The following is a 56096-nucleotide window of genomic DNA, read 5'->3' on the forward strand; positions in this document are numbered from 1 at the left end:
ATATGCAATACATCCACAATCAGGCGCGCTTGGCGCGACGTTCAGCAATAAATGCCACCAGGAAGACAGCGCCAAGCAGGTCAAAGAAGCCCATGGCAATAAAAAGCGGGTTAAAGCCGATTTTGTCGGCGGTCACACCGATTAACAGTGAGAACAGGAAGCTGGCGATCCACGCCGCCGAGCCGCGCATGCCGTTGACGGTCGCCATCTGGCCTTTGTCGAACGACTCCACGACCAGGGCGCTCAGCATGCAGGAGATGATCTGGTGCCCGAAGCCGCCGATAGAGATCAGCACGATGGTGATATACGGGTCGCGGGTCACGGCCACGACGGCCAGAGAAATCATCAGAAACGCGCCGGTGACGGAGCTGGCTACCACCGAGTTGACGCGGGTGCAGCCAAACCAGCGGGTGTAGAGCCGGGTCAGGTAGCCGCTCGCGACGCTGCCGAGGTCGGCGGCCAGGAACGGCAGCCAGGCGAACATCGCGATCTGTTTCAAATCCATGCCGTGCTCTTTGGCGAGGTACAGCGGCACCCAGAAGCTCAGCACGGCCCAGGCCGGTTCCGCCATAAAGGCCGGGATGGCGATACCGTAGAACCGTTTGTTCTTCGAGACGGTTTTCAGCGCGGTCAGGAAGGGCAGTTTGACCGGCGCAGGTTCGTTATCCTGCTTGATAAACGCCAGCTCATCGCGGCTCAGGTTTGGGTGCTGTTCCGGGTTGTGATAAAACGCCCACCACAGGATCACCCACAGCAGCGCCAGCACGCCGGTAAACATAAACGCACCCTGCCAGCCGAACGACGCGTGGGCAAAGTAGATGATAGGCGGGGCCAGCATGGCCCCAATGGAGAAGCCTACCCCCGCCCAGCCTGCGGCAACAGGGCGCTCTGATTTCGGGAACCATTCACCGATGGTTTTGGCGTTCGCTGGCGTGGCGGCGGCTTCGGACGCACCCATAAAGAAGCGCAGAATCGCCAGGTGCAGCCAGCTTCCGGCACCCGCGTGGAAGATACACATCAGCGCCCAGATCCCGGCGCAGACCATAAAGCCGATTTTCAGGCCGATAACGTCAATCAGCCAGCCGCACAGGGGCTGGAAAATGGTGTAGGCGATCTGGAACGCGCCGACGATCCAGGAGTACTGCTCGGTGGTGATCCCGAGGCTCTCTTTCAGTTCAGGGGCGAGAATACCTAACGAATTACGGGTGATGTAGTTAACGGTCACGCCGAGAAGAAACAGCACCAGTACGTACCAGCGCAGGTTCCTGATGACGCGACGTGTTTTGCTTGTCGCTACGGTGTTATTGATGTCCTGACTCATTTTCTTCTCCATAAGACGGACGGTAAGGGGACAAAGGTTCAGGTGTCACACAGCGTCAGGCGTTTGAAAGTTATCTGTTTTAGAGCGCTAAGCTGCTATACAACTAGTATGGAAGTTGTGTGACAGGTTCACCTTAAGAAAGAAATTGGGCAGGGAATAGTGGATTTTGTGCAAACTTTCTCATAACCGAGGTTTAATTTTCGGCATTATGGCCTTCTCGCAAGTTATTACCTGATAAACAAGTTGTGAAAATTTTTTCATTTCACATCCGGAGCCAGATCACAAAATGGACAAAAGGCTTAAAATCACCGAAATCGCCGCCCGGACGCAGCTCTCCATCAGCACCGTTTCTCGCGTGCTGGCGGGGAAGGCAAACACCAGCGAAAAAGCACGGGCAAAGGTGCTGGCGTGCGCGCGGGAGCTGGGGGTAATGGACGGCATGGCGGCGGGGCGTCTGCTGCTTAACAGCCTGGTGGTGTTTGCCCCGCAGCGGGCGTTTGACGAGCGGTCCGACATCTTTTACTACCGCGTCATCCAGAGCGTGAGCAAAGGGCTGGCCTCGCACGAGGTGCGTCTGCGTTACTGTGCGCTGGAGGAGAACGACAGCGATGCCCAGCTGTTTCTGGCCCGCATGAACGAAACGGACACCCAGGCGGCGATCCTCCTCGGTATCGACGATCCGCATATCCACGATCTGGCGGTAGACGTGGGCAAACCCTGTATGCTGATTAACTGCCGGGACCGCCACATGCGCCTGCCCGCCGTCGCGCCGGATCATCGCGCGATTGGCGAGCGGGCGGCAGAGTACCTGTTCGAGATGGGGCACCGGGAGGTGATGAACGTGCTGTGCCTGCGTCGCTACACCATGGAACTGCGCCTGTCCGGGATCCGCGACGCGTGGCACGGTCATAACCTCAGGTTCAGCGACAGGCGCGACCTGCTGATGGTGTCCAGCTTCAGCGCCAGAGAGACGGAGCAGCTGGTGAGCGAGTGGCTTCACCAGCAGAAAGGGAAGGACCTGCCGACGGCGTTCCTGGTTGGTGGCGATTTTATGGCGGCGGGGACCATCAGCGCGCTGCAAAAACACGGTCTGCGCGTGCCGCAGGATGTCTCGGTGATGAGCATTGACGGGTTTAATCTGGCCGCGATTCAGGATGTGCCCTTAACCGCGGTACATGTTCCGCGTGATGAGCTGGGAACGGAAGCGGTGCATATGCTCCAGCAGCGGCTGATGCGCCCGGATGCGCCGGTGGGAACATTGCTGCTAAACGGCACGCTGACCGTGCGGGAGTCGGTCCGGCGGATACGTCAGGGGAAACGACGTACCGCCGTAGAGCGGGAAGGGCTGTACGATGGTTAAGCCATGCCCAGCGCGCGCCTGCCGTGGATGTTGAGATCGGCCACGGTAAAGCGGCCCTGCCAGCTTTTCTCATAATCCTCGCGCGGGAAATCGCCCGGTGACGCGCCGGTTTCCAGCGCTTCCTTGACCTTTTTCGCATAGGCGAGATTCTTCTCGCACATCGGCGCGGCAGGAATGTACATCACGTTGCCCCAGCCCTGCTGATTTTCCACCGGCGCGACGGAGTGGATCACATCGCAGTGCCACCACACGGAATCACCGGCTTCCAGCTCCGGAATGCTGGTTAACGCTTCGATCAGCAGCGGGTGCCACTTCTCAGAAATCGGCAGCACACGCCCCGGCGCCACGCCGCACAGCTCGTCTTCCGGCACGTCGTCCAGCAGCGGACGCAGCAGAATATAGGCCATTGCCTCCGGGATCGGCACCACGTGCAGCAAGCCCTGTCCGGGGATCATGTCCGACAGCGCCGTCCAGCCCTGGAAGGTGCGGAACACCGAGCATTTGGTGGTGTTATCGACGGTGTACTCTTCCACTTCGGTACGATGCGCGGCATTCCACGGATCGTATTTCTCAACGTTGCCGTCAAACACGCGGGCAAAGACCTGCTGATAAGCGGGCAGCAGCCAGCGCTCCAGCGCGCCAGAATCGGTGTGTGCGCCAAGTCCTTTCGAGGTGGTTCCGGGCGGGCGGCGGCGGATGCGGTCAGGGTAAATCACGCTCACGTCCGGGTCGAACCACTGTTTACCGTTGCTCTCAAATGTCCATAAACGGTTCAGGAATGACTGTACCTGCGCCATCTCTTCACTCTGGCGCGCCTGCATTTGCGCCTGAGACCAGTAGATCGGATAAATCTCCGGACGAGAGGCCGTTAAGGTGCCGAAGAAGTTATCGCCGGGTCCTTTGTACACCTCGTCAAATTTGTTCAGATCGAGGTAGTCAAGCATCGACTGATCCCACGCCAGCGCCTGCTCGCGCGGGAAGTGGCCTTTGATCACCGCGCAGCCGCGACGTTTAACGGCTTCGCGCTGTTCGGCGGTGATCGTGCCGTTTTTCACGTCGGCAAAAGGGATCACTGGCCAGACGGTTTCGCCTTTGTTTTTGAGAGCGTTGATTTCCGCCACGCGGGTGGCGATTTTATCGCTGAGCCGGTCGAACACCGCCTGCACGTCGCCGATCTGCGCGCGTAATTCACGTTTCATCTGACGGATTGCCGCTTTATGGTCCGCTGGCAACGTTTCGCTGGTAAAGGTCATAACTGCCTCGCATCTTTCATTCGAAAGTAAAAGTGTCTACAAGTGATACTTTAAGTTAAAAAAAAGTTAATGCAAGTTTAAAACCTTGACGGGTGCCACAGGATGGGAAAAGAGTGAGAGGCCGGAGCGAGGCTCCGGCAGGTAGGGGGATCAGGCGTCGAACAGGGAGTGCGCGTCGAGCACGGCCTGAATCACATTCAGCGCGCCCTGATGGTTGTTATCGTCGGTAGTGTAACGGCTGACCTCTTTAATGCTGTCCGCCGCGTTGCCCATCGCAAAGGAGTATTTCACCAGCTTCAGCATTTCCGCATCGTTGCCGCTGTCGCCAATGCCGACGCACGCCTGAGGTGAGACTTTCCAGCGTTTAAGCAGGCGGCTGATGCCGTTGGCCTTGTGCAGGCCGGGGATAATCAAATCGACAAAACCGAAGCCGCTGGTGACCGGCTTCATGATGCCGTCCAGGGAGACATGCAGTTTATCAACCAGATTCGGGATATCGCTGTCCGGCAGGTTCAGGGAGAATTTAAACAGCACGTCGTCAATTTCGCGGTAATCGCTGATGGGTTTTAAGCGATGGTAGTGTTTCGACATCAGCTTCACGAACGCTTCTGGTGCTTTATCGCTGACGTACGCGCTCTCCAGCCCGCAGGCCACAAAGTTCAGCCCTTTGTCTTTTAGCAACTCGCCAATGACGATTTGCGACTCATGACGCGTCAGTTCGCCGTGGAAAATCTGTTCGCCGTGATCGAAGACCAGCGCGCCGTTTTCCGCGACGAAGGAGATCTGATCTTTCAGCTCCGGGAAGAAGGAGATGAGCTGGTAATACTGGTTGCCGCTGGCGACAACAAATTCAATGTCGCGGGCTTTAAGCTGCTCAAACTGTGCCTGGAAGCGGTCACGATCGTACTGCTTGGCATCATCAAGGAAAGTTCCGTCCATATCGGTGACGATAACTTTTACGGTCATACTGTGCTCCTGGGTCACTGCGTTTGAAACATTCTAATAACAAGGTGATGGGGAGCACAAATTTAATTTCATTCGAAAGTCAAAGCAAAACGGCAACCGAAGTTGCCGTTTTTAGTGTTTTCTCCCTCTCCCCGTGGGAGAGGGCCGGGGTGAGGGCATCAGCGTGCGCATTTCCCCCTCACCCTAACCCTCTCCCTAAAGGGAGAGGGGATAAACCGTTACAGCGTATGCTCAGTACGGGCAATAATATCGTCCTGCGCATCCGGCGACAGGGCGGTGAAGAACGCCGAGTAACCCGCGACGCGCACCACCAGGTCACGATACTGATCCGGGTGTTTCTTCGCTTCCAGCAGCGTTTCGCGGGAGACGATGTTGTACTGAATGTGCCAGCCTTTATGCACCTCGAAGAAGGTGCGCAGCAGCACCATCAGCTTCTGGCGATCGCTGTCGTTTTCCAGCGTCGACGGGTTCAGCTTCTGGTTTAGCAGCACGCCGCCGAGAATCGCTTCCGTCGGCAGTTTACCCACGGAGCCAATCACCGCCGTCGGGCCGAGGTGGTCGGTACCGGAGGCCGGGCTTGCCCCTTCCGCCAGCGGGGTGTGGGCTTTACGGCCGTCCGGCGTTGCCATGGTTGCTGCGCCAAACGGCACGTTTGCGGAGATAGACGACGTGCCCGCATAGTAGTTACCCCCAATCGGGCCACGGCCGTAGCGTGGGTTATGGTACTGCTTCAGCTCTTCAATGTAGGTTTCGTAGGCACGGGTCAGCAGCAGGTCCACGCTGTCGTCGTCGTTGCCGTACTTCGGCGCGCCGTTGATCAGGCGCTGGCGCAGCTGCTCGTGGGTCAGCCCCTCGAAGTCATCCGCCAGCGCCGCCGCCAGCTGTTGCTGACCGATAACGCCCTGGTCAAACACCAGCTTCTTCACCGCTGCCAGGCTGTTGCCGAGGTTGGCGATCCCCACCTGTAGGCCGGAAACCCAGTCATACTTCGCGCCGCCCTGCTTAATGCTTTTCGCGCGTTCGATACAGTCGTCCACCAGCGCCGAGCAGAGAATATCGTGGACGTTCTCTTCCAGCATGGTGTCCACCACGTACTCGATCTCAATGGATTTGCGGGTGTAGTAGCGGATCTGGTTATCCCACGCCGCCATGACCTCATCAAAATTCCCGAAGTTACCGGCAGAAAGCGCTTTTTCCTGCGGCAGGAACACCTGGCCGCTGGTGGCGTCGCGACCGCCTTCCAGCGCCGCCAGCATCACGCGGGCGAAGTTGATAAAGCTCATGCCGGTGCAGCGATAGCCCCACTTGCCGCCAACGGCGGTTTCGATGCAGCCAATTGCCGCATAGTCATACGCGTCCTCTCGTTCCACGCCGAGCTTGATAAATTCCGGGATGACGATTTCATCGTTGTTAAACGCCGGCATCCCGAAGCCGCAGCGGATCACCTGCACGCAGGCGTCGAGGAAGTCGTTGCTCATCCCCGCGTGGTAACGCACGCTCAGGTTCGGCTGGGTGGAGCGCAGACGGCCGCAGGATTCGAGAATGGCGTAAGAGAGCGGGTTGACCGCGTCCATCGGTTCACCGTTGACCAGCTTCTGGCCGCCGATGGTGACGTTCTGATACAGCGGGCTGCCCGCAGAGGCTTTGGAGTGCGAGCCGGAGCGGATTTTGTTCACTTCCAGCAGCTTCAGCCAGCAGCTGTGCAGCAGCTCAATGGCGTGCTCGCGATCCAGACTCTGGTCCAGCTCCACGTCGCGGCGGTAGTACGGGTAAAGGTACTGGTCCATACGGGCAAAGGAGACGGAGTGACCGTTGGACTCAATTTGCAGGATCAGCTGAATGAAGTAGCACAGCTGTAGCGCCTGCCAGAAGGTTTTTGGCGGTTGGTGGGCGATGATGTCGCAGTTTTCCGCCATGGCCAGCAGCTCGTCGCGGCGGCTGTCGCGGGTTTCTGTTGCGGCCATTTCACGCGCCAGGTCGGCAAAGCGTTTGATGTGCAGGCTTACGGCTTCCAGCACGATATCAATGGCTTTCAGGAACTGGTCGCCGTGCAGATCGTCCAGCACCGTCAGGTTGATGCGCGACCGGCGCTCGGCCACTTTCGCGCGCAGGCCGTCAAGCCCTTTCTCCAGCACCAGCGGGAAATTCACCGCCAGGTGTGCGTCACCGGAGGTCATGTTGCCTTCCGCTTTGATGATGCCGGTTTCCAGCAGGCCTTTCTGCTCGTCGGTGAACATGCCGTAGCAGCGGTCCTGCACCGTCTGGCCGCGCCACCACGGGCAGATCGCATGCAGAACGCGTTTATTCTCTTCGCTGACCGCAAAGCCCGCGCCCGGGCGGTCCGCCAGATCGTCGATCTCTTTCTCAATCCAGGAGACGGTGTATTCCGGGAAAATCGGCGCGGCGCGCACTTCGCTTGCCTGGTTACCGATAATCAGCTCGTCGTGTTTGATCCAGATGGTACGTTTTGCCAGGTGGTGGGCGAGGGCCAGCGCGCGACGTACCGGGATCGGCTTGTCCAGATGCTGCTGATACATTTCGGTATAATGCTGTGCGCGCTCGGTACAGACCGGCGGCTTAACGATATGCACCAGCGCCGTTTTGTGCGCCTTAATGCGCTCGCTGAGGGTGTTGAGATTCAGGGTTGTCATAGGTTTATCCTCGTAAGGTCGCGGTTAACCCTTTCTGGCAGGCGTACTGCTGCGCAAAGTCCAGCAGGGCAGGGTTATCCAGCGGTTTGTCAGGGGCAGAGTAGGGTTGGCCGAGCAGGGTGTATTTGTTCATGCCCAGCGTGTGATACGGCAGAAAATGAATATCGTGAACGCCGAGTTCGTCGGCGGCGAAATTGGTAATGGCGGTAACCGACGTTTCATCGGCGTTAAAGCCCTGGATCAGCGGCACGCGAATGGTGATTTTTTTCCCGGCGGCAGCCAGGCGCTTCAGGTTGTCCAGGATCCGTCTGGCTGAGCCATCGGTCCACTGTTTGAATACGTCACTGTCCACATGCTTCAGGTCCGCCAGGAACAGATCGACATACGGCAGTGACGGCTCGATATAATGCCAGGGCACGTGAAGGCAGGTTTCAACGGCGGTATGAATGCCTTGTTCATGGCTGGCTTTAAACAGGGCGTGTGCCAGCGCCGGGTTCATGAACGGCTCGCCGCCGGAGAGGGTGATCCCGCCGCCGCTGCGGTCGTAGAAGGGCTTATCGCGCAGCACGGTGGTCATAATCTCCTCCACCTGCTTCTCTTCACCGCAGACGGTAAGCGCCTGCGTCGGGCAACAGTCGGTAAGGGCAGTGAGCGTCTCGTCGTTAAGCGTCTCACGATGAATGACCAGCCCGCTCAGCGCGCGTTCAACACACCCCGGCGCGGCCTGCTGACACAGGTCACAGCCGTCCAGGCACAGACGGGCATCAAACAGGACGTCCCGCGTGCGGGAGCGGCTTTCCGGGTTCTGACACCAGCGACAGCCCAGCGAGCAGCCTTTCAGGAATACCACGGTTCGAATACCGGGGCCGTCGTGGGTGGAGTAACGCTGTATATTGAAGATCATTTTCTTGCCCTCGAATTACATATGAAGATTAAATTACTTTCGAATGAAAGTTATCTTGATGTGGGTCAATTCCTGAGCAGGTTTTGCTGTGATAGGGTAAGTGCAGGCTAATTTTGAGGGTGACATCATGGAACTTTATCTCGACACATCTGACGTTGCGGCAGTCAAAAAGCTGGCGCGTATCTTCCCGCTGGCGGGCGTGACCACTAACCCAAGCATTGTGGCGGCGGGTAAAACGCCTCTGGAAGAGCTGCTGCCCGCGCTGCACGACGCGCTGGGCGGCAAGGGCCGGCTGTTCGCTCAGGTGATGGCGAAGACCGCCGAGGGAATGGTGGAAGACGCACGTAAGCTGCGCGCGATAATCAATGACCTGGTGGTGAAAGTGCCCGTGACCGCTGAAGGGCTGGCGGCGATCAAAATGCTGAAAGCAGAAGGGATCCCGACGCTGGGTACGGCGGTGTACGGCGCAGCACAGGGGATGCTCTCCGCACTGGCGGGGGCTGAGTATGTGGCTCCTTATGTGAACCGCGTGGACGCGCAGGGCGGGGACGGGATCCAGACGGTAGTCGAACTGCAACAGCTGCTGACCCTGCATGCCCCGCAGTCAAAAGTGCTGGCGGCGAGCTTTAAAACCCCGCGCCAGGCGCTGGACTGCCTGCTGGCAGGGTGCGAATCCATCACGCTGCCGCTGGACGTGGCGCAGCAGTTTATTACCTCTCCGGCCGTGGATGCGGCAATTGTGAAGTTTGAGCAGGACTGGCAGGGGGCGTTTGGACGGACGTCTGTCTGATGCGGTTGCCGGGTGGCGCTAACGCTTACCCGGCCTACGTTTGCATCGCTGTTGCCGGGTGGCGCCGTTCGAGCCGTTGTAGGTCGGGTAAGGCGAAGCCGCCACCCGACTTTTTTACTGGCTACACACCTCACACCCGGGGTTACGCATCAGCTTCATCTCGCGGAACTGGCAGGTCATCGCGTCATACATCACGATTTTACCCGCTGCGGGCGTGCCGTAGTGCGCCAGCACTTTGATCGCCTCCATCGCCTGCAAGGAACCGATAACGCCAACCAGTGGCGCCATCACGCCCGCCTCGACGCAGGTCAGCGCATTCTCGCCAAACAGACGGCTCAGGCAGCGGTAGCAGGGCTCTCCTTCAGCGTAGGTGAAGACGGTGATTTGCCCCTCCATGCGGATGGCCGCGCCGGAAATCAGCGGCCTTTTATGGGCAAAGCAGCCCGCATTGAGCTGGTTGCGAATGGCGACGTTATCGGTGCAGTCCAGCACCAGGTCATGCCGTGCAATCTGGGCAAACAGCGCGTCGTCATCCAGCATCGCGTCAATCAGGGTGAACTGAACGTTGGGGTTAATGCGCGCCAGCGCTGTGCGTGCTGATTCCACTTTAGGCTGACCGACCGTCGCGTCGCTGTGCAGCGTCTGGCGTTGCAGGTTGGACACCGACACGGTGTCGAAATCCAGCAGCGTCATGCTGCCGACGCCCGCCGCAGCCAGGTATTGCGCCGCCGCGCAGCCCAGCCCGCCCAGGCCCACAACCAGCACGCTGGCCGCCTTGAGCGCCTCCTGGCCCTCGAAATCAAACCCGCGCAGCACGATCTGGCGGTTATAGCGCATCATCTCCGGGTCGCTCAGTTCCACCGTCATGTCAGCCTCCGAACAGGTGGTTAAAGCGTTCCACTTCAACCCATTCGCCCGCCTCAACGTGGCCGCGATCGCGCTCCAGCACGATAAAGCAGTTACCCTGACTGAAGGAGCTAAAGATGTGCGAACCCTGATGCCCGGTGGTGCTCACCTCCAGCTCGCCGTCGGCGTTGCGCGCCAGAATGCCGCGCTGGAAATCGAGACGGCCCGGTGATTTTTTGAGGCGCGTTGCCGCCCGCACGCGCACACGCTCCGGAAGCGGGCTGGCATTGTTGCCTGAAAGCTTCGCCAGCAGCGGGATCACCAGCTGGTAGAAGGTCAGCGCGGCAGAGACCGGGTTACCCGGCAGGCCACAGAACCAGCTGTGCGGAAGTTTGCCAAACGCGAACGGTTTGCCCGGTTTAATCGCCAGCTTCCAGAAGGCGATTTCGCCCAGCTCTTCAAGCAGGGTTTTGGTGTAATCCGCTTCGCCAACCGATACGCCGCCGGAGCTGATCACCACGTCGGCAGAGGCGTCAGCGTCGATAAACGCCGCGCGCAGTTTTTGCGGATCGTCAGGAATGATACCGAGGTTAATCACCTCACAGCCCAGCTGCTCAAGCATCAGGTGCACCGCCAGACGGTTGGTGTCGTAAATCTGCCCCTCGTTCAGCGGCTGACCCGGAAGCTGTAGCTCATCTCCCGTGGAGAACACCGCCACGCGCACTTTGCGGACCACGTCAATCTCCGCGATGCCAAGCGATGCCAGCACCGGCAGTTCGGCGACCGTCAGCTTTTGCCCGGCGGCAAAGACCGTTGCGCCCAGGGTAATGTCTTCCCCGATGTGGCGGATATTCTGTCCCGCTTTGACGCTGGCGGTAAAGCGCACGCCGTCGTCCGTTTGTTCGGTCTCTTCCTGCATCACCACGGCTTCACAGCCCTTTGGCACCGGTGCCCCGGTCATAATGCGCACGCAGGTGCCCGCTGGCCACTCACCGATAAACGGCTGCCCGGCAAACGCTTTACCTGCCACCGGCAGCGGCTGACCCGTTTGCAGATCCGCCAGACGTACGGCATAGCCGTCCATCGCCGCGTTATCGAACCCCGGCACGTTCAGCGGCGAGACGATATCGCGCGCGGCAATACGGCCAAAACAGCGCACAAGCGGCAGTGTCTCAACGTCGTGCAGTGGAGTAATGCGGTCAAGCATCTGCGAGAGTGCCGTCTCAAGCGGCATCAGTCCGGCGGTAAAATCCATGGTGGGCTCCTGCGGAGTAACAACGAAAGCGCTCATTATGGCAGAAAAGTGCGGCTAACTGTATGACCCGATGGGTGTACGCTTTACATCACAGTTGCGTCTTTCTATATTCAAAAATCATCTGAAGATTCGTCGACGATAATGATATTTATAGAAAAAGCAGCCAGCCAGGCTGATGGGTGATGCGAAATGAGTAAAGCGGTTATCGCAATTCATGGCGGTGCCGGGGCAATCACCCGTGCACAGCTCAGTCCCGAGCAGGAGAAGCGTTATATTGATGCGCTGAACGCCATTGTGGAAACAGGCCAGCGGATGCTGGAAGCGGGCGACAGCGCGCTGGACGTGGTGACCGAAGCAGTACGTCTGCTGGAGGAGTGCCCGCTGTTTAATGCCGGTATTGGCTCGGTCTTTACGCGCGATGAAACGCACGAGCTGGATGCCTGCGTGATGGACGGCGTCACCCTGAAGGCGGGCGCGGTAGCGGGCGTCAGCCGTCTGCGTAATCCGGTGCTGGCCGCGCGTCTGGTGATGGAACAAAGCCCGCATGTGCTGCTGGCCGGGGCGGGGGCGGAAAAATTTGCCGTCGAGCACGGGATGGACACGGTCTCGCCCGATCTTTTTTCCACCGAGGAGCGTTACCGGCAACTGCTGGAGGCCCGTACAGCGGGGATGACGCAGCTGGACCATGCCGCGCCGCTCGATGAACGCAGCAAAATGGGCACGGTAGGCGCGGTGGCGCTGGATAAAGCCGGTAATCTCGCCGCCGCGACGTCGACAGGCGGTATGACCAACAAACTTCCCGGTCGCGTCGGCGACAGCCCGCTGCCGGGGGCCGGGTGTTACGCCAATAACGCCACCGCGGCGGTGTCATGCACCGGCACCGGCGAAGTGTTTATCCGCGCGCTGGCGGCCTACGACATTACCGCGCTAATGGATTATGGCGGATTAAGCTTGAGTGAGGCCTGCGAGCGGGTAGTGATGGAGAAACTGCCGGCGCTGGGCGGGATTGGCGGCTTAATTGCGGTGGATCGGGAGGGCAACGTGGCTCTGCCGTTCAACAGTGAAGGGATGTACCGGGCGTGGGGGTATGCCGGCGATGCGCCCAGCACAGGCATTTATCGTGAATAAGGGGGCATTGCGTGCCGCACCGTGAAGAGCTGGACAACTGCGAAGTGCTGGCTGTCCACCAACTGAATATTGCGTTTCAGGAAGAGCGGCAGTTCATCCCCGCAGTACAGAATTTATCGTTTTCTCTCAGGCGCGGCGAGACGCTGGCGATTGTTGGCGAATCAGGTTCCGGTAAATCCGTTACCGCGCTGGCGCTGATGCGTCTGCTTGAGCAGACGGGCGGGCAGGTCACCAGCGAGCGGATGCTGTTGCGCCGTCGCAACCGTCAGGTTATCGATCTCAACGAGCTGAGTGCGTCCCAGATGCAGGGGGTGCGCGGGGCAGATATTGCGATGATTTTTCAGGAGCCGATGACCTCCCTGAACCCGGTTTTTCCGGTGGGCGAGCAGATTGCCGAATCTATCCGCCTGCATCAGGGACTGAGCGGTGATGAGGCGCTCAATGAAGCAAAACGGATGCTGGAGCTGGTGCGTATCCCTGAGGCGCACGCGATTTTGTCCCGCTATCCGCATCAGCTTTCCGGCGGCATGCGCCAGCGGGTGATGATTGCGATGGCGCTGTCGTGCCGTCCGGCGGTGCTCATTGCGGACGAACCCACCACGGCGCTGGATGTCACCATTCAGGCCCAGATCCTGCAACTGATTAAGGTATTGCAGCAGGAGATGGAGATGGGGGTGATTTTCATCACCCACGATATGGGGGTGGTGGCGGATATTGCCGATCGGGTGCTGGTTATGCATCAGGGCAATGCCGTGGAAACCGGCACGGTGGAGCAGGTCTTTCATGCGCCGGTGCATCCTTATACCAAAGCGCTGCTGGCGGCGGTCCCGCGTCTGGGGGCCATGAATGGCAGTGATTTTCCGCGCCGTTTTCCGCTGTTCTCACAGACCGAACAGGGCCAGCAGGAAGACGAAACCGAGCAGGATACGGTGGTTCCCGGCAGGCCAATCCTCGAAGTGCGTGACCTGGTGACCCGTTTCCCGCTGCGTAGCGGGATCCTCAATCGCGTGAAGCGCGAAGTGCATGCGGTTGAAAACGTCAGTTTTGATCTCTGGCCGGGCGAAACGCTGGCGCTGGTGGGGGAGTCCGGCTGCGGTAAATCCACCACCGGGCGGGCGCTGCTCAGGCTGGTGGCGTCGCAGGAGGGGAGCATCACCTTCAACGGTGAGCGCATCGACACGCTCCCTAACAGTAAATTGCAGGCGGTGCGCCGGGATATTCAGTTTATATTCCAGGATCCTTATGCGTCGCTCGATCCGCGCCATACGGTGGGGTACTCGATTATGGAGCCGCTGCGGGTGCATAACCTGCTCGACGGTGAAGCCGCGCAGCGCCGCGTCGCATGGCTGCTGGAGCGCGTGGGCCTGAAGCCGGAGCATGCCTGGCGTTATCCGCACGAATTTTCTGGCGGTCAGCGCCAGCGTATCTGCATTGCGAGGGCATTGGCCCTCAATCCGAAAGTGGTGATTGCGGATGAGTCCGTGTCAGCGCTGGATGTCTCTATCCGCGCGCAAATCATCAATCTCCTGCTCGATTTACAGCGGGATTTGGGCATTGCGTTTCTGTTTATCTCCCACGATATGGCGGTGGTGGAGCGGATCAGCCATCGCGTGGCGGTGATGTACATGGGGCAAATTGTTGAAATCGGCCCCCGTCGGGCGGTGTTTGAAAACCCGCAGCACCCTTACACCCGCAAGCTGATGGCTGCCGTACCGGTTGCCGATCCTGAGCATCGTCACGCCCAGCGCGTGCTGTTGCAGGACGAAATGCCGAGCAATATTCGTAAACGGGGCGAAACCCTGGAGCGCGTGGCGCTGCGTGAGGTGGGACCCGGTCATTTTGTCGCACCACCGCGTCAGGGCAATGCATTCTCGCGGTTATAACTTACAACAGGCAGGAGAACACAATGGTTCCTTTTGTTGCTCGTAAATGGCTGCTGGCCGCGAGCGTGACGGCTGCGCTGGCCGCCGCCCCCGCGTTCGCGGCGAAAGATGTGGTGGTGGCTGTGGGGTCTAACTTCACGACCCTGGATCCGTATGATGCCAACGACACTCTTTCTCAGGCTGTGGCAAAATCCTTCTACCAGGGGCTGTTCGGCCTGGACCGCGAAATGAAGCTGAAAAACGTGCTGGCGGAAGGCTATACCGTGTCGGACGACGGGCTGGTCTATACCGTTAAGCTCCGTACCGGCGTGAAGTTCCAGGATGGCACCGACTTCAACGCCGAGGCGGTTAAGGTCAACCTGGATCGTGCCAGCAATCCGGAAAACGGTCTTAAACGCTACAACCTGTATAAAAATATCGCCCAAACCGAGGTGGTTGATCCGGCGACGGTGAAGATCACCCTCAAAGAGCCGTTCTCGGCGTTCATCAATATCCTGGCGCATCCCGCGACGGCGATGATTTCCCCCGCCGCCCTGAAAAAATACGGCAAAGAGATTGGATTTCACCCGGTGGGGACCGGACCGTACGAACTGCTCACCTGGAACCAGACCGATTTTGTGAAGGTGAAAAAATTCGCCGGATACTGGCAGCAGGGGCTGCCGAAGCTGGATACCATCACCTGGCGGCCGGTAGTGGACAACAACACCCGCGCCGCAATGCTGCAAACCGGCGAAGCGCAGTTTGCCTTCCCGATCCCGTACGAACAGGCGGCGCTGCTGGCGAAAAACAGCAAGCTGGAACTGGTGGCCAGCCCGTCGATTATGCAGCGCTACATCAGCATGAACGTCACGCAGAAACCGTTTGATAACCCGAAGGTGCGTGAAGCCATCAACTACGCCATTAACCGCCAGGCGCTGGTGAAGGTGGCCTTTGCCGGCTACGCCACCCCGGCGACGGGCGTGATGCCGCCAACCATTGAGTACGCGCAAAGCTATCAGCCGTGGCCTTACGATCCGGCGAAAGCGCGGGAACTGCTGAAAGAGGCGGGCTATCCGAACGGCTTTAGCACTACGCTGTGGTCGTCGCATAACCACAGTACCGCGCAGAAGGTGCTGCAATTTACCCAGCAGCAGCTGGCGCAGGTGGGTATTAAAGCCAGGGTCACGGCGATGGATGCCGGACAGCGAGCGGCGGAAGTGGAAGGCAAAGGACAGAAAGAGAGCGGCGTGCGGATGTTCTACACCGGCTGGACGGCTTCAACCGGAGAAGCGGACTGGTCCCTGTCGCCGCTTTTTGCTTCCCAGAACTGGCCGCCAACGCTGTTCAATACCGCGTTCTACAGTAATCCGCAGGTGGATAAAGATCTGGCCGATGCCCTGAAAACCACCAAACCGGAAGAGAAAGCACGCCTGTACAAAGAGGCGCAGGACATTATCTGGAAAGAGTCGCCGTGGGTGCCGCTGGTGGTGGAAAAACTGGTCTCAGCCCACAACAAAGCGCTGACCGGTTTTTACATCATGCCGGATACGGGCTTTAGCTTTGATGACGCGGATTTGAAATAAAACTCATGCTGAATTATGTGTGTAAACGCCTGCTGGGGCTTATCCCGACGCTGCTGATTGTGGCCGTGCTGGTGTTTTTGTTTGTCCATATGCTGCCCGGCGATCCGGCGCGTTTGATTGCCGGACCGGAAGCGGATGCGACGGTTATTGAACTGGTGCGTAAACAGCTCGGTCTTGACCAGCCGCTGTACAGGCAATTTCTGCGTTACATTGGCAATGTCCTTCAGGGCGATTTCGGCATCTCAATGGTGTCGCGTCGTCCGGTGTCGGAGGAGATTGCCAGCCGCTTTATGCCTACCTTCTGGTTAACGATTGCCAGTATGAGCTGGGCGGTTGTCTTTGGCCTGGGCGCGGGGATTGTCGCCGCCGTCTGGCGCAACCGCTGGCCAGATAAGCTCGGTATGGCGCTGGCGGTCACCGGCATCTCTTTCCCGGCGTTTGCGCTGGGCATGCTGCTGATGCAGATTTTCTCCGTCGAGCTGGGCTGGTTGCCGACCGTCGGGGCCGACACCTGGAAGCACTACATTCTGCCCTCTATGACGCTAGGCGCGGCCGTTGCGGCGGTTATGGCCCGGTTTACCCGCGCCTCGTTTGTCGACGTGCTGAGCGAAGATTACATTCGCACCGCGCGGGCAAAAGGGGTGAGTGAGAAATGGGTCATTCTGAAGCATGGTTTTCGTAATGCGATGATCCCGGTGGTCACGATGATGGGGCTACAGTTCGGCTTCCTGCTGGGGGGCTCTATCGTGGTTGAGAAGGTCTTTAACTGGCCGGGGCTGGGGCGCCTGCTGGTCGACTCGGTCGATATGCGTGACTATCCGGTTATTCAGGCTGAAGTCCTGCTTTTCTCGCTGGAGTTTATTCTTATCAACTTAGTGGTGGATGTGCTTTACGCCGCCATTAACCCGGCCATCAGGTATAAGTAAGATGCGATTACTGAACTGGCGTCGCCAGGCCATTTTAAACGCTATGCCGGGGATCAGGCCGGACCATATTCGCACCCCGTGGGTTGAGTTCTGGCGTCGATTCCGTCGTCAGCCCGTCGCTATGGTCGCCGGGTTGTTTGTGTTACTGCTGATCCTGGTGGCGATTATCGCCCCCTGGATAGCCCCGTTTGATGCGGAAAACTACTTCGACTACGACCGGCTGAACGATGGTCCGTCGATGATGCACTGGTTTGGCGTGGACTCGCTCGGGCGCGATATTTTTAGCCGCGTGCTGGTAGGGGCGCAGATCTCACTGGCGGCCGGGGTCTTCGCGGTGCTGATGGGCGCAGCAATTGGCACCGTGCTGGGGCTGGTGGCCGGGTACTACGAAGGCTGGTGGGACCGCATCATCATGCGTATCTGCGACGTGCTGTTTGCCTTTCCCGGTATTCTGCTGGCGATTGCCGTGGTGGCGGTGATGGGCAGCGGCATGGCGAACGTCATTATCGCCGTGGCGGTATTCTCGATTCCCGCTTTCGCGCGTCTGGTACGTGGCAACACGCTGGTGCTGAAGCAGCAGACCTTTATCGAGTCGGCGCGCAGCATGGGAGCCAGCGATGCCACCATCCTGTTGAGCCATATTCTGCCGGGAACGGTCTCGTCTATCGTGGTCTATTTCACCATGCGCATAGGCGTGTCGATTATCTCGGCGGCCAGCCTGTCGTTTCTGGGGTTAGGGGCACAGCCGCCGACGCCGGAGTGGGGCGCGATGCTGAACGAGGCGCGGGCGGATATGGTGATTGCGCCACACGTGGCGATCTTCCCGAGCCTGGCGATTTTCCTGACCGTGCTGGCGTTTAACCTGCTGGGGGATGGGCTGCGCGACGCGCTGGATCCGCGGATAAAAGGGTAGTGCTGTGGAATGTGCCGGGTGGCGGCTACGCCTTACCCGGCCTACAAAAGGGAAGCAGGGTGTTTAAACCCGGCTACCCCACAGGTCATACTCATCCGCGTTTTCAACCTTCACGCGAATAATATCACCCGGCTTAACCTGTGTTTCGCCGTTCAGGTACACCGCGCCGTCGATTTCAGGCGCATCCGCCATGCTGCGGCCAATCGCGCCTTCTTCGTCCACTTCGTCGATAATCACCAGAATTTCGCGGCCCACTTTCTCCTGCAAGCGTTCAGCAGAGATCTGCTGTTGCAGCTGCATAAAGCGGTTCCAGCGCTCCTCTTTTACCTCTTCCGGTACCTGGTCCGCCAGCTCGTTGGCCGTTGCGCCTTCAACCGGGCTGTACTTGAAGCAGCCGACGCGATCCAGACGCGCCTCTTTCAGGAAGTCGAGCAGCATCTGGAAATCTTCTTCGGTTTCACCCGGGAAGCCGACAATAAAGGTGGAGCGCAGGGTCAGATCCGGGCAGATCTCACGCCACTGCTTGATGCGCGCCAGCTGGCGATCCACGGAGCCAGGACGTTTCATCAGCTTCAGAATACGCGGGCTGGCGTGCTGTAGCGGGATATCCAGATACGGCAGGATTTTGCCTTCCGCCATCAGCGGGATCACATCGTCAACGTGCGGATAAGGGTAGACGTAGTGCAGGCGCGTCCAGATCCCGAGCTTAGCCAGCTGCTCGCACAGGCCGACCATGCTGGTTTTCACCGGCTCGCCGTTGTGGAAACCGGAGCGGTGTTTGACGTCCACGCCGTAGGCGGAGGTGTCCTGGGAGATGACCAGCAGCTCCTTCACGCCCGCGTCGGCCAGGCGTTTGGCTTCTGCCAGCACCTCGCCAATCGGACGGCTCACCAGATCGCCACGCATCGACGGGATGATGCAGAAGGTACAGCGGTGGTTGCAGCCTTCGGAAATTTTCAGGTAGGCGTAGTGGCGCGGCGTCAGCTTCACGCCCTGTTCCGGCACCAGGCTCAGGAACGGGTTGTGCTTTGGTTTGGGGACGTAGTGATGAACATGTTCCAGCACCTGCTCGTAGCTGTGCGGGCCGGTGATCTCCAGCACTTTCGGGTGCACTTCGCGGATCTGATCCACCTTCGCGCCCAGGCAGCCGGTGACAATCACTTTGCCGTTTTCCGTCAGGGCTTCACCAATGGCTTCCAGTGACTCCTGGACCGCGCTGTCGATGAACCCGCAGGTGTTGACGATCACCATGTCGGCGTTGTCGTAGCTTGGCACCACGTCATAGCCTTCAGTGCGAAGTTCAGTCAGGATGCGTTCGGAGTCCACCAGGTTCTTCGGGCAGCCGAGGGAGACAAAGCCGATTTTCGGCGGGTGCGTAACATTGCTCATAGGTTAAAAATTCATCAATTATGGAGTTATCAGGGCGGGATTTTACAGCGTATCGCGGGGGATTTATACACTCTTGATGGCGCAGTTGAGGCGGGCAATCGTTGTAACATTGTAAAGAATGTTAATCAGTTATCGTTTATTGATCTCAGGCATTACATTGTACAAAAAATGACCTTATCCTTAATAAGGTAACATGGCTGACAGGGGAGGAAATAGCATGTCCGTTGACAGACTGAAACGCGATCTGCTTAACAAGCTGATCAACGCCCGAATCGACCTGGCCGCATATCTGCAACTCCGCAAGGCGAAAGGGTATATGTCAGTCAGCGAAAGCGAAAATCTGCGTGATAACTTCTTTGAACTTTGCAATTTCATGCGTGAAAAAGCACCCATCCTGAAAGCGCACTGCGCTGAAAGCGAATTAGTGGCGCTGCGCCGCGCCGCCGAGGTGCTCTCCATCGCCGGGGTCTGTTTGATGAACGGACGTCACGACTGCCCGAATTTTATTGCCGTTAACGCGGAGAAGCTTGAAAACTGCCTGACCACGCTCGCGCTTTGCATCATGTGTCTGAACAAGCCGGAAACGCTTGCCCGGCACTGAACCCGGGGGAGGCAACTCCCCCTTCTGATTAAGCTTTTGTAAAAGTGGTAACGCACCCGGGAACAGTGGCTAATCTTTAAGCCATATGTCGATAAAGGAGTGCGTTATGCCTCGATCCTCGCTGATTTTCCTTCCAGTCTTGTTATTCCCGCTTTCACTGCTTGCAGCGCCTGAGACGGTTAAGGTCGACGTGCTACAGACAAAACTGGATCACCCCTGGTCGCTGGCGTTTCTGCCAGATAACAAGGGGCTGCTCATCACGCTCAAAGACGGGCAGCTTAAGCACTGGCAGGCAGGAAAAGGGCTCTCCGATCCGATTGTCGGCGTGCCGAAAGTGTGGGCGAGCGGCCAGGGCGGACTGCTGGACGTCGCGCTGGCCCCGGATTTTGCACAGTCACGGCGGGTCTGGCTCAGCTTCGCCGAGGCAGGTAATGATGGCAAAGCGGGTACCGCCGTGGGCTACGGGCGGTTGAGCGATGACCTTTCGCGCATTGAGGGCTTCCAGGTGGTGTTCCGACAGATGCCGAAGCTCTCTACCGGCAACCACTTTGGCGGACGGCTGGTGTTCGACGGCAAAGGCTATCTCTTTATTGGCCTGGGTGAAAACAACCAGCGCCCGACGGCGCAGGAGCTGGACAAGCTTCAGGGCAAGGTGGTGCGCCTGACGGAGGACGGAAAAGTGCCGCCGGATAATCCGTTTGTGAACACCGCCGGTGCGCGCCCTGAAATCTGGTCCTATGGCATTCGCAACCCGCAGGGGATGGCGATGAATCCGTGGAGCGACACGCTGTGGCTCAACGAACACGGACCACGCGGTGGGGATGAGATTAACATTCCTGAGAAGGGCAAAAACTACGGCTGGCCCCTGGCGACGCACGGGATCAATTACAGCGGCCTGAAAATCCCGGAAGCGAAAGGCGAGCACGTCGAGGGCACCGAAAAGCCGTTGTTTGTCTGGAAAGTATCGCCCGCCGTCAGCGGCATGGCGTTCTACAACAGCGACGTCTTCCCGCAGTGGAAAAACAAGCTGTTTATAGGCGCGCTGAAGGAGAAAGACGTCATCGTGCTGAGCGTGAAGGGCAATAGCGTGACGGAGGACGGACGCATTCTGGGCGATAAAGATCAGCGTATTCGCGATGTGCGCGTCGGGCCGGATGGCTATCTGTACGTGCTGACTGACGAGACGGACGGGCAACTGCTGAAAGTCAGCCCGTCCAGGTCGTAATCAGGTCACCGGGATCATCACCACGTTGCGATACGCCGGGCGCTCGCTAAGCTGCTGGATCCAGCGCTCCAGGTGAGGGCGCGGGCTCCAGCTAAGACCCATGTTAGTGAGGTTCCAGACGAAGGGGGCGACGGCGATATCGCCCACGCCGAAGGTGTCGCCGGAGAACCAGGCGTGCTTCGCCAGTTCGTCGTCCATCATCGCGAACAGGGATTCGCAGGCGTCCTGGGCGGCATGAATGGCGGGATAATCACGTTCGGCTTCCGGCGTGCGGACAAGCCCCATCAGGATCACCCGGTGCGTGGGGGAAAGCGTCTGGTTTGCCCAGTCCATCCATTTTTCGCCCTGCGCGCGCCGGGCCGGATTTTCCACCCACAGGCGACCCTGGCCGTATTGCGCGGCGAGATAACGCACGATGGTGTTGGACTCCCACAGCGTGGCGTCTGTCTCGTCATCGCGCAGCAACGGCACCAGTCCGTTTGGGTTCATCGCCAGATAGTCGGCGTCTTTATTCACCCCGAACGCCATGCCAGCCATGATTTGGTTGAACGGTAAATCCAGCTCCTCCAGCGTCCAGAGCACTTTCTTCACGTTAGTCGAATTGTTCCTGCCCCACAGCGTAATCATATTTACTCCCGATGAGATGTGAATCCGAGTCAGCTTTTCGCCATGGTGAGATAAACCTAACAATTACGCAACAGATGCTAAAAAAAACGCCGCAATCAAAGCGTATCTGAATGTTATTGCATAAACTTTAAAAACTTTACCTGGAACAGGTTTCTTTGAACGCTGTAGTGCGCTATTACTCATCGCTTCTTGCGACACGGTGATTGTGACGTGATTTTTAGAATGGACACTCGGGTGGCATTTATGACGCAAAAAACTTCTTCTCTGCGCAGCCTGGCGGCAGGCTCGGCGCTGCTTTTCCTTTTTGCCCCAACGCTCCATGCGGCGGAACAGACGGCGCCCGAAGCGCCGCCTGTCGATGCGCGCGCCTGGATCCTGATGGATTACGCCAGCGGGAAAGTGCTGGCGGAAGGTAACGCCGACGAAAAACTCGACCCGGCGAGCCTGACGAAAATTATGACCAGCTATGTTGTGGGCCAGGCGTTGAAAGCGGGCAAGATCAAGCTGGATGACATGGTCACCGTCGGCAAAGATGCCTGGGCGACGGGTAACCCGGCGCTGCGCGGCTCGTCCGTCATGTTCCTGAAGCCCGGCGATCAGGTCTCCGTTTCCGATCTGAATAAAGGGGTCATTATTCAGTCGGGAAATGATGCCTGTATTGCGCTGGCCGATTACGTCGCAGGCAGTCAGGACTCATTCATTGGGTTGATGAATGGCTACGCGCAAAAACTGGGTCTGACCAACACCACCTTTAAAACCGTTCACGGCCTGGATGCGCCCGGTCAGTTCAGTACCGCGCGCGATATGGCGCTGCTGGGCAAAGCGCTGATCCATGACGTGCCGGATGAGTACGCCATCCATAAAGAGAAAGAGTTTACCTTCAACAATATCCGCCAGCCTAACCGTAACCGTCTGCTCTGGAGCAGTAACGTTAACGTGGACGGCATGAAAACGGGGACGACCGCCGGGGCCGGATACAACCTGGTGGCTTCTGCGACGCAGGGCGACATGCGCCTGATCTCGGTGGTGCTGGGGACGAAAACCGACCGCATTCGTTTTAATGAATCCGAAAAACTGCTGACCTGGGGTTTCCGCTTCTTTGAAACCGTCACGCCGATTAAGCCGGACGCCACCTTCGTCAGCCAGCGCGTCTGGTTTGGGGATAAAAGTGAAGTGAACCTGGGGGCAGGTGAAGCGGGGTCCGTCACCATTCCACGCGGTCAGCTGAAAAACCTGAAAGCCAGCTATACCCTGACCGAGCCACAGCTGACCGCGCCGTTGAAAAAAGGCCAGGTGGTCGGGACGATAGATTTCCAGCTTAACGGCAAATCCATTGAGCAGCGTCCGCTGGTGGTGATGGAAGCGGTGGAAGAGGGGGGCTTCTTCAGCCGGATGTGGGACTTTGTGTTAATGAAGTTCCACGGCTGGTTTGGCAGCTGGTTCAGCTAGGTTTTTGCCGGGTGGCGCTGCGCTTACCCGGCCTTCGTTCGAGCTGTTGTAGGCCGGGTAAGCGAAGCGCCACCCGGCATAACCTCAATACATCAACTTCACCTGCTGCGCCTTTGCATACGACACCAGCTCGTCATCCGGGCGGCAATCACTGACGATGGCGTCAAAGCGCGACAGTTCCCCCATCCTTGCCGGACGGACCTTGCCAAATTTACTGTGATCAACCACCAGCACATGCTGCTGTGCGGCGTTGAGCGCCCACTGTTTCACCGGTAACTCTTCAAGATTAAAACAGGTTGCCCCCTGTTTCACATTCACACCCGCCGCAGAGTAAAAGGCGATATCCGGGCATACATTGCTCAGCGTGTCCTGAATATTCAGCGGTTTGAAGATGGCGTTGCTGGCATGAAACTCGCCGCCGCACAAAATCACCCGGCACGCCGGTTTCTCCTGCAAGGCCAGGAAGGTGTTTAGCGAATAACAGACGGCGGTAAAGGGAACGGTGCTGTCGATGGCCTCGATGATCCACGGGGTTGTCGTACCGCAGTCAAAAAACAGCGTTTGATGCGGCTGCACCAGCGAGGCGGCGAGCCGCGCGGCTTTGCGCTTCTCTTCCACCAGGCGTGTTTTTTGATCGCTTAACAGATAATGGCTGGCGCTACGCGGCTCCAGAACAATATACCCGCCAAGCAGCACAACGGGGGCGCTGTCGCTGTTCAGATCGCGACGAATGGTCATTTCAGACACGCCAAGCAGGGTAGCGGCTTCCTTAAGATGCAGCTTATCGCTGCGCTTCAGCGCCTGAAGCAGCTGAGCAATGCGGTCATCGCGACGTGTTTCCATAGATCCTCGGGCTAAAAAAGTGAGCCCCCGCAGGGCGGGGGCTCAAGTGTAACCTGACGGACCGGGGTTAGTCACGTATCCAGCCTTTGCGGATCGGAAGGGCAAACAGAACGCGATAGGCCTGTGATAATCCACGATAAAGCGCCGGACCAAAGAGGCTCCACAGGATGGCTGCGCTGACGCAGCCCATCAGCCCCACCAGGAAACCGCCGACCATATCCAGCGGCCAGTGCACGCCCAGGTAGACGCGGGACCAGGCGATGGCGACCGCCACCCCCATCAGCACCATGCCAGACCACAGGCGATGCCAGAACAGGAAGGCCAGCGCAAAGGTGAAGATCACCGTGCCGTGATCGCTCGGGAACGAGTCATCCGGCGCATGGTGCAGGAAGTTGTAGCCGACGCGATCGACAAACGGACGATCGTGCGGAAAGGCGTGGCCCAGCACGTAGCTTGCCAGCACGCTCACGCCGATCGCCATCGCCATTTTGATCACCAGATGGCGCTGGGCGGTGACCTGTGTACGAGGTCCCCATAACCAGAGGATCACCGCCAGCGCCGGTACAATGCTGATCACATCTTTCGCAATGAAGGTGGCGAGATCGATCATCCATTCCGGTGATGCTGGCGTGGCGTTGAGCAGGTAAAACAGTTCGTAGTTCAGATTTTCTAACATAATCTCGTTACTCTTTAGCAAACCAGGTGGAAACCAGCCCGTAAACCAGCACCTGGGAAAACCAGACCCACCACCCGGCCCACAGGTTGTGAGAGAAAAAATGCGCGCCGCGCATGACCTGCCCGAATCCCATCAGCAGCCCCATAACAACGCCTAACGCGACAAAGGACCATGCCAGGCGCGGACGTTCACGCCAGAAGGCAAAAAACAACCCCATCACCATAAACCCGCTTGAGGCGTGGCCGCCGGGAAAGCAGCGTCCCGGTCCGCTGTCTGCCGGAACGGCGCTGAACAGGGGATACGAGACGGCTTTGCCGCCATACTCCACCAGATCCCACGGACAGCTGTGGTGGCTTATGCTTTTCAGCACCCCAACTACCAGCGCCCCCAGCCCCATCAGAAGCGCGGCCGTCACCAGCCGGGCATTGCGTTTGTAAGCGCCGTAAATCAGCGATGCGGCAGCCAGCGCAATGGTCACATATTTCGCCAGCCGATGGTTCAGCAGATCCAGCAGCGGGTTTTGCTGTAGCGGGAAATGGTGCGTCGCCGCGTCATACCAGAAGCCGGTTATCCATCGGTCAAGCGATTCATCGCGCGAAAGCCAGGTAAAAAGCAGCGCAAGGACGATCAGCCCGAAAAGCTGATAACCATAAAAGCGGGCAGAAAAACGGTAAAGGCTTTTTGTCTTATTTGTCGGTAACTTAGATAATTCTGAAGGGCTGACGGCGTGTGTCATAGTTTCGGTCAATAACGTGAAATAGCACTATCATAGGGAGGGCAACTTAAGGAAACCTTAAACAACAACGATAAGTGCCTTATTTCTGTGTTTTCACGTGATTATGCTATCTCAGACAGCGGCAATTCATTACACTCATCGCGATTTTTTCATACTAAAGAGATTGCATGATAAACCGTTCTTCTTCCGGTAATCGTCTGGGTCGTCAGGCGTTACTTTTTCCTCTGTGTCTGGTGCTTTACGAATTCTCTACCTACATCGGCAACGACATGATCCAGCCAGGCATGCTGGCTGTGGTTGAGCAGTACAACGCAGGTATTGAGTGGGTACCTACATCCATGACCGCCTATCTGGCGGGCGGCATGTTTTTACAGTGGCTTTTAGGGCCGCTGTCGGATCGTATTGGCCGCCGCCCGGTGATGCTGACGGGCGTGGTGTGGTTTATCGTCACCTGTCTCGCCACGCTGCTGGCGCAGAACATTGAGCAATTCACGCTGCTGCGTTTCCTTCAGGGCGTGAGCCTGTGCTTTATTGGCGCCGTGGGCTACGCCGCTATTCAGGAGTCGTTTGAGGAGGCGGTATGTATCAAAATAACCGCGCTGATGGCGAACGTGGCGCTGATTGCGCCGCTTCTGGGGCCGCTGGTGGGAGCCGCATGGGTCCACGTTGCGCCGTGGGAAGGGATGTTCGTCCTCTTTGCCGCGCTTGCGGCCATCTCTTTCTTTGGGCTGCACCGTGCGATGCCGGAGACCGCCACCCGCCTAGGCGAAAAGCTCTCGCTTAAAGAGCTGGGGCGTGACTATAAGGCGGTGCTGAAAAACGGTCGTTTTGTCGCGGGCGCGCTGGCGACGGGCTTTGTCAGCCTACCGCTGCTGGCGTGGATTGCCCAGTCGCCGGTCATTATCATCAGCGGCGAACAGCTTAGCAGCTATGAGTATGGCCTGTTACAGGTGCCGATTTTTGGCGCGCTGATTATCGGTAACCTGGTGCTGGCACGTCTGACGTCCCGCCGTACCGTGCGTTCGCTGATTATTATGGGCGGCTGGCCCATTGCGGCAGGGCTGATTATCGCGGCGGTGGCGACCGTAGCCTCGTCCCATGCGTACCTGTGGATGACGGCGGGGCTGAGCATTTACGCGTTTGGTATTGGCGTGGCGAATGCTGGCCTGGTACGCCTGACGCTGTTCGCCAGTGAAATGAGTAAAGGCACGGTGTCTGCCGCGATGGGTATGCTGCAAATGCTGATTTTCACCGTCGGTATTGAGGTGAGCAAGCATGCCTATGCTTTCGGCGGTAACGGACTGTTCAGCCTGTTTAACCTCGCCAACGGCGTGCTGTGGATTGCCCTGATGGTGGTATTCCTGAAAGACAAACGCGTCGGAAACGCCCTGCAACCGTAATTCTTATTCCCTCTCCCCCGTGGGCGAGCTCGGGACAGTCCCCTCTCCCTGTGGGAGAGGGTCAGGGTGAGGGCACCAGAGCGCACGGAATCAATTAAACGGCGCCCTCCCATCCAGCACCCTATCAATTACGTCCAGCACCCCTTCGTCATTATTGTTCGGCGCTTCATAGCGGGCCACCGCCTTAATGTGCGGTCTGGCATTGGCCATCGCGAAGCCATACCCTGCCTGGCGCAACATCTCCACGTCGTTACCGCTGTCGCCAAAGGCCACCACTTCACTGTCCTCAATGCCCCAGCGCGCTTGCAGGATCCGCAGGCCGTTAGCTTTGTGTACGCCGGGGATAATCAGGTCGATACTGCCGTGTCCCGTGGTCACCGGCACCATGATGTCGCCAAGCTTCTCATGCAGCAGCGCCTGAATGCGCGGAATTTCGTCGTCAGAGACGTTTAGCCCGAATTTGAAGAAAATATCGTTGAGGTTGTCAAAGCTGCTGACGCTTTCAAGGCGGTGATAGTATTTCGCAGCAATCTCTTTGAAGAGGTCGTTATACGTTTTCAGCGTGTAGGCGCTGTTTTTTCCGCAGGCAATTATCTCAATGCCGGGCACGTCGTTTAACAGGGTGGCGACGGTCAGAAAATGCTCTTTCGACAGTTCGCCGTTAAACACGTCTTCGCCCGCATCCACCACCCAGCCGCCGTTTTCGGCGACGAAGGCAATTTCATGGGCGATCTCCGGGAAAAATGAGATCAGCTGGTAGTACTGGTTTCCGCTGGCGACCACAAAACGGATGCCTTGCGCTTTCATGCGCGCGTACTGCGCCAGAAAACGCGCGCGGTTATAGGTTTTCGCATCGCTCAGGAAGGAGCCATCCATGTCGACTGCAATCAGTTTAACGCTCATATCCCTTCTCCATTGACGTTGTTTCTGCTTCCGGTTTTGCCACCGCTCGCGCCACCAGGGCGGCAATAATGACTAACCCTAATACCACCAGCATCGCGCTGCGTAACCCGTAGTGCTCACCGAGGAATCCAAGCAGCGGCGGGCCCACCAGGAAAGCGAGGTAGCCCGTGGTCGCCACGACGCTCACGCGCGTCGGCGCGTCGGGGCCGGTATCGCTGGCAGCGGAAATGGTCAGCGGGAAGCCAAGGGAGGCGCCCAGTCCCCACAGGATCACCGACACGCCGGCAATCCAGTCCACATCCACAAAGATAATCATCGCGATGCCCAGCCCACCCAGCAGGGCGCTGGCACGGACGACAGCCACGCGGCTGTAACGGTCGATAAACCAGCCCCCGGTAAAGCGTCCGACGGTCATGCCGAGCGTAAACCCGGCGTAAATCAGCGAGCCGGAGGTGGGGCTAAATCCGTGCCCGTCCACCATCAGCAACGGTAGCCAGTCGTTGGCGGAGCCTTCAGCAAACGCCATCGCCAGTACCACCACGCCAATCAGCATCAGCTGGAAATCGCGATAGAAGGGCAACCCTTTTGCCGCAGACTTCTGTTCGTCCGAGGCATTTTGTCCTGTGCCTGCGGGAATAGCCCTGATGCCGGTGAGGATCGGGATAATGCAGACCAGCGCCGCGAGTAAAATGTGCACATTGGCCGCAATGCCCAGCGCCGTCAGCGCCATCCCTATGCCCGCGCCCGCCAGCGTGCCGAGGCTGTAAAAGCCATGCATCATCGGCAGCACCGTTTTGTTCATCGCCTGTTCAACGGCGGCCCCCTCGACGTTAATGGCCACTTCCGCCGCACCAAAGCTGCCGCCAAATACCATCAGGCCAAGGGCAAACATCAGCGGCGAGGCGAACCACAGCGCCACGCTCAGACCGAGCATACCTACCAGTGCGCAGCACATGGTGGTGCGGATCACCGCGCGCGTGCCAAAGCGCTTCACCAGCCAGGCCGAGCAGAGGATGCCGCTCATCGAGCCAATCGACAGGCCAAACAGCACGATCCCCATCTCCGCCGTCGAAACGGATAGCGTATCGCGGATTGCCGGGGTGCGCGTTGCCCAGGAAGCCATCAGCAGCCCGGGGATGAAGAAGAACATAAACAGCGCCCACATGCGCAGATGCAGGGCTTTGCGAGGAGAAGTTAGCGTCATTGGGATCAGCACCAGAAGTACAACAATAGCGACAACACTAGCAACTTTGTGTACATTTGTACATAAACCGGATGAGGATTTTATGAGCAGACCACCGAACGACCCTAACCGCCGCGAGAAGATACTCCAGGCGACGCTGGACACCATTGCTGAGCACGGTATTCATGCCGTCACGCACCGCAAAATTGCCACCTGCGCAGGCGTGCCGCTGGGGTCGATGACCTACTATTTCGACGGGATGGAGTCGCTTCTGGAGGAGGCATTCACGTGGTTTACGCAGCAGATGTCTCAGCAGTACCGGGATTTCTTCGCGGGGGTTACGGGGCGCGAGAGGGCGTGCGAGGCCATTACCACGCTGATCCACAGTTCAGCCGTGACCACGCCACACAATATGGCGCTGATGTATCAGCTGTACGCGTTTATGCACCGCAGCGCCGCGCTGAAAACGGTGATGCAGGACTGGATGAAGATGAGCCAGGCTACGCTGGAGCAGTGGTTTGATCCGGCCACCGCCCGCGCGCTGGATGCGTTTATCGAGGGGATGACGCTGCATTTTGTGACCGATCGGTCGCCGTTAACCCGGGAGGAGATCCGGGTGATGGTGGGGCGGATTGCAGGCGAGGATACCGTCTGATAGCACTCGCCCCGGCTACGCTTACTGTCGGGAGATTTTTTTCCCGCTGGCGTCAACGACGACTTCGCCATCTTCCTTTGTAAATGCCCCTTTTTGCGCGTCCGGAAGGATGTCGAGAACGACTTCAGAAGGACGGCACAGACGGGTGCCCAGCGGTGTCACCACAATCGGACGGTTAATCAGGATGGGGTATTGCAGCATGAAATCGATAAGCTGGTCATCGGTGAAATTTCCCCCGGCAAGGCCCAGTTGCTCATAAGGCTCGACGTTTTTGCGCAGCAGATCGCACACGGAAATCCCCATGTCTGCAATCAGCCTGGTCAGTTGATCGCGTGACGGCGGGTTTTCCAGATAGAGGACAATCTCTGGTTCCGTACCGCTGTTGCGGATCATCTCCAGCGTATTGCGCGACGTGCCGCAGGCGGGGTTGTGATAAATGGTGATGTAGCTCATATCAGTGACTCATTATGGTGTGAAGGAGAGACGTAGCGCGAGTGCGGCGAGCGTCACAAAGAGAACCGGCAGGGTCATTATGATGCCCGTCCTGAAGTAGTAGCCCCAGGTAACAGTCATGTTTTTCTGTGCCAGCACATGGAGCCAGAGCAGGGTAGCCAGACTTCCTATGGGGGTAATTTTCGGCCCCAAATCGCAGCCAATCACGTTAGCGTAAATCATCGCCTCTTTAACCAACCCTGTTGCAGCACTACCCTCAATGGAGAGCGCGCCAATCAGCACCGTTGGCATATTGTTCATTATGGATGACAGGAAGGCGGTGATAAATCCGGTTCCCAGCGTGGTGACCCAGAGTCCGTATCCGGCTAAGTGATCAAGAACGCCTGAAAGAGACTCCGTCAGCCCGGCGTTGCGCAGGCCATACACCACCAGATACATCCCCAGCGAGAAGATAACAATTTGCCACGGCGCGCCGCGCAGCACTTTTCCAGTGTTAATGGCGTGCCCGCGTTTAGCAACGGCAAACAAAATCAGCGCGCCAGTTGTTGCGATAGCGCTGACCGGGATACCCAGAGGTTCAAGCACAAAGAAACCGACAAGCAGTAGCAGCAGCACGATCCAGCCCGTTCTGAACGTTGGCAGGTCGTGAATGGCCCGTACGGGCTCGCGGAGTTTTGCCTGGTCATATTCGGGGGGAATTTCTTTTCGGAAGAACAGATGCAGCATCACCAGCGTTGCGGCAATCGCAGCGATATCAACCGGGATCATCACCGAGGCGTATTCGCTGAAGCCCAGCTTAAAGAAGTCCGCCGACACAATGTTGACCAGGTTGGAGACAATCAGCGGCAGGCTGGCGGTATCGGCGATAAATCCCGCCGCCATCACGAACGCCAGCGTAGCCTGCTTGCTGAACCCCAGCGCCAGCAGCATAGCGATGACGATAGGGGTGAGGATCAGCGCCGCGCCGTCATTGGCAAACAGCGCCGCCACGGCTGCGCCCAGCAGCACGATCCAGGTAAACAGCAATCGCCCGCGACCGTTTCCCCAGCGGGCAACGTGCAGCGCGGCCCACTCGAAAAAGCCGGACTCATCCAGCAGCAGGCTGATAACGATAACCGCGATAAACGTTGCCGTCGCATTCCAGACGATATTCCACACCACAGGGATATCGTTAATGTGGATAACGCCGCTCATCAGCGCCAGCGCGGCGCCAATGGTAGCGCTCCAGCCGATGCTGAGCCCTCTGGGTTGCCAGATGACCAGCACCAGTGTGAATAAAAAAATCCCTCCTGCCAGAAACATCTTTTACTCCATTATATCTGTTATTGTGAATATGTTTTGGTCAGCACGAGCCCGGAAGTCGGTTTTTCAGCTTCATACGCGTCTCTTCCCGCAGGCAGTTCCAGCTGGTGTCGATAACGGTTGCCGCCCATGCAGGCATGTTGGGAGAGAGACGGTAGTAGATCCACTTACCCTCGCGACGGTCGATGGCCAGCCCGGCCTCGCGCAGTAAGGCCATGTGGCGGGAGACTTTCGGCTGCGGCTCGTTGGTAGCGGAGCAGAGATCGCAGACGCACAGCTCGCCCGCTTCACGCAGAAGCATGACGATGGAGAGGCGCGTTTCGTCGGAGAGGGTTTTGAAGAGCTGAACGGGGTGAAGCATCGGATGATCCTGCGTACATTCATATGTGTTAAATCATATATGTTTGCAGAGCGAGGAGAAAGCGAAAATGGCAAAATGAGCAAGTTTCAGGCAACAAAAAACCCATTTATGTAAACGGGTTAATGAAAACAATAAGTTAGAGTAAAAACAATAAGTTGGGTTGGTGGTCAGTGGTGGTTATTACGGGGTAATGCCAACCGCTGCCGCCACTTTGTCGCCACTTGGCAGCGTTGCCAGAGGATTGAAACGGAGCGCCGTTTCCAGATGATCCGGTGCCAGATGTGCGTAACGCATAGTCATTTTTATATCGTGGTGTCCGAGAATTTTTTGTAAGGCCAGAATGTTTCCACCCGACATCATGAAGTGCGCCGCAAACGTATGGCGCAGAACGTGTGTGAGTTGACCGCGAGGGAGCACGATAGACGTTTTTTCCATCACGGATAAAAATTGAAAATAGCAGTCTGTGAAGAAATTGAACCCATCAAGCGCCATGATCTCTTCGTAAAGCTCTTTACTGATAGGGATGCTTCTATTTTTCTTCCCCTTCGTTCTTACAAAGGTAATTCGGTATTTGGTCACCTGTGAACGAGTAAGATTTATGGCTTCTCGCCAGCGTGCGCCTGTGCTTAAGCATATCTTAACTACCAGTGCCAGAATTGGGTCCTGACGTTTGCAATCAGCCAGTAATTCAACAATCTGCTCATGGGTAAGCCATGCCATCTCTTTTTCTGCGATGGTGAATTTTCGCATGTTCTCCAGTGGATTCGGATACGACCATTCGCCCAGGCGGGATAGTTCGCTAAAAACACTACTTAGATAGCTTTGCTCCAGGTTAATGGTGACCGGGCTTGCTCCTTTCTTCCATTTCTCGCTGAAGTAGATCTCACCTGTCAGGCGTTTATCTCGATAGTGGGCAAACATTTTAGAGGTTAGATCAGTTGCAAGGGGATTGCCCAGAGCGTCAACCATCAGCAGCAATTTGTCATAGACATGCTGCCCAGCTGTCAGTGATTTACCATGTAGTTTGAACCATAGCTCAACCACGTCTTTCAGTGTTCGACGATCCACTGATTCACCTAGCCAGGGCTTTGCTTCGGTTTCTTCCATCGTGTGACGCTCAAAAGCCAGTGCTTCGCCTTTGGTGGCGAATTGTTTACGCACACGACGTCCACTACGTCCGGCGGGGTAACATTCGCAAAGCCATTTTCCTGTGGTGAGTTTTCGTACTGCCATAAAAAAGCCCTCATATCAGAGGGCTAAATTTAACTGTATATACAACCAGTAATCAATGTGTGATTGCTATGAAACATACATTGCTAAGCAACATGTAGTTCATCGTTGGCGGAAGTGGCTGCTTTGCGTTCCTGCTCAATAGCTAGTGACTCTCTATATTCTTTCGCCTCTGCAAACATTGTCCAGTGGGCATTGATGTTCATATCTTCAATAACCGATTTAATTTCTTTAATATTTACGTTAAAAAACTCTTTTCGTGAGTTAATTTTATTGACCTGCTTTTCGTTGAAGACTTTATGCAGATGATTTTCTAATGACGGTGCATCATCACTATAAATCATCGCATGAACATCGAACGAAAAAGGAACACTAGCATCCCCAAGTTCACGAACACGATCAAGTGGTTCAAGGCGGCGTGTCATTCCAATTTTATATACATCTTCGCCAAATGAGCCAATATTGCTAATTATATAAACATGGCCTGATCTAGTTTGTTGAGCCATAGAAATAGCTCGTTGGTTTTTAGCTTCAGCTTCTTCATATTTTAACTGTAGTTCAGCTATTTTTTGCTCTAAAGCTAAGCGTTGTTCTTCATTTGCAAGCATAAGCTCTTTCGTTGCTTTATTTATAGCTTGCTGAATAGCTTTTTCTTCTTTTTCGGCTTCTTTTATCGCTTTTTCATACTCTCTACGAGCTCTTTCCTCTTCACGAAGCTGTTCTTTAATCCTTCTTTGCTCCTCTTTTTCTTCGAGCATAATTTCATTAACTGCAACTCCCCATTTTAGCTCGTTGAGTCGTGCCTGAAGATAGATGTCACTTATTTTTGCGGATCTAAAAGCAGAGCCATTATAATTTACAAGTTGAAATGCATCTTTTATTTCTTGGGAAAGTTTTCCAAAATTGTTGTGTTTGACTTTTGATAAAATACTGTCAACTCTTCCATTGAAGGCATCCAAAACAAAGTTGATAGCAGTATTACGCCTGTTTTGCTCAACATAATCACACGAAGCTGCTTTATTAGTTTTTATTAATGATTTTGTTAACTCCCTGGCTTTTTGTAATTCCTTGCCTGCATCTGTAAACTCATAATTTTCTGCCAATTCATCAAGTACACTACGGTTAGGGATGATCCATTCATCGCCATAACCTTCAATTTTATTTTTCATTGATTTGGCAACTGCTTCATATTTTTCTGCAAACTCTTTAGCTTCATATGCTGAACCAGCAATCTCTTTTGCTCTTTCTTCTGCATCGGAAATAATTTTTACTGCGTTGTCATTAGCATTTGAGATCAGCTCATTTGCTTTACTGTTGGCATTATCAAGACGTTCTTTGGCTTTCAGGCGTGCATCGCGAGCGTCTTTGGTGATTGCTATAGCTTCGCTATTAGCGTTGCTTATTGTTATCTGAGCTTGATAACTTGCTTCGTTTACTGTCTTAGCTGCCTTTATTTGGGCTTCTTCTATTTTTTGCCTAGCTATTGAGTCTGCATTTTTTATCTTATTCTCTGCCTCCATCACTGCGCTGTGCAATTCTTCGTATTGCCATAATGGTGCTGCTCGCCCTTCAAGCTCTGATAGATCTCGTGCAGTCTGTGCTAACTTTTCTTGATTTTCACTCAGTTGGCTGGAAAGGGCTATGTTGTTAGCCGTCAGGTTATCTATGGCGGCTTTGTGTTCTTTACTTTGCTTAAATAATATTATAGCTAGAACAGGGGCGAGAAATGCTAATAAGAATATAACGATGGAAAATGAATTCATTTTTAAATCCTTTTACTATATCAATTTGAAACTATTGTACTTCTTATACAAGCAACCACTTCAATATCAGAAAATGCACATTCAAAGCTATTCTCTGTAGTTGTAATTTTAATCATACCTTTTGGAAGCTTTGTGATTTTTCGAATGGAATAGGTTCCGTCGATGTTGATTAACCAGTGTCCATCAAGTACTTCAGAAAATTTTTGATCACAAATGTATGTGACAAGCCCATCCTGAATAACAATTGGTGATGAAAGATTTGCAGGAAGAAATGATGAATCGAATACATATGAACCATCTTCAATCATTTTGCCTGCGGTAAGGCGAAACTTGGGAAGCTCTTCTGTGGCTACTGTCAGCGAGCTTTGCTTAAGTCCTTGCCCGGTGGTTAACCATTTCAGTGAGGTTCCTGTTTCAAGAGCACATTGGATTATCCAGTCTGCAGGAAACGTATCCCGCAAATACCTGTTCGCCAGAGTGCTTTTTGATACTTCCAAGTGATCAGCTAAAGCCTGTCGTGTCGTAAAGCCATAAGCTTCGACTAATCGCTCAATCGCAGCCTTACCACCTTTATTGGGATTTATTTTGATCTCACTTGGGTACTTTGATGTTGACATATCTCTTTTGCGATCCTAGTATCAGTTTTGTCCCCATTTGGGTACTTGTCACGATTACTACAGGCTCACCACAAGCCAATAGGAGATGTTGCATCATGACCCCTAACATTTCAATAACTCTGAATACGCCACATGTCACAATTGAGCGTTATAGCGAACTTACTGGTCTTTCAATCGACACAATTAACGATATGCTGGCTGACGGTCGCATCCCTCGGCATCGCCTTCGGAAAGACAAGAAAAGAGAAAAGGTGATGATCAACCTTGCTGCTCTTACCGTTGATGCACTTACTGATTGCAATGTTGTATTCAACTAGTTCCATTTTGGGATACATCAGGGGTGTCGACCATGTTTGATTACCAAGTTTCCAAACATCCACATTTTGATGAAGCCTGTCGTGCATTCGCATTGCGCCACAACCTGGTGCAACTGGCAGAACGTGCTGGCATGAATGTGCAGATTCTGCGGAACAAGCTGAACCCATCTCAACCTCATTTATTAACCGCACCAGAAATCTGGCTGCTTACCGATCTGACTGAAGATTCAACGCTGGTAGATGGTTTTCTGGCACAGATTCACTGCCTGCCATGTGTACCGATTAATGAGGTTGCAAAAGAGAAACTGCCGCATTACGTCATGAGCGCAACTGCAGAGATCGGACGTGTTGCAGCAGGTGCGGTATCTGGTGATGTAAAAACTAGTGCCGGTCGTCGTGATGCTATCAGCAGCATTAACTCTGTAACACGACTGATGGCGCTGGCTGCTGTTTCATTGCAGGCCCGTTTACAGGCTAATCCTGCGATGGCGAGTGCAGTTGATACCGTGACTGGCCTCGGTGCTTCATTCGGTTTGCTGTGAGGTGCTTATGCTGACGAAAGAACCATCATTTGCATCGCTGCTGGTAAAACAAAGCCCGGCAATGCACTACGGTCACGGCTGGATCATGGGTGAGGATGGTAAACGCTGGCATCCGTGCCGTTCACAAGATGAATTGCTGGCAGAACTATCTACGAAAAAACGGGGGAACAAATGGCTATTGAAGGCGCTGCGGCGACTGTTCCATTAAGCCCCGGTGAACGCCTGAATGGACTTAATCACATAGCGGAATTAAGGGCGAAAGTTTTTGGTTTGAATATTGAGTCAGAGCTTGAGCGGTTTATTAAAGATATGCGTGATCCACGGGATATCAATAATGAACAAAATAAACGGGCACTGGCTGCCATATTCTTTATGGCAAAAATTCCAGCTGAACGTCATAGCATCAGCATTAATGAGCTGACCACTGACGAAAAGCGGGAGTTGATTAAAGCAATGAATCATTTTCGTGCAGTGGTGAGCTTATTTCCCAGACGGCTAACCATGCCGAATTAACCAACTAATGAAATTAATGGCGTAAACCCGCCGGGCATCCCTTTATCTAAATTCAGGAGCATTGCTTATGCGTAATATTGAAACCCTCACGACCAAAACCGGACCGGATGATGCAGGTCTTAATCTTTTACTGACAGAGGCTCGTCTGGAAGAACGCCGGGCAAGGGCTGAAGCAATGGCTGCTCGCCTCGATAGCCTGGCGTGTCATATCACCTCCCGCCAGCTAAACCACGTCGAAGCGGCAGAACTGCTGCGTGTGACTGCTGAAGCAATCCAGAACGAAGCGCAGGAGATCCACTGATGGCTGATGCAATGGATCTCGTACAGCAGCGCGTTGAAGAAGAACGCCAACGCCATATCCGTGCTGCCCGTGCCAAAACGCCGGGCGTGTCCCGCGTGCTTTGCGTTGAGTGTGAAGCGCCAATTCCGCCAGCACGCCGCCGTGCCATTCCTGGAGTGCAGCTTTGCATTACCTGCCAGGAAATCGCAGAGCTGAAAGGCAAACATTACAACGGAGGTGCTGTATGAGCACCATCCTGAAATGGGCGGGTAATAAAACCGCCATTATGTCCGAACTGAAAAAATACCTTCCTGCTGGCCCGCGACTGGTTGAACCTTTCGCGGGTTCTTGTGCTGTGATGATGGCGACGGATTACCCCAGCTATCTGGTTGCGGATATTAATCCTGATTTAATCAACCTCTATAAAAAGATTGCCGCTGATTGCGAAGCGTTTATATCTCGTGCCAAAGTTTTATTTGAGGAAGCAAACAGTGAGCTGGCTTATTACAACATAAGACAGGAGTTTAATTACTCAACTGAAATTACTGATTTCATGAAGGCGATATATTTCCTGTATCTCAATCGTCACGGTTACCGTGGTTTATGTCGCTATAACAAGAGCGGGTATTTCAACATTCCCTACGGTAATTATAAAAATCCGTATTTCCCTGAAAAAGAAATTCGCGCATTTGCAGAGAAAGCCCAGCGGGCAACGTTTATCTGCGCGAGCTTTGATGAAACGCTGGCGATGCTGCAGGTGGGGGATGTGGTGTATTGCGATCCGCCGTATGACGGTACGTTTTCCGGCTATCACACTGATGGTTTCACTGAAGATGACCAGTATCACCTGGCATCCATTCTTGAACATCGGTCATCAGAAGGACATCCGGTCATTGTTTCTAACAATGACACATCCCTGATTCGTTCGCTGTATCGCAATTTTACTCACCACTATATCAAGGCAAAACGCAGCATCGGCGTGTCAGCTGGCGAGGGTAAATCTGCAACAGAAATCATTGCTGTTTCCGGGCCGAGCTGCTGGTTGGGATTTGATCCTTCGCGTGGCGTGGATAGTTCTGCCGTGTACGGAGTGTGTGTATGAGTCATGACGATATGAACAATTGCAGCGGCTTTAACGAGGCCGCCGCAGCATTTTCATGGAACGGCTCGAAAAAGGCCATTAACCCTTATCTGGACCCGGCGGAAGTTGCGCCGGAGTCTGCACTTTCAAACCTGATCACTCTGTACGCTGCCGATAACGAGCAGGAACAACTGCGCCGCGAGGCACTGAGTGAGCAGGTCTGGGAGCGTTATTTCTTTAATGAATCCCGTGATCCTGTCCAGCGCGAAATGGAGCAGGATAAGCTCATTAGCCGGGCAAAGCTGGCGCATGAGCAGCAGCGTTTTAATCCGGACATGGTCATTATGGCGGACGTAAACGCCCAGCCTTCCCATATCGGCAAGCCGCTGATGCAACGTATTGAATACTTCAGCAGCCTGGGCAGGCCAAAGGCTTATTCCCGCTATTTGCGTGAGACGATTAAGCCATGTCTGGAGCGACTGGATTGTGTACGTGACAGTCAGCTATCTGTTTCTTTCCGTTTTATGGCAAGCCATCAAGGGCTGGAGGGTCTGCTGATCCTGCCTGAAATGAGCCAGGATCAGGTGAAACGCCTGTCCACCCTGGTAGCAGCGCATATGAGCATGTGTCTTGAGGACGCTTGTGGTGATTTGTATGCCACCGATGACGTTAAGCCAGAAGAAATCCGCAAGACATGGGAAAAGGTGGCAGCGGAAACCCTGCGTCTGGATGTTATCCCGCCTGCGTTTGAGAAACTTCGTCGGAAAAGAAACCGCCGCAAACCAGTGCCCTATGAACTCATCCCGGGTTCGCTGGCGCGTATGTTGTGTGCCGACTGGTGGTATCGGAAATTATGGAAGATGCGTTGCGAATGGCGGGAAGAGCAGTTGCGTGCTGTCTGCCTGGTCAGCAAAAAAGCATCCCCCTATGTCAGCTATGAAGCCGTGATGCATAAACGTGAGCAGCGCCGTAAGTCGCTGGAGTTTTTTCGTTCTCATGAACTGGTGAACGAAGACGGCGACACGCTGGATATGGAAGATGTGGTAAACGCCAGCAGCAGCAACCCGGCGCATCGCCGCAATGAGATGATGGCCTGTGTTAAAGGTCTGGAGCTTATCGCGGAAATGCGCAGTGACTGTGCCGTTTTCTACACTATCACCTGTCCGTCGCGTTTCCATTCCACGCTCAATAACGGCAGACCAAACCCGACCTGGACAAACGCGACGGTAAGACAAAGTAGCGATTATCTGGTCGGCATGTTTGCTGCATTTCGTAAGGCTATGCATAAAGCCGAGTTGCGCTGGTATGGCGTGCGGGTAGCTGAGCCGCATCATGACGGTACTGTGCACTGGCATCTCATGTGTTTCATGCGTAAAAAAGACCGCCGCGCCATCACTGCATTACTGCGTAAGTTTGCCATCCGTGAAGACCGCGAGGAGCTGGGCAATAACACGGGACCACGCTTTAAGTCTGAGCTGATAAACCCGCGCAAAGGTACGCCAACAAGCTATATCGCGAAATACATCAGTAAGAACATTGACGGGCGTGGTCTGGCTGGGGAGATCAGCAAGGAAACGGGTAAATCCCTGCGTGATAACGCTGAATACGTTAATGCCTGGGCGTCTCTGCATCGTGTTCAGCAATTCCGCTTCTTTGGCATTCCGGGGCGTCAGGCTTACCGTGAACTGCGATTGCTGGCTGGTCAGGCGGCAAGGCAACAGGGTGACAAAAAAGCAGGTGCGCCGGTACTGGATAACCCGCGCCTTGATGCCATTCTGGCTGCTGCTGATGCTGGTTGTTTTGCCACCTATATCATGAAGCAGGGTGGCGTACTGGTTCCCCGTAAATATCACCTCATCAGAACCGCTTATGAAATCAACGAAGAGCCAACCGCTTATGGCGATCACGGTATTCGTATTTATGGCATCTGGTCACCCATTGCAGAGGGCAAGATCTGCACTCATGCGGTGAAGTGGAAAATGGTTCGTAAGGCCGTTGACGTTCAGGAGGCGGCTGCCGACCAGGGCGCTTGCGCCCCTTGGACTCGTGGCAATAACTGTCCCCTTGCTGAAAATTTGTACCAACAAGGGAAAGACAAATCAGCTGATGGGGATACCAGAACGGATATCACCCGTATGGATGACAAGGAGTTGCACGATTACCTGCACAGTATGAACAAAAAAGAACGCCGGGAACTGGCTGCAAGGTTACGCCTGGTGAAACCGAAACGGCGTAGAGACTACAAACAGCGAATTACAGACCATCAACGACAGCAGCTCGTCTATGAACTGAAGTCCAGAGGATTTGATGGCAGCGAGAAAGAGGTCGATTTACTCCTTCGCGGCGGCAGTATTCCGTCAGGAGCAGGCCTGCGTATCTTCTATCGGAACCAGCGTTTGCAGGAAGATGATAAGTGGCGGGATCTGTATTAATTACGCGGGTTAACAATTCGTGCTCTTAATAATACCAGGCATATCAGGCTGATGAACGTAAAAAAACGTTTTACATCAGTAAGATTATTATATACTGTAAATATAAACAGTGGTTATGTGTACAGTATTGCTTGTGGTGTCATAGGAGGAAAAATGCAGGACTATTTTTTGGAGTCTTTGAAGCTCCAGCGCATTGATTTTTTTCTTAAGCTTGTAGCGGCTAGTGAGTGTAGTGATGAAGAGAAGGGGCTGGCTCTGCAGTGGGTTTCTGAATTGACTGATGAACTCATGGCAAAAATCAGAAGCCACGAATACAACCGCTCAATGGATGTCATCAGCTGAGGTGACTTTTATGCGCATTGAAATAATGATCGATAAAGAGCAGAAAATTAGCCAGTCTACCCTGGACGCCCTTGAATCCGAGCTTTACCGCAATCTGCGCCCCCTGTATCCCAAAACGGTAATTCGTATCCGCAAAGGTAGCTCTAACGGTGTGGAACTGACCGGACTGCAACTGGACGAAGAAAGAAAACAAGTGATGAAAATTATGCAGAAGGTGTGGGAGGACGATAGCTGGCTGCATTAAGAAACATTGTAGGCGTCAGAACTTGATTCTGACGCCTACGAGGTTGAACAACGAGTAAGGCGAGGCGTTAGGTGAAGTAACTCCTTATAAGCCATCTATGATTGAAGGGTGACTTTTTTTAACGTATCAAAAACGATTTTCGTAAACTCATTCTCATTTCTAACATCAATATAAGCAAGGCCGCTATTGGTGATCTTGAGCTTACCGGAATATTCTAATGAATTAACAGAGCAAACAAGCCTGTCAATTCTTATTTTTTTACCCTCTAATTCTTCTTTATAATACTTCCTAAGATCATTGCTGCCAATTATTTGCATTTTAGCTGTGGCGTAATCAGAAACTCTAACCCTTGAAATATCAAGTTGTGTTAAATTGATATTTACACTTGAAGATATTTCATTAAGCCAGTCTATAGGGTTTATGTCAATTTCTTCCAAACTAACACCTAAGCCAAGATTTTTTACCAAAGCCTGCGAAAAAGGCTTTAAAGTTCTGGGTGGGTTGGTAATCTGCATTACAGGAAGAGAGTCTAAAGCCACGCTAAAATTTGTGGTGCGATATTCGATTCTTTCAACGGTAGTTTCGCTTCCGTCAAAGCTTAATATTTTATCATGATAAACAATACGCTCGACAAAGCGACCATTTGCAAAATCATGGCGTATTTTATCAAAAATGAACCCTTTCCCTTTATCCTCTGTAAAAGAATCAAGAGAAAGACGTCTAACGGCTGTTTCAAACTCAAGCCGTATGTTTAACTTAAGCCATTTAACCTTTTTCATCTTCGTTCACCTCTGATCCTATTATTATATTATAGGCATTTTCAGCGGCGGACTCAATTAATTCACTAATATGTTTTTTCTCTTGTGCCGTTGCCGCGCGAATGGTTACATTGAAACCGTCTTCTTTTTGATTGTTTATACCTTTAATTTGATAGGCAAAGTCACAGCATTTTTCTGAGTCTTTGAAAAATGCTTCGACGTTGATTCTGTCTCCAATTCCACTTGTCGGCTTTGAAGACCATGCAATACGCCCGATATAATAACCTTTCTCATGTAGTTGAGAAAATATAGCTGAACTATTTACCCCTTCACCATTAAGGACGGCTTTCTTAACAAATCCGGTATCAATAGTTTCTTCCTTGTCTTCATCCTCACTAGCATCAGTACTGCGATTTAATTCGACTTTTGTTACGTCATCAGTCTCATAACCGCGTAGACCATTCATTAATTCCTGAAAAAACTGACTTCGCAATGTAGGATCAGTTATTGCTAGTAATGATATTTCGAAGCGCTCGATAGGTTCGGACTTGATTTTAGATAGCTCGTTTTGCAAGCTCTCAATAACTTTTTTTGCCTCGGGGTTTTGAGGCATACGTACTTCAACTTTGTCAGCTCCAGGGCGAAGTTCTATTATAACATTCCGCTTGTCGATCTGACGTAATGCAGTTTTAGACAGGTCTATTTCTTCATATTTGTATTCTACTGTAAGCGAGCCATCTTTTTTAGCTACAATATTCAGGCTTTGACCTTTACTAGGGGAGCATGTTTTTTTTAGTGCTTCAGCAGCACTTTTTAATTCGGCCTGATTTGTTGAGGTTTGGAAGCTCACACTAGTAGTGCTTTCCCTTGGGTCATATGTTTTGACTAGTTTTTTTATGTGTTCTAATTCATTAAATCCGTGAGGAAGTTTGGATATTTCCTCGATTAGTATTTCCTTGTCGAGTTCTGGTGATAAAAACACACCTCGATTCAACAATAATTCATGCAACTTTGCAGCGGTTATCCTTTTATGATGTAATGCATCATAAATATTTTTATCAGTTGCGAAATATAGTTTTTTAGCCATTATCGTTGCTCCATGCCGATTTGTTCAAGATTATATTCAACAACAATTTTGTCTGTCTTGTCGAAGTCAATTTTAAGAAAAAGTCTTTCATCCTCGCCTAAGAGCCAGTCTGTGCTGTATTTCTTTTTCGCTCTTTCAAAATGATGAATGGCATTTTCATTTGGGTGAATGTGACAATGGCGTAATACGATTGGTTTACCTTCGGTTAATATCTGATAAGTTGATAACATATCAAAGAAGTAAACGAATTCGTCTACTGAATCCCCCGGTTGATTGTAATAAATAACATATCCCTCAGGGTTTTTATCCCTGAGCCAACTGAAAGCCTCATGCTTTATTATAATGTATGGTGATGTTAATAATTCAATTGTTGCAGGTGTTGTCTGATTAATAGGGTGCTTTATTCTTGTTAGGGAAAGATCTGGATAATAATATGTGAACTTATCAGGTTGAGGAAGTTTGCCTGAACCAATTAACTTAGTTATGTCAGAAGATATGTTTATCAAATCTGATATTTTATAAGGGTCAAGCAAATGTAGTTTGATGTTTGGAGGGCAATTTATAGATGAGTGATCTAATTTTTTTGTAATATTCTCATAGAAGTCTTTATCATATAAATTATCATGGTTATATAAGAATAATAACCCTCTTACGTTATAACCTAAAGAATCATCATGAACATATTTCAATCGCCATTCTTCACTGACATTTGCACATTCGGTAGCTAAAGCAAGCGATGTTAAAGCTCCCTCGACTATTTTTTTCCCAATAGTACCTTCTGCATAGCTTTTGAGGTCTGTGTTGAGATAGACCATTTCCTCCTCATATGGATCTATGTAGAAAAATACAACATCGCTTGGATGTGTTTTCTTGGAATGAGCCTCTTGGCAACAATCCCAATTCATGTCCGCTCTAGCGGCACGATCCCATTTGAACACTGAGAAAATATCATCAGAAATCTTACCCGCGACTCGTTGTATAGCCGAAGTCTCTCCACCCATTTCAATCTCGCTCCTTTACAATTGCTGTGGCAATCTGCCTGAAAATCCATCTGACTTGATGAGTAATCTAACCATATGGTTCGTATGCGTTTGTTGCATGACTATAGCGCATGAAAATGAATGATCGCAAAAGGATCGTTTTTGCTCAGTCCCGCCAGTTCTGGCGGGCTTTTACTTATGTCATGCAGGTGCATGAAAACCACTACACAAAGCGGGCAGGCGTGGCGGGGATACGAGCGCGCGTAACGGGGCGAAAAAGTAATAATCCCGCGTATTGGAGAGATTGATTTGAAGTTTTCGGGATCGTGTTGCAATATATTGGCACACATTAAATGATGTTGATTTCATTGACTTAATGTGGAAATGGAACTGTGAAACAACATACGTCAGCGATGTTACTTTCAAAAGGATAGACAATGAAAACCATATACAACTATGACTTTCAATACTTACGTAAAGGGGATACGCGACCTCTTGATGATGGAGAGATTGTAAGATGTTCTTCGGAAGACAATCCACTCCTGATGCTTCCGAATGTTGGGGATTATGTCGACATTACCAACAATGAAGACCGTGAGTCGTTTGGTGGGAAAGTGAAATCAAGGTTATTCAGATATACTCGAGTAAGTGAAGACCATGTTATTTGCAACATCAATATTGTTGTTGAAGAGGTTGAAGACTCGGTGTGGGGCACACTTGTTAAAGAGTAAACAAAGCGCCTGCAGTAGCAGGCGCTTTCTGAGCCTAATCTATATCTAAAACATATAAGGTTCGAAGCGAATTATTTCTTCGCCCAGCCAGTCGTTAAGCTCCTGCAGTCGCTTCTGTAACGTCATCAGTTCGTTGCGGACAAAGACGCGGCTGGCTTTTTCAACATCACCAAATCCCCCAACATTACTCGGCATGATTCCCATCATTTGTGGCGGTACACGGTGCGCAGCCATCATGTCATCGCGGCTGACATTTTTGATATTCAGAAACTCATCCTTCGCCGCGACTTCTGACAACGGGATGATCTGAAGCCCGTCCTTTTTGCCGTTAGGCGAGTACATGAACAGATTGCGGAAGTTACCTGGTCCTTTGGCACTTTTCATCGCATTGCGAAGGTTGTTCACGTCCTCCTGGTTCTGCGCGGCATCGGTCATGTACATGATGAAGCCTGCATGACTGCCGTTAATGTAATACTTACGGCGGAACAGCGTGGCGGACTCGTTGAGCAGGGCTGACGGAATGGCAGAAAGATAACCTGGCAGGCCGTAGATCTCCTGGTTGATGTCCGGTTCCATCAGATGAAAAATGCTGCCTTTCGTGAACTGATACGGCTGGGTTGTCATACCGTATTGCACAAACCAGTAGGTATCCAGGTCTAACCCGCGTCGGGTGTATTTTGCCAGAGCAGGCTCAAGGGCGATAACTTCACCGAAACGGTTCGTGCGTTTCTCCAGGTAGGCGTTACCAAAAACCAGATAGTCCTGTACAAAACGCGAAAAAGCCTGCTGGCTGAGCAGCGGGTGAGGGATGTAGGTGCTGGTCAGAATGTTGCACTTCACTGCAATCGGTGAGCTGTGATGCACGGCGGCGCGGAAAGTTCGCGCCAGTCCGTCGAAACTCACAGGCGGCTCATACCAACGATCCATCTGTACGCATTCCACATAGTCCAGCAGTTCGCGGCGGTCCAGAACAGGAACGGGATCACCGAAGCTGAATGCTTCGGCTGAAGTCTGGCCTTTATGCTGGATCTGTTTCGTCGACGCAGCGCGGTTCTTCTTACTCTTTCCCATCAAAAAATCTCCACAATATTGCTGGTATTGGCGGACTCGCCCTGCAGTGGTTCGTTAAACAGTGCGTGCATTGTTGCCCAGGCCAGATCGGCATGGCTGGCTTCTTCGCTGCGGCTGGCTTCATAGGTCGGGCGGTTGCCACTGGCAGTGGTAGCGCGACGGATTGCCATAAATGACTGCGCAATGTCGGTGTGCCCGGCGTCAAACTCCAGACGGCGGTGGCTGATAATGTCGTAGGCCTTGAGTACCAGGGCGTTTTTAACGTTGGGGTTATAGACAAACTCCCTGACGGCAGGAAAAAACGCTTTCACGTTCTCGTAAACCCCGTGACCGACGCCGGTCGAGTCGATACCGATATAGGTCACGTTATACTGTTCGGTCAGTTTTTTGATGGCGTCAGCCTGGGCGCGGAAGTCCATCCCGCGCCACTGGTGACGCTCAAGAATGCGGAACTTACCACCCGGCACGGCTGGCGGAGCCACCACCACGCATCCGGCACTGTCGCCGTTCTGCGTACCTTTTGCCGGGTCATAACCGATCCACACTTCGCGCCAGCCAAACGGGCGCAGGGCCAGTGCATGAAAGTCGGTCCAGACTTCCCAGCTGTCCACCATGCACGCCTGCAGTTCGCTGAGCGGGAACACGGACGCGAGATCGTCCACGAACTCGCACATCAGCAGGTTCTGGTATTCGTCCGGGCTGTACTCCATGCGCAACTGGTCGAGATCGAACAGGTTACATCCGCCGCGCACCGCATCTTCCACGGTGACTATCTGGCGGTATTGCCCGTCTGCACACAGCAGGCCGGGAGCCAGATTGCTGTGGGACAGGTCGATGTCCACCTTATCGGCTTTGTTGCGCCCACGGTTGAACAGCGCACCGGACCAGAACGGATAAGCACTGTGGGTCAGGCTGGATGGCGTGGAAAAATAGGTCTGTCGCCATTTCTTGTGAATAGCCATACCGGAAGCCACTTTGCGCAGCTCCTGGAATTTCGGTATCCAGAAATATTCATCCAGATACAGGTTGCCGTGATAACTCTGGGCAGTGCGGGCATTGGTGCCGAGGAAATACAGTGTGGCCCCGTTGGGAAGCACCATCGGATCGCCTTTCAGCTCCACCTCCACTTCTTTGGCAAAGTCGATGATGTACTGTTTGAAGACGTGGGCCTGTGCCTTACTGGCAGAAAGGAAAATCTGGTTACGTCCGGTAAGCAGGGCGTCAATCAGGGCTTCACGGGCAAAATAGAAGGTCGCGCCGATCTGGCGTGACTTCAGCAGGTTGCGGATGCGGTTGGTTTTTCCGGCTTCCCACCAGTGGCGCTGGTAGTTGAACATGGAGGAATGGAAAATTTCTTCCAGCTTCTCAATCTGGTCATCGGTGAAAACATTCTTTTCAGGCTGACGGCGTGGGCCTTTGTTGCGGTTGGCGACGTTAGGGTTTAAGTCGGCTTCGTTGCCGCCATTGTTAAACTTGCCGATCCGCGCGTGGCGCTCAGACTGGCGCGCCAGCAGGTCAATCTCTTTGAAATCTTTCCCTTCTTTGTGCTCCTTCATGATGAGCTGGCAGTAGCGTGCGGCGGTGGTGAGCTGCATCTGATCCAGAGGCCCATAGTCACCCCACTTGTCGCGTTTTTTCCAGCTGTGAACGGTTGCAACTTTCTCGCCCAGCATTTCAGCAATGCGGGCTACGCGGTATCCCTGAAAGTACAGCAGCATGGCCTGCCGACGGGGATCGAGATCTGCGGGTGTCAGTGTGGTGTTCATGGCACAAACCTACAGCCTTGAATGAAGGCTTTCCCCGCCTGCGGTTTGTGTGGTTGACGAAGGATGCGATGGGAACTATCCAGCGCGTGCTGGAGAAGGTGAATGCGCTGCCACAGGATAAGCGCCTGTCTGCCATGACCATGTTGTTTGGTAAAGAGTTTGGCGATGACGCAGCGAAACTGGCAAACAACCTGCCGGAACTTCAGCGCCAGTTAAAACTGACAGCGGGCAATGATGCGCTCGGTTCCATGCAGAAAGAATCCGACATCAACAAGGATTCACTTTCTGCTCAGTGGTTGCTGGTCAAAACCGGAGCACAGAACACCTTCAGCAGCCTGGGGGAAACGCTGCGCCAGCCGCTGATGGATATTCTGTACACGGTGAAAAGCGTCACGGGGGCGTTGCGTCGCTGGGTGGAAGCTAACCCGGAACTGACGGGCACTCTGATGAAAGTAGCCGCTGTGGTAGCTGCCGTTACCGTGGGCCTCGGCACCTTAGCGGTGGCGCTGGCTGCAGTGCTGGGGCCGCTGGCAGTCATCCGTCTGGGATTCTCTGTGCTGGGTATCAAAACGTTACCTTCCGTTACGGCAGCAGTAACCCGAACCAGCAACGCGTTGTCCTGGCTGGCTGGCGCACCACTGGCACTGCTGCGACGCGGGCTTGCTTCATCGGGCAACGCTGCAGGTTTACTTACTGCGCCGTTGTCGTCTTTGCGCCGCACGGCATCACTGACGGGAAATGTCCTGAAAACTGTAGCAGGTGCGCCGGTTGCACTTTTGCGGTCTGGATTATCCGGTTTACGTGCGGTTGCTGTGATGTTTATGAATCCACTGGCGGTACTACGCGGCGGACTGGCTGCCACAGGCACGGTGCTGCGTATGCTCGCATCCGGTCCACTGGCGATGCTGCGCGTTGCCCTGTATGCCGTCTCTGGTCTGTTAGGTGCTCTGCTCAGTCCGATAGGTCTTGTGGTTACTGCACTGGCGGGTGTGGCGCTGGTTGTCTGGAAATACTGGCAGCCCATCACCGCATTTCTCGGTGGCGTGGTGGAAGGATTCAAAGCGGCGGCAGGTCCTGTCAGTGCCGCGTTCGAACCACTTAAGCCTGTGTTCCAGTGGATTGGCGACAAAGTACAGGCGCTGTGGGGCTGGTTTACTGATCTGCTGACGCCCGTTAAGTCGACCTCTGCCGAACTGCAGAGTGCAGCGGCAATGGGGCGACGATTCGGGGAGGCTCTGGCGGAAGGGCTGAATATGGTCATGCATCCGCTGGACTCCCTGAAATCCGGCGTTTCCTGGTTGCTGGAGAAACTTGGCATTGTCAGTAAAGAGGCCGCAAAGGCGAAACTGCCGGAAAGCGTGACGCGTCAGCAACCTGCGACGGTGAATGCAGACGGTAAAGTGATGATGCCATCGGGTGGTTTTCCGTCATGGGGATATGGCTTTGCGGGGATGTATGACAGCGGCGGGTATATCCCGCGCGGGCAGTTTGGCATCGTCGGTGAAAACGGGCCGGAAATTGTTAACGGCCCGGCAAATGTGACCAGCCGGAGAAATACAGCTGCACTGGCTGCCGTTGTTGCCGGAATGATGGGTGTTGCTGCTACGCCAGCAGAGCTTCCACCGTTGCACCCTTTGGCACTTCCCGCGAAAGGCGGTGAAGCGATGGTGAGTCGTGCAGCCACTGTGCTGCCCGTTCAACGGATTGAGGCACCGATGCAGATCATCATTCAGACGCAGCCAGGACAAAGTGCGCAGGATATTGCGCGGGAGGTGGCCCGCCAGCTTGATGAACGTGAACGCAGGCTGAAGGCAAAAGCCAGGAGTAACTACAGCGATCAGGGGGGATACGACGCATGATGATGGTGCTGGGATTGTACGTGTTTATGCTGCGCACCGTGCCGTATCAGGAGCTGCAGTATCAACGCAGCTGGCGACATGCGGCAAACAGCCGGGTAAACCGACGCCCGTCAACGCAGTTTCTGGGACCGGACAACGACATGCTGACGCTTTCTGGTGTTCTTATGCCGGAGGTAACGGGCGGCAGGCTGTCGTTGCTGGCTCTGGAGCAGATGGCAGAACAGGGAAAAGCATGGCCCCTGATTGAAGGCAGCGGCACGATTTACGGCATGTATGTGATTGAGGGACTGAATCAGACTAAAACGGAGTTTTTCCGCGACGGTATGCCGCGCCGGATTGAGTTCACCCTGTCGCTAAAACGCGTGGATGAATCCCTGTCCGATATGTTCGGTGATCTCAGTGCGCAACTGAATAATCTGCAGGGAACGGCAACATCTGCCTTAAGCGATATCAGTAAAACGGTGGGAGGGCTGCTGTCGTGAATTTCAGCTCTGAACTGCTTAACAAAGGCAACAAAACTCCGGCATTCAGCATCAGTATTGAAGGCAGGGATATCACCACTGTGCTGGACAACCGCCTGATGGGGCTGACGCTGACGGATAACCGGGGCTTTGAAGCGGACCAGCTTGATCTGGAGCTGGACGACGCCGATGGAAAAATCGTGCTGCCGCGCCGTGGGGCTGTCATTACGCTGGCGCTGGGCTGGAAGGGACAGCCGCTTTTCCCGAAAGGGGCATTCACGGTGGACGAGATTGAACACACTGGCGCACCGGATCGCCTGACTATCCGGGCGCGAAGTGCTGATTTTCGTGAAACGCTGAATACCCGCCGTGAAAAGTCGTGGCACAAGACCACCGTTGGGGAAGTGGTGAAGGAAATAGCTGCGCGGCACAAACTGAAGATGGCATTGGGTGAAGACTTGTCGGATAAACTCGTGGAGCATATAGACCAGACTAATGAGAGTGACGGCAGTTTTTTGATGCGGCTGGCGCGCCAGTACGGTGCTATTGCGTCGGTGAAAAATGGCAATCTGTTATTCATCCGGCAGGGGCAGGGTAAAAGCGCCAGCGGTAAACCACTACCGGTGATCACTATCACACGCAAGGACGGCGACAGTCACCGCTTTACCCTGGCAGATCGCGGAGCTTACACGGGCGTCATTGCCAGCTGGTTGCATACCCGCGAACCCGCGAAGAAAGAAAGCACCACGGTGAAGCGTAAGCGCAGGACTAAGAAGCAGAAGAAAGAGCCGGAAGCGAAGCAGGGCGATTACCTGGTGGGTACGGATGAAAACGTGCTGGTACTTAATCGCACTTATGCCAACCGGAGCAACGCCGAACGGGCAGCGAAAATGCAGTGGGAACGCCTGCAACGCGGCGTTGCATCATTCTCGCTACAACTGGCGGAAGGGCGGGCAGATCTCTACACAGAAATGCCTGTGAAGGTCAGTGGCTTTAAACAGCCGATAGATGATGCGGAATGGACCATTACGACTCTGACGCATACCGTCAGCCCGGATAACGGTTTTACGACCAGTCTGGAGCTTGAAGTGAGGATTGATGATTTCGAAATGGAATGATTCTTCGCAATGGAGAACTTTTAAGTTTGCAAAATGGAATAATGCGGTATCATTATTGTGAATTTAGCAAAAATGGGGAGAACTCGAAAAATGATGATTTGCCCACTGTGTGGAAGTGCCGCCCATACTCGCAGCAGTTTTCAGGTATCTTCATTGACCAAAGAGCGTTACAACCAGTGCCAGAACATTAACTGCAGCCATACTTTTGTTACCCATGAAACTTTTGTTCGTTCGATTGCAACGCCAAAAGAGTCAAATCCGGTTCAGCCGCATCCAATGAAATCAGGACAGGTGGCGCTCTCTCTTTGACGCTGCCGCCATTTTGTCGCCATCGTTAAAAAACAGTGCTTCTAACATCATGATTTTAAAAGGCATAAATTTCAGGCAACAAAAAACCCATCAACCTTGAACCAAAACGGCGGGGTTGATGGGCTCCACAAATTGGGGACATCAAAGAAAAGCAGTGGCACTAGTTATGACTGCACCCTGCGTAAAAAGTTCTGCGCGTAACGAAAATTTTTTCAGCCACACGCAAACTTGAGATTTATCCGAGTCCTGGCCAGATAATGATGATCAGCGTACCCGCCAGCGTCAGCAGCACGTTGGCGATTGCGTACGTGCCTGCATAGCCCAGCGCCGGGATATTGCTGCGCGCGGTGTCGCTGATGATCTCCATCGCCGGTGCGCAGGTGCGCGCGCCCATCATCGCGCCGAAGAGCAGGGCGCGGTTCATGCGCAGCACGTAGGCGCCGAACAGGAAACAGATCACCACCGGTACCAGGCTGACGATAAGTCCGGAAACCAACATTTGCCAGCCGACCGCGCCCAGGCCGTTGCCAATGCCGCTCCCGGCGCTTAATCCGACACCCGCCATAAAGACCATCAGACCGAACTCTTTCACCATGTTCAGCGCCCCCTGAGGGATATAGCCGAAGGTGGGATGGTTCGCTCGCAGGAAGCCCAGCATGATCCCGGCGAACAGCAGACCGGCTGCGTTACCAATGCCGAAGCTAAAGTTGCTGAACTGGAAGGTGATCATCCCGATCATCAGGCCGACAATGAAGAAGGCGCAGAAGGCTAACAGGTCCGTCACCTGGCTGTGGATCGAGATAAAGCCGATACGGTCGGCAACGGTTTTAACCCGTCGGGCATCGCCGCTGACCTGCAACACATCGCCTTTATTGAGCACCACGTTATCGTCGATAGGCATTTCAATCTGGCTGCGGATCACGCGGTTGAGGAAACAACCGTGGTCGGTCAGCTTCAGCTGTGCCAGACGGCGGCCCACGGCGTTGTGGTTTTTCACCACAATCTCTTCGGTGACGATACGCATGTCCAGCAGGTCGCGGTCAAACACCTCTTTCCCGTTGCGGAAGCTCGGATCGAGACGCGCGTGGGCGTCCGGGTAGCCAACAAGGGCGATGTCATCGCCCATCTGGAGCACCGCGTCACCGTCCGGGTTTGCCAGAATGCCGTTACGACGGATACGTTCGATGTAGCAGCCGGTCTGACGGTAGATCCCCAGCTCGCGCAGGTTTTTCCCGTCGGTCCAGGCAACCAGCTCCGGCCCAACGCGGTAGGCGCGGATCACCGGCAGGTAAACTTTACGTTTGGAGTCCGTGTCCAGGCCGCGCTCGCGGGCGATGGTCTGGGCGCTGGTCTGAAGATCCTGATGCTGAAGTTTTGGCAGATAGCGCGCGCCAACAATCAGGCTCACCAGACCAATCAGATAGGTCAGGGCATAGCCCAGACTCAGGTTGTCTAGCGCGGAGGAAAGCTGCGTGCCTGCCATGCCAGAATGACGAAGCGTATCCCCCGCGCCAACAAGCACCGGCGTGGAGGTCATCGAGCCTGCCAGCATACCGGCCGTTAAGCCGATGTCCCAGCCAAACAGTTTGCCCAGCCCTAACGCAATCAGCAGGGCGCTGCCGACCATCACCAGCGCCAGCATCAGGTAATTTTTGCCGTCTCGGAAGAAAATGGAAAAAAAGTTCGGACCGGCTTCCACGCCTACGCAAAAAATAAACAGCATGAAACCTAAGTTAAGCGCGTCCGTGTTAATACTGAAATGTTGTTGACCTAATAACAGGGAGACGACTAAAACGCCAATGGAATTACCAAGTTGAACTGAACCCAGGCGTAATTTACCCAGACAAAGGCCCAGCGCCAGTACCACAAATAATAACAGGATGTAATTCCCATTTAACAAGTCTGCGACGTTTATATTCACGGAGGCTAACTTCTTGTTTACCAGTAAGTTGTTGAATGAAAGGACTATTTGGGCTACTGTTTTCAGAGTCAGGGAATCACTTTGCATCTCCCTGCTTCCTGATAAATACCCTAAACACTAGCAGTCGGTTAGTTTAATCGTAATAGCTACCGACAGCCACCTATTATCGCACGACTTCTGTGCGTGCTTTGGCAAGGATTGCCGCATTGCTTTATCTGACTGGGCGTCCACCGGACGATTTTTGTATTTGATAGAGATAAGTCAGGAGGATAGTTTGAACTTTAAACGAAACTGGGCTGGCGTAATCAGCTGTTTTTTGCTGTTTACGGTCGTTTGCATGTCGCTCGCTTTTAACGTGAAAGGCGCCTTCAGAGCGTCCGGTCATCCCGAGCTGGGCCTGTTGTTCTTCATCCTGCCGGGGGTAGTCGCCGGTTTTCTCTCGCGTAAAGGCGAGGTGGTGATGCCGCTTATTGGGGCAATGCTTGCGGCCCCGCTCTGCCTGCTTCTGATGCGCGTGCTGTTTCTCTCGTCGAGAAGCGTCTGGCAGGAAGTGGCGTGGCTACTGAGTGGCGTTTTCTGGTGTGCGCTGGGCGCGCTCTGTTTCTTATTTACGCGCAGCCTGCTGCAACAGCGGAAGCACCGTAAATAAAAACGCCCTCAGGGTGAGGGCGTCTTCGCATTACTGAGCCGCAAACAGGCCCAGGTGTTCTTTGGCGTAGGCCTCAAAATCGGTGCAGCCGCCGATGTGTTTCTGATCGAGGAAGATCTGCGGCACGGTTTCAACCGGTTTACCCACGGTTTTTTCCAGATCGGCTTTAGTGATGCCTTCCGCGTGGATATCCACGTAACGGAAGTTGAAATCATCACGTTCTTCAGTCAGTTTCTCTGCCAGCTCTTTCGCGCGTACACAGTAAGGGCATCCTGGACGACCAAAAATTACTGCAAACATTTCTCTCTCCTCAAAAAACAAGCCTGACGGCGAATGGCGCCTATAGTGCACGATAACCTGCCGTCATGGAAAGAAGGTTTCACCTGTCACTTTGATACAGTCAGGCTATGTTTCGCCAATTACATCAGGTGGATCATTGCCTATACTGGCTGCCATACGTTTTACGCAACACAAAGAGAGACAAAATGACGCCAACCATTGACCTGCTTCGTTCCCACCGTTCCATTCGCCATTTCACCGATGAGCCGATTACCCAGGCGCAGCGGGAAGCGATCATCGACAGCGCAAGAGGCACCTCCAGCTCCAGCTTTTTGCAGTGCAGCTCCATTATCCGCATCACCGATCCGGCGATGCGTGAGCAGCTGGTAACGCTGACGGGCGGACAAAAGCACGTTGCCCAGGCGGCTGAGTTCTGGGTGTTCTGCGCCGATTTTAACCGTCATCTGCAAATCTGCCCCGAGGCCGAGCTGGGGCTGGCGGAACAGCTGCTGCTGGGCGTGGTGGATACGGCGCTGATGGCGCAAAACGCGTTCACGGCGGCGGAATCGCTGGGGCTTGGCGGCGTCTATATTGGCGGGCTGCGTAACAACATCGAAAGCGTGACGGAACTGCTGAAGCTGCCGAAACACGTGCTGCCGCTGTTTGGTCTGTGCCTCGGCTGGCCGGCAGATAACCCGGATCTGAAGCCGCGCATTCCTGCTGCGATGCTGGTGCATGAAAACCACTACCAGCCGGTCGACCAGGACGTTCTGCATCAATACGATGAAGAGCTGGCGAACTACTATCTGACGCGCGACAGCAACAACCGCCGCGACACCTGGAGCGACCATATTCGTCGCACCATCATTAAGGAGAACCGCCCGTTCATTCTCGATTACCTGCACAAACAGGGCTGGGCAACGCGGTAGTCCATTCCTCCTGCGCCTCGTGTATGATAGGCAGGCTTTTACCATGTCTTTAGAGAGGTGCAGGGTGAAAATTGCCATATTGTCCCGGGATGGAACGCTCTATTCATGTAAACGCCTGCGAGAAGCGGCGGCGAAACGCGGACATCAGATTGAAATCCTCGATCCGATGTCCTGCTATATGAACATCGACCCTGCGGCGTCGTCGATTCATTACAAAGGCCGCAAACTCCCGCATTTTGATGCGGTAATTCCCCGCATTGGCTCCCAGATAACCTATTACGGCACGGCTGCGCTGCGCCAGTTTGAAATGCTGGGAAGCTATCCGCTCAACGAGTCCGTGGCGATCTCCCGCGCCCGCGATAAGCTGCGCTCGCTGCAACTGCTGGCGCGCCAGGGGATCGATCTGCCCGTCACCGGGATTGCCCACTCCCCGGACGACACCAGCGATTTAATCGACATGGTGGGCGGTGCGCCGCTGGTTATTAAGCTGGTGGAAGGTACGCAGGGTATTGGGGTGGTACTGGCGGAGACGCGTCAGGCGGCGGAAAGCGTGATCGACGCGTTTCGCGGTCTGAATGCCCATATTCTGGTGCAGGAGTATATTAAAGAGGCCAACGGGTGCGACATCCGCTGCTTTGTGGTGGGCGATGAGGTGGTGGCCGCCATAGAGCGGCAGGCAAAAGAGGGCGACTTCCGCTCTAACCTGCACCGCGGCGGTATCGCGCGGGTGGCCCTTATTAGCGAGCGCGAGCGCGAGATTGCGGTGAAAGCAGCGCAGACGCTGGGCCTGGACGTGGCGGGGGTCGATCTGCTGCGTGCCGGGCGCGGGCCGCTGGTGATGGAAGTCAACGCCTCGCCGGGGCTGGAAGGGGTGGAAAAAACCACAGGCGTCGATATTGCAGGTAAAATGATCGCATGGATTGAACGCCATGCGACGCCGGGATTTTGCCTGAAAACGGGCGGTTAAATGGATCGGCGCGCACTTTTTGCGTAATCTGGACAACGTTTTTATTTAAGAGGCTGCACAGCGATGGATTTACAGGTCGTACCTACACTGGATACGTTACGTCAATGGCTCGATGATGCCGGTATTACTTTCTTCGAATGCGACTCCTGCCAGGCGCTGCATCTGCCTCACATGCAAAATTTCGATGGCATTTTCGATGCCAAAATCGATCTGATTAACGACGTGATCCTGTTCTCGGCGCTGGCTGAAGTAAAGCCTTCTGCGCTGCTGGCGCTGGCGTCTGATCTGT

58 protein-coding genes and 1 pseudogene (2 of these 59 running past the window's edge) are annotated in these 56096 nt (G+C 54.3%); 31 read left to right on the forward strand and 28 right to left on the reverse strand.

Going from position 1 to position 56096, the window contains the following annotated elements:
* Positions 1–2, reverse strand: partial view of a glycoside hydrolase family 31 protein gene (locus IMQ56_RS03700; RefSeq protein ID WP_196063710.1) — a 2-nt sliver only. Its footprint begins 2362 nt before the window's first position; a 2-nt sliver of its 2364-nt coding sequence is all that appears in the window; its start codon straddles the left edge of the window (only 2 of its three bases are visible, at positions 1–2); its stop codon lies beyond the left edge, outside the window.
* 17 nt (positions 3–19) lie between these two features.
* Positions 20–1321 (reverse strand): MFS transporter, encoded by a 1302-nt coding sequence (locus IMQ56_RS03705; protein WP_017384901.1) that lies wholly within the window; start codon positions 1319–1321, stop codon positions 20–22.
* A 286-nt stretch (positions 1322–1607) separates the two neighbouring features.
* On the opposite strand from IMQ56_RS03705, the gene IMQ56_RS03710 reads away from it, so the two are divergent.
* Positions 1608–2681, forward strand: coding sequence for a LacI family DNA-binding transcriptional regulator (locus IMQ56_RS03710; RefSeq protein ID WP_032102669.1), 1074 nt, complete (start codon positions 1608–1610; stop codon positions 2679–2681).
* Here IMQ56_RS03710 and IMQ56_RS03715 read toward each other — a convergent pair.
* From IMQ56_RS03715 to IMQ56_RS03730, 4 genes are all read right to left on the reverse strand, one after another.
* On the reverse strand, positions 2678–3934 hold the full coding sequence (locus IMQ56_RS03715) for a DUF1479 domain-containing protein (RefSeq protein ID WP_196063709.1): 1257 nt from the start codon (positions 3932–3934) through the stop codon (positions 2678–2680). The genes IMQ56_RS03710 and IMQ56_RS03715 overlap by 4 nt on opposite strands.
* 150 nt (positions 3935–4084) lie before the next feature.
* The gene (locus tag IMQ56_RS03720; protein WP_017384898.1) at positions 4085–4900 is read right to left on the reverse strand and encodes a Cof-type HAD-IIB family hydrolase; all 816 of its coding nucleotides are present in this window, start codon (positions 4898–4900) and stop codon (positions 4085–4087) included.
* Between the two features lie 218 nt (positions 4901–5118).
* The gene (locus IMQ56_RS03725; protein WP_015571035.1) at positions 5119–7551 is read right to left on the reverse strand and encodes a formate C-acetyltransferase/glycerol dehydratase family glycyl radical enzyme; all 2433 of its coding nucleotides are present in this window, start codon (positions 7549–7551) and stop codon (positions 5119–5121) included.
* 4 nt (positions 7552–7555) lie between these two features.
* Entirely contained in the window at positions 7556–8455 is a 900-nt protein-coding gene (locus tag IMQ56_RS03730; protein ID WP_063136422.1) for a glycyl-radical enzyme activating protein, read from the reverse strand.
* A 127-nt stretch (positions 8456–8582) separates the two neighbouring features.
* On the opposite strand from IMQ56_RS03730, the gene fsa reads away from it, so the two are divergent.
* Entirely contained in the window at positions 8583–9245 is a 663-nt protein-coding gene (fsa, locus tag IMQ56_RS03735) for a fructose-6-phosphate aldolase (RefSeq protein WP_017693747.1), read from the forward strand.
* A gap of 114 nt (positions 9246–9359) precedes the next feature.
* Here the strand turns inward: fsa and moeB are convergent, their stop codons facing one another.
* Both moeB and moeA read right to left on the reverse strand, forming a co-directional pair.
* Positions 9360–10112 (reverse strand): molybdopterin-synthase adenylyltransferase MoeB, encoded by a 753-nt coding sequence (gene moeB, locus IMQ56_RS03740; RefSeq protein ID WP_063136421.1) that lies wholly within the window; start codon positions 10110–10112, stop codon positions 9360–9362.
* A 1-nt stretch (position 10113) separates the two neighbouring features.
* A complete protein-coding gene (moeA, locus tag IMQ56_RS03745) occupies positions 10114–11346 on the reverse strand; it encodes a molybdopterin molybdotransferase MoeA (RefSeq protein WP_196063708.1) in 1233 nt (410 codons plus the stop codon).
* Between the two features lie 189 nt (positions 11347–11535).
* On the opposite strand from moeA, the gene iaaA reads away from it, so the two are divergent.
* The 5 genes from iaaA to gsiD are packed head-to-tail and all read left to right on the forward strand — an operon-like array spanning position 11536 to position 17758.
* Complete coding sequence (iaaA, locus tag IMQ56_RS03750; protein ID WP_015571030.1) at positions 11536–12474, forward strand: beta-aspartyl-peptidase; 939 nt, start codon at positions 11536–11538, stop codon at positions 12472–12474.
* 11 nt (positions 12475–12485) lie between these two features.
* A complete protein-coding gene (gsiA, locus tag IMQ56_RS03755; RefSeq protein WP_023296179.1) occupies positions 12486–14357 on the forward strand; it encodes a glutathione ABC transporter ATP-binding protein GsiA in 1872 nt (623 codons plus the stop codon).
* 23 nt (positions 14358–14380) lie between these two features.
* Entirely contained in the window at positions 14381–15919 is a 1539-nt protein-coding gene (gene gsiB, locus IMQ56_RS03760; protein WP_015571028.1) for a glutathione ABC transporter substrate-binding protein GsiB, read from the forward strand.
* 5 nt (positions 15920–15924) lie between these two features.
* Complete coding sequence (gsiC, locus tag IMQ56_RS03765) at positions 15925–16845, forward strand: glutathione ABC transporter permease GsiC (protein WP_006809475.1); 921 nt, start codon at positions 15925–15927, stop codon at positions 16843–16845.
* A gap of 1 nt (position 16846) precedes the next feature.
* Positions 16847–17758 (forward strand): glutathione ABC transporter permease GsiD, encoded by a 912-nt coding sequence (gene gsiD, locus IMQ56_RS03770; RefSeq protein ID WP_039271244.1) that lies wholly within the window; start codon positions 16847–16849, stop codon positions 17756–17758.
* Between the two features lie 63 nt (positions 17759–17821).
* Here the strand turns inward: gsiD and rimO are convergent, their stop codons facing one another.
* Entirely contained in the window at positions 17822–19147 is a 1326-nt protein-coding gene (rimO, locus tag IMQ56_RS03775) for a 30S ribosomal protein S12 methylthiotransferase RimO (RefSeq protein WP_017693743.1), read from the reverse strand.
* 217 nt (positions 19148–19364) lie between these two features.
* On the opposite strand from rimO, the gene bssR reads away from it, so the two are divergent.
* Both bssR and IMQ56_RS03785 read left to right on the forward strand, forming a co-directional pair.
* Positions 19365–19748 (forward strand): biofilm formation regulator BssR, encoded by a 384-nt coding sequence (gene bssR, locus IMQ56_RS03780; protein ID WP_032620009.1) that lies wholly within the window; start codon positions 19365–19367, stop codon positions 19746–19748.
* A 106-nt stretch (positions 19749–19854) separates the two neighbouring features.
* Positions 19855–20973 (forward strand): PQQ-dependent sugar dehydrogenase, encoded by a 1119-nt coding sequence (locus IMQ56_RS03785; RefSeq protein WP_017384889.1) that lies wholly within the window; start codon positions 19855–19857, stop codon positions 20971–20973.
* Here the strand turns inward: IMQ56_RS03785 and IMQ56_RS03790 are convergent, their stop codons facing one another.
* Positions 20974–21600, reverse strand: coding sequence for a glutathione S-transferase family protein (locus IMQ56_RS03790; RefSeq protein ID WP_017384888.1), 627 nt, complete (start codon positions 21598–21600; stop codon positions 20974–20976). It lies immediately after the preceding gene.
* A gap of 243 nt (positions 21601–21843) precedes the next feature.
* Between IMQ56_RS03790 and dacC the strand changes: the two genes are divergently transcribed.
* Positions 21844–23049: a serine-type D-Ala-D-Ala carboxypeptidase gene (dacC, locus tag IMQ56_RS03795; protein WP_023296184.1), complete on the forward strand. Its 1206-nt coding sequence runs from the start codon at positions 21844–21846 to the stop codon at positions 23047–23049.
* 84 nt (positions 23050–23133) lie between these two features.
* Here the strand turns inward: dacC and deoR are convergent, their stop codons facing one another.
* The 3 genes from deoR to IMQ56_RS03810 all read right to left on the reverse strand — a co-directional run bounded on the left by deoR (position 23134) and on the right by IMQ56_RS03810 (position 25304).
* Positions 23134–23892: a DNA-binding transcriptional repressor DeoR gene (gene deoR, locus IMQ56_RS03800; protein ID WP_017384886.1), complete on the reverse strand. Its 759-nt coding sequence runs from the start codon at positions 23890–23892 to the stop codon at positions 23134–23136.
* Positions 23893–23959: 67 nt separating this feature from the next.
* On the reverse strand, positions 23960–24568 hold the full coding sequence (ybjG, locus tag IMQ56_RS03805) for an undecaprenyl-diphosphate phosphatase (RefSeq protein ID WP_015571025.1): 609 nt from the start codon (positions 24566–24568) through the stop codon (positions 23960–23962).
* A 7-nt stretch (positions 24569–24575) separates the two neighbouring features.
* Positions 24576–25304: a phosphatase PAP2 family protein gene (locus tag IMQ56_RS03810; RefSeq protein ID WP_032653080.1), complete on the reverse strand. Its 729-nt coding sequence runs from the start codon at positions 25302–25304 to the stop codon at positions 24576–24578.
* Between the two features lie 167 nt (positions 25305–25471).
* On the opposite strand from IMQ56_RS03810, the gene IMQ56_RS03815 reads away from it, so the two are divergent.
* The gene (locus IMQ56_RS03815; RefSeq protein ID WP_032608925.1) at positions 25472–26704 is read left to right on the forward strand and encodes an MFS transporter; all 1233 of its coding nucleotides are present in this window, start codon (positions 25472–25474) and stop codon (positions 26702–26704) included.
* Positions 26705–26794: 90 nt separating this feature from the next.
* On the opposite strand, the gene IMQ56_RS03820 is transcribed toward IMQ56_RS03815, so the two are convergent.
* Together IMQ56_RS03820 and IMQ56_RS03825 are read right to left on the reverse strand one after the other, a co-directional pair.
* Positions 26795–27607, reverse strand: coding sequence for a Cof-type HAD-IIB family hydrolase (locus tag IMQ56_RS03820; RefSeq protein ID WP_045327996.1), 813 nt, complete (start codon positions 27605–27607; stop codon positions 26795–26797).
* On the reverse strand, positions 27597–28811 hold the full coding sequence (locus IMQ56_RS03825; RefSeq protein ID WP_047063417.1) for an MFS transporter: 1215 nt from the start codon (positions 28809–28811) through the stop codon (positions 27597–27599). The genes IMQ56_RS03820 and IMQ56_RS03825 overlap by 11 nt, the downstream gene beginning before the upstream one ends.
* A gap of 82 nt (positions 28812–28893) precedes the next feature.
* Here IMQ56_RS03825 and IMQ56_RS03830 point away from each other — a divergent pair, with 82 nt between their 5' ends.
* A complete protein-coding gene (locus IMQ56_RS03830) occupies positions 28894–29445 on the forward strand; it encodes a TetR family transcriptional regulator (RefSeq protein ID WP_015571021.1) in 552 nt (183 codons plus the stop codon).
* 21 nt (positions 29446–29466) lie between these two features.
* Here IMQ56_RS03830 and arsC read toward each other — a convergent pair whose 3' ends face one another.
* The 6 genes from arsC to IMQ56_RS03860 form a co-directional block, all read right to left on the reverse strand.
* The gene (arsC, locus tag IMQ56_RS03835) at positions 29467–29898 is read right to left on the reverse strand and encodes a glutaredoxin-dependent arsenate reductase (protein ID WP_015571020.1); all 432 of its coding nucleotides are present in this window, start codon (positions 29896–29898) and stop codon (positions 29467–29469) included.
* Positions 29899–29910: 12 nt separating this feature from the next.
* Positions 29911–31200 carry an arsenic transporter gene (locus tag IMQ56_RS03840; RefSeq protein ID WP_039271233.1) on the reverse strand — a complete coding sequence of 430 codons (1290 nt, stop codon included), beginning with the start codon at positions 31198–31200 and terminating at the stop codon, positions 29911–29913.
* Between the two features lie 40 nt (positions 31201–31240).
* Positions 31241–31561 (reverse strand): metalloregulator ArsR/SmtB family transcription factor, encoded by a 321-nt coding sequence (locus tag IMQ56_RS03845; protein ID WP_015571018.1) that lies wholly within the window; start codon positions 31559–31561, stop codon positions 31241–31243.
* Between the two features lie 180 nt (positions 31562–31741).
* Complete coding sequence (locus IMQ56_RS23110) at positions 31742–32794, reverse strand: tyrosine-type recombinase/integrase (protein WP_000290933.1); 1053 nt, start codon at positions 32792–32794, stop codon at positions 31742–31744.
* Positions 32795–32877: 83 nt separating this feature from the next.
* Complete coding sequence (locus IMQ56_RS03855; RefSeq protein ID WP_025649891.1) at positions 32878–34554, reverse strand: DUF4041 domain-containing protein; 1677 nt, start codon at positions 34552–34554, stop codon at positions 32878–32880.
* Positions 34555–34574: 20 nt separating this feature from the next.
* On the reverse strand, positions 34575–35171 hold the full coding sequence (locus IMQ56_RS03860) for a phage repressor protein CI (protein ID WP_000107904.1): 597 nt from the start codon (positions 35169–35171) through the stop codon (positions 34575–34577).
* A 95-nt stretch (positions 35172–35266) separates the two neighbouring features.
* Here IMQ56_RS03860 and IMQ56_RS03865 point away from each other — a divergent pair, with 95 nt between their 5' ends.
* The 10 genes from IMQ56_RS03865 (at position 35267) to IMQ56_RS03910 (ending at position 40922) form a co-directional block, all read left to right on the forward strand.
* The gene (locus tag IMQ56_RS03865; RefSeq protein ID WP_000188448.1) at positions 35267–35488 is read left to right on the forward strand and encodes a hypothetical protein; all 222 of its coding nucleotides are present in this window, start codon (positions 35267–35269) and stop codon (positions 35486–35488) included.
* A gap of 32 nt (positions 35489–35520) precedes the next feature.
* Positions 35521–36030 (forward strand): phage regulatory CII family protein, encoded by a 510-nt coding sequence (locus IMQ56_RS03870; protein WP_000460897.1) that lies wholly within the window; start codon positions 35521–35523, stop codon positions 36028–36030.
* 7 nt (positions 36031–36037) lie between these two features.
* Complete coding sequence (locus tag IMQ56_RS03875) at positions 36038–36238, forward strand: phage filamentation protein Fil family protein (RefSeq protein ID WP_000956182.1); 201 nt, start codon at positions 36038–36040, stop codon at positions 36236–36238.
* Entirely contained in the window at positions 36202–36543 is a 342-nt protein-coding gene (locus IMQ56_RS03880; protein WP_000963473.1) for a DUF5347 domain-containing protein, read from the forward strand. The genes IMQ56_RS03875 and IMQ56_RS03880 overlap by 37 nt, the downstream gene beginning before the upstream one ends.
* A 67-nt stretch (positions 36544–36610) precedes the next feature.
* Positions 36611–36844 carry a DUF2732 family protein gene (locus IMQ56_RS03885; protein ID WP_001244230.1) on the forward strand — a complete coding sequence of 78 codons (234 nt, stop codon included), beginning with the start codon at positions 36611–36613 and terminating at the stop codon, positions 36842–36844.
* Entirely contained in the window at positions 36844–37071 is a 228-nt protein-coding gene (locus tag IMQ56_RS03890) for a TraR/DksA family transcriptional regulator (protein ID WP_000752619.1), read from the forward strand. Before IMQ56_RS03885 ends, IMQ56_RS03890 begins: the two co-directional genes overlap by 1 nt.
* Positions 37068–37925, forward strand: coding sequence for a DNA adenine methylase (locus IMQ56_RS03895; RefSeq protein WP_000104175.1), 858 nt, complete (start codon positions 37068–37070; stop codon positions 37923–37925). The genes IMQ56_RS03890 and IMQ56_RS03895 overlap by 4 nt, the downstream gene beginning before the upstream one ends.
* Positions 37922–40336 carry a replication endonuclease gene (locus tag IMQ56_RS03900; protein ID WP_196063707.1) on the forward strand — a complete coding sequence of 805 codons (2415 nt, stop codon included), beginning with the start codon at positions 37922–37924 and terminating at the stop codon, positions 40334–40336. Before IMQ56_RS03895 ends, IMQ56_RS03900 begins: the two co-directional genes overlap by 4 nt.
* A gap of 153 nt (positions 40337–40489) precedes the next feature.
* Positions 40490–40678, forward strand: coding sequence for a hypothetical protein (locus tag IMQ56_RS03905; RefSeq protein WP_001154431.1), 189 nt, complete (start codon positions 40490–40492; stop codon positions 40676–40678).
* Between the two features lie 10 nt (positions 40679–40688).
* On the forward strand, positions 40689–40922 hold the full coding sequence (locus IMQ56_RS03910; protein WP_001217575.1) for a DinI-like family protein: 234 nt from the start codon (positions 40689–40691) through the stop codon (positions 40920–40922).
* A 95-nt stretch (positions 40923–41017) separates the two neighbouring features.
* Here IMQ56_RS03910 and IMQ56_RS03915 read toward each other — a convergent pair whose 3' ends face one another.
* The 3 genes from IMQ56_RS03915 to IMQ56_RS03925 are packed head-to-tail and all read right to left on the reverse strand — an operon-like array spanning position 41018 to position 43768.
* Complete coding sequence (locus tag IMQ56_RS03915; RefSeq protein ID WP_000756244.1) at positions 41018–41701, reverse strand: hypothetical protein; 684 nt, start codon at positions 41699–41701, stop codon at positions 41018–41020.
* Positions 41688–42767, reverse strand: coding sequence for a hypothetical protein (locus IMQ56_RS03920; protein ID WP_001085272.1), 1080 nt, complete (start codon positions 42765–42767; stop codon positions 41688–41690). The genes IMQ56_RS03915 and IMQ56_RS03920 overlap by 14 nt, the downstream gene beginning before the upstream one ends.
* A complete protein-coding gene (locus tag IMQ56_RS03925) occupies positions 42767–43768 on the reverse strand; it encodes a hypothetical protein (protein ID WP_032323490.1) in 1002 nt (333 codons plus the stop codon). The genes IMQ56_RS03920 and IMQ56_RS03925 overlap by 1 nt, the downstream gene beginning before the upstream one ends.
* A gap of 416 nt (positions 43769–44184) precedes the next feature.
* Here IMQ56_RS03925 and IMQ56_RS03930 point away from each other — a divergent pair, with 416 nt between their 5' ends.
* Positions 44185–44478 carry a hypothetical protein gene (locus tag IMQ56_RS03930; RefSeq protein WP_000849765.1) on the forward strand — a complete coding sequence of 98 codons (294 nt, stop codon included), beginning with the start codon at positions 44185–44187 and terminating at the stop codon, positions 44476–44478.
* A 45-nt stretch (positions 44479–44523) separates the two neighbouring features.
* Here IMQ56_RS03930 and IMQ56_RS03935 read toward each other — a convergent pair whose 3' ends face one another.
* Positions 44524–45549 (reverse strand): phage portal protein, encoded by a 1026-nt coding sequence (locus IMQ56_RS03935; RefSeq protein WP_000520377.1) that lies wholly within the window; start codon positions 45547–45549, stop codon positions 44524–44526.
* Positions 45549–47315, reverse strand: coding sequence for a terminase ATPase subunit family protein (locus IMQ56_RS03940; RefSeq protein WP_001098406.1), 1767 nt, complete (start codon positions 47313–47315; stop codon positions 45549–45551). The genes IMQ56_RS03935 and IMQ56_RS03940 overlap by 1 nt, the downstream gene beginning before the upstream one ends.
* 53 nt (positions 47316–47368) lie before the next feature.
* On the opposite strand from IMQ56_RS03940, the pseudogene IMQ56_RS03945 reads away from it, so the two are divergent.
* From IMQ56_RS03945 to IMQ56_RS03960, 4 genes and pseudogenes are all read left to right on the forward strand, one after another.
* Positions 47369–49174: pseudogene (locus IMQ56_RS03945) on the forward strand (phage tail tape measure protein); the annotation flags it as partial.
* Entirely contained in the window at positions 49171–49656 is a 486-nt protein-coding gene (locus IMQ56_RS03950; RefSeq protein WP_000980403.1) for a phage tail protein, read from the forward strand. The pseudogene IMQ56_RS03945 and the gene IMQ56_RS03950, both read left to right, overlap by 4 nt.
* Positions 49653–50753 (forward strand): phage late control D family protein, encoded by a 1101-nt coding sequence (locus IMQ56_RS03955; RefSeq protein WP_001011770.1) that lies wholly within the window; start codon positions 49653–49655, stop codon positions 50751–50753. The genes IMQ56_RS03950 and IMQ56_RS03955 overlap by 4 nt, the downstream gene beginning before the upstream one ends.
* Positions 50754–50843: 90 nt before the next feature.
* Positions 50844–51062 (forward strand): ogr/Delta-like zinc finger family protein, encoded by a 219-nt coding sequence (locus IMQ56_RS03960; RefSeq protein WP_000972391.1) that lies wholly within the window; start codon positions 50844–50846, stop codon positions 51060–51062.
* A 235-nt stretch (positions 51063–51297) separates the two neighbouring features.
* On the opposite strand, the gene IMQ56_RS03965 is transcribed toward IMQ56_RS03960, so the two are convergent.
* Positions 51298–52983, reverse strand: a complete 1686-nt coding sequence (locus IMQ56_RS03965) for an aspartate:alanine antiporter (RefSeq protein ID WP_026080732.1) — start codon at positions 52981–52983, stop codon at positions 51298–51300.
* A 274-nt stretch (positions 52984–53257) separates the two neighbouring features.
* Between IMQ56_RS03965 and IMQ56_RS03970 the strand changes: the two genes are divergently transcribed.
* Positions 53258–53632, forward strand: coding sequence for an inner membrane protein YbjM (locus IMQ56_RS03970; protein ID WP_017384878.1), 375 nt, complete (start codon positions 53258–53260; stop codon positions 53630–53632).
* Positions 53633–53662: 30 nt separating this feature from the next.
* On the opposite strand, the gene IMQ56_RS03975 is transcribed toward IMQ56_RS03970, so the two are convergent.
* Positions 53663–53932, reverse strand: coding sequence for a GrxA family glutaredoxin (locus tag IMQ56_RS03975; protein ID WP_006809455.1), 270 nt, complete (start codon positions 53930–53932; stop codon positions 53663–53665).
* A 185-nt stretch (positions 53933–54117) separates the two neighbouring features.
* Here IMQ56_RS03975 and nfsA point away from each other — a divergent pair, with 185 nt between their 5' ends.
* The 3 genes from nfsA to IMQ56_RS03990 all read left to right on the forward strand — a co-directional run.
* Entirely contained in the window at positions 54118–54840 is a 723-nt protein-coding gene (nfsA, locus tag IMQ56_RS03980; RefSeq protein ID WP_015571015.1) for a nitroreductase NfsA, read from the forward strand.
* A 64-nt stretch (positions 54841–54904) separates the two neighbouring features.
* Positions 54905–55807, forward strand: a complete 903-nt coding sequence (rimK, locus tag IMQ56_RS03985; protein WP_017693733.1) for a 30S ribosomal protein S6--L-glutamate ligase — start codon at positions 54905–54907, stop codon at positions 55805–55807.
* 63 nt (positions 55808–55870) lie between these two features.
* Positions 55871–56096, forward strand: partial view of a YbjN domain-containing protein gene (locus IMQ56_RS03990; protein WP_003858385.1) — the beginning only. Its footprint extends 251 nt past the window's final position; 226 of the gene's 477 nt are visible here — the first part of the coding sequence; its start codon is at positions 55871–55873; its stop codon lies beyond the right edge, outside the window.

Source organism: Enterobacter sp. Res13-Sevr-PEC09-46, assembly GCF_015672585.1.
GTDB lineage: Bacteria > Pseudomonadota > Gammaproteobacteria > Enterobacterales > Enterobacteriaceae > Enterobacter > Enterobacter hormaechei_C.

Coding starts and splice junctions, on each gene's coding strand:
- IMQ56_RS03705 (WP_017384901.1), bottom strand. CDS start 1,321: ATGAGTCAGGACATCAATAACACCGTAGCGACAAGCAAAACACGTCGC.
- IMQ56_RS03710 (WP_032102669.1), top strand. CDS start 1,608: ATGGACAAAAGGCTTAAAATCACCGAAATCGCCGCCCGGACGCAGCTC.
- IMQ56_RS03715 (WP_196063709.1), bottom strand. CDS start 3,934: ATGACCTTTACCAGCGAAACGTTGCCAGCGGACCATAAAGCGGCAATC.
- IMQ56_RS03720 (WP_017384898.1), bottom strand. CDS start 4,900: ATGACCGTAAAAGTTATCGTCACCGATATGGACGGAACTTTCCTTGAT.
- IMQ56_RS03725 (WP_015571035.1), bottom strand. CDS start 7,551: ATGACAACCCTGAATCTCAACACCCTCAGCGAGCGCATTAAGGCGCAC.
- IMQ56_RS03730 (WP_063136422.1), bottom strand. CDS start 8,455: ATGATCTTCAATATACAGCGTTACTCCACCCACGACGGCCCCGGTATT.
- fsa (WP_017693747.1), top strand. CDS start 8,583: ATGGAACTTTATCTCGACACATCTGACGTTGCGGCAGTCAAAAAGCTG.
- moeB (WP_063136421.1), bottom strand. CDS start 10,112: ATGACGGTGGAACTGAGCGACCCGGAGATGATGCGCTATAACCGCCAG.
- moeA (WP_196063708.1), bottom strand. CDS start 11,346: ATGGATTTTACCGCCGGACTGATGCCGCTTGAGACGGCACTCTCGCAG.
- iaaA (WP_015571030.1), top strand. CDS start 11,536: ATGAGTAAAGCGGTTATCGCAATTCATGGCGGTGCCGGGGCAATCACC.
- gsiB (WP_015571028.1), top strand. CDS start 14,381: ATGGTTCCTTTTGTTGCTCGTAAATGGCTGCTGGCCGCGAGCGTGACG.
- gsiC (WP_006809475.1), top strand. CDS start 15,925: ATGCTGAATTATGTGTGTAAACGCCTGCTGGGGCTTATCCCGACGCTG.
- gsiD (WP_039271244.1), top strand. CDS start 16,847: ATGCGATTACTGAACTGGCGTCGCCAGGCCATTTTAAACGCTATGCCG.
- rimO (WP_017693743.1), bottom strand. CDS start 19,147: ATGAGCAATGTTACGCACCCGCCGAAAATCGGCTTTGTCTCCCTCGGC.
- bssR (WP_032620009.1), top strand. CDS start 19,365: ATGTCCGTTGACAGACTGAAACGCGATCTGCTTAACAAGCTGATCAAC.
- IMQ56_RS03785 (WP_017384889.1), top strand. CDS start 19,855: ATGCCTCGATCCTCGCTGATTTTCCTTCCAGTCTTGTTATTCCCGCTT.
- IMQ56_RS03790 (WP_017384888.1), bottom strand. CDS start 21,600: ATGATTACGCTGTGGGGCAGGAACAATTCGACTAACGTGAAGAAAGTG.
- dacC (WP_023296184.1), top strand. CDS start 21,844: ATGACGCAAAAAACTTCTTCTCTGCGCAGCCTGGCGGCAGGCTCGGCG.
- deoR (WP_017384886.1), bottom strand. CDS start 23,892: ATGGAAACACGTCGCGATGACCGCATTGCTCAGCTGCTTCAGGCGCTG.
- ybjG (WP_015571025.1), bottom strand. CDS start 24,568: ATGTTAGAAAATCTGAACTACGAACTGTTTTACCTGCTCAACGCCACG.
- IMQ56_RS03810 (WP_032653080.1), bottom strand. CDS start 25,304: ATGACACACGCCGTCAGCCCTTCAGAATTATCTAAGTTACCGACAAAT.
- IMQ56_RS03815 (WP_032608925.1), top strand. CDS start 25,472: ATGATAAACCGTTCTTCTTCCGGTAATCGTCTGGGTCGTCAGGCGTTA.
- IMQ56_RS03820 (WP_045327996.1), bottom strand. CDS start 27,607: ATGAGCGTTAAACTGATTGCAGTCGACATGGATGGCTCCTTCCTGAGC.
- IMQ56_RS03825 (WP_047063417.1), bottom strand. CDS start 28,811: ATGACGCTAACTTCTCCTCGCAAAGCCCTGCATCTGCGCATGTGGGCG.
- IMQ56_RS03830 (WP_015571021.1), top strand. CDS start 28,894: ATGAGCAGACCACCGAACGACCCTAACCGCCGCGAGAAGATACTCCAG.
- arsC (WP_015571020.1), bottom strand. CDS start 29,898: ATGAGCTACATCACCATTTATCACAACCCCGCCTGCGGCACGTCGCGC.
- IMQ56_RS03840 (WP_039271233.1), bottom strand. CDS start 31,200: ATGTTTCTGGCAGGAGGGATTTTTTTATTCACACTGGTGCTGGTCATC.
- IMQ56_RS03845 (WP_015571018.1), bottom strand. CDS start 31,561: ATGCTTCACCCCGTTCAGCTCTTCAAAACCCTCTCCGACGAAACGCGC.
- IMQ56_RS23110 (WP_000290933.1), bottom strand. CDS start 32,794: ATGGCAGTACGAAAACTCACCACAGGAAAATGGCTTTGCGAATGTTAC.
- IMQ56_RS03855 (WP_025649891.1), bottom strand. CDS start 34,554: ATGAATTCATTTTCCATCGTTATATTCTTATTAGCATTTCTCGCCCCT.
- IMQ56_RS03860 (WP_000107904.1), bottom strand. CDS start 35,171: ATGTCAACATCAAAGTACCCAAGTGAGATCAAAATAAATCCCAATAAA.
- IMQ56_RS03865 (WP_000188448.1), top strand. CDS start 35,267: ATGACCCCTAACATTTCAATAACTCTGAATACGCCACATGTCACAATT.
- IMQ56_RS03870 (WP_000460897.1), top strand. CDS start 35,521: ATGTTTGATTACCAAGTTTCCAAACATCCACATTTTGATGAAGCCTGT.
- IMQ56_RS03875 (WP_000956182.1), top strand. CDS start 36,038: ATGCTGACGAAAGAACCATCATTTGCATCGCTGCTGGTAAAACAAAGC.
- IMQ56_RS03880 (WP_000963473.1), top strand. CDS start 36,202: ATGGCTATTGAAGGCGCTGCGGCGACTGTTCCATTAAGCCCCGGTGAA.
- IMQ56_RS03885 (WP_001244230.1), top strand. CDS start 36,611: ATGCGTAATATTGAAACCCTCACGACCAAAACCGGACCGGATGATGCA.
- IMQ56_RS03890 (WP_000752619.1), top strand. CDS start 36,844: ATGGCTGATGCAATGGATCTCGTACAGCAGCGCGTTGAAGAAGAACGC.
- IMQ56_RS03895 (WP_000104175.1), top strand. CDS start 37,068: ATGAGCACCATCCTGAAATGGGCGGGTAATAAAACCGCCATTATGTCC.
- IMQ56_RS03900 (WP_196063707.1), top strand. CDS start 37,922: ATGAGTCATGACGATATGAACAATTGCAGCGGCTTTAACGAGGCCGCC.
- IMQ56_RS03905 (WP_001154431.1), top strand. CDS start 40,490: ATGCAGGACTATTTTTTGGAGTCTTTGAAGCTCCAGCGCATTGATTTT.
- IMQ56_RS03910 (WP_001217575.1), top strand. CDS start 40,689: ATGCGCATTGAAATAATGATCGATAAAGAGCAGAAAATTAGCCAGTCT.
- IMQ56_RS03915 (WP_000756244.1), bottom strand. CDS start 41,701: ATGAAAAAGGTTAAATGGCTTAAGTTAAACATACGGCTTGAGTTTGAA.
- IMQ56_RS03920 (WP_001085272.1), bottom strand. CDS start 42,767: ATGGCTAAAAAACTATATTTCGCAACTGATAAAAATATTTATGATGCA.
- IMQ56_RS03925 (WP_032323490.1), bottom strand. CDS start 43,768: ATGGGTGGAGAGACTTCGGCTATACAACGAGTCGCGGGTAAGATTTCT.
- IMQ56_RS03930 (WP_000849765.1), top strand. CDS start 44,185: ATGAAAACCATATACAACTATGACTTTCAATACTTACGTAAAGGGGAT.
- IMQ56_RS03935 (WP_000520377.1), bottom strand. CDS start 45,549: ATGGGAAAGAGTAAGAAGAACCGCGCTGCGTCGACGAAACAGATCCAG.
- IMQ56_RS03940 (WP_001098406.1), bottom strand. CDS start 47,315: ATGAACACCACACTGACACCCGCAGATCTCGATCCCCGTCGGCAGGCC.
- IMQ56_RS03950 (WP_000980403.1), top strand. CDS start 49,171: ATGATGATGGTGCTGGGATTGTACGTGTTTATGCTGCGCACCGTGCCG.
- IMQ56_RS03960 (WP_000972391.1), top strand. CDS start 50,844: ATGATGATTTGCCCACTGTGTGGAAGTGCCGCCCATACTCGCAGCAGT.
- IMQ56_RS03975 (WP_006809455.1), bottom strand. CDS start 53,932: ATGTTTGCAGTAATTTTTGGTCGTCCAGGATGCCCTTACTGTGTACGC.
- nfsA (WP_015571015.1), top strand. CDS start 54,118: ATGACGCCAACCATTGACCTGCTTCGTTCCCACCGTTCCATTCGCCAT.